Raw genomic sequence first — 57,671 nt, forward strand, 5'->3', positions numbered from 1 at the left:
GGTCTGGATCTCCAGTACCCCGGAAATCGCGTAGGACAACTGCACCCACGGATGACTGTGCCGTCGCGTCAGCGCCCGATTGGGCAAGGATTCAGTGCGCCCGTACACCGGCCTAGGCAGGCTGGAAAGCCCAGGCACACTGCGGCGAACGGCTTTTTCATGTCCTTTAGGCGGCATTTACTGGCTCATTGGCGTTAGTCGGTAACAGGTGGTTACGTTAGAGTCGTCGCGACGCTCTTGGCAACCCCTGGAAGAATTGCTTATGACCCGGCCCCGGTTTCTGCCCGACAACTTCACCCTCACCCTCATCGCCACCGTGATCCTCGCCTCACTGCTGCCCGCCAGCGGCCAGACTGCCGTGGCGTTCGGCTGGGTCACCAACCTGGCCATCGCGCTGCTGTTTTTCCTGCATGGCGCCAAGCTGTCGCGCAAGGCCATCGTCGCCGGTGCCGGCCACTGGCGCCTGCATCTGCTGGTGTTCAGCCTGACCTTCGTGCTGTTCCCGCTGCTGGGCCTGGCGCTCAAGCCGCTGCTGTCGCCGTTGATCGGCAACGAGCTGTACATGGGCATGCTCTACCTCTGCGCCTTGCCGGCCACCGTGCAATCGGCAATTGCCTTTACCTCCCTGGCCCGCGGCAACATCCCGGCGGCCATCTGCAGCGCGGCGGCGTCCAGCCTGTTCGGCATCTTCCTGACGCCGCTGCTGGTAGCGCTGCTGCTCAACGTACACGGTGATGGCGGCTCCACAGTCGATGCAATTGTCAAAATCAGCGTGCAGTTGTTGCTGCCGTTCATTGCCGGGCAAGTCGCCAGTCGCTGGATTGGGGGCTGGGTCGGGCGTAACAAAGCCTGGCTCAAATTCGTCGATCAAGGTTCGATTCTGCTGGTGGTCTACGGGGCTTTCAGCGAGGCGGTCAACGAAGGTATCTGGCACCAGATCCCGCTGTGGGAATTGGGCGGGTTGGTGGTGGCCTGCTGCGTGTTGCTGGCCCTGGTGCTGGTGGCGTCTACGCTGCTGGGCAAGGCGTTTGGCTTTAACCAGGAGGACCGCATCACCATCTTGTTCTGTGGTTCGAAGAAAAGCCTGGCGACCGGCGTGCCGATGGCACAGGTGCTGTTTGCCGGGGCAAGCATGGGCGTGTTGATCCTACCGTTGATGCTGTTTCACCAGATCCAGTTGATGGTCTGCGCGGCGTTGGCCCAACGCTATGCCCAGCGGCCGGAGAGCATTCCTGAGTTGATGGGGCAGGTGGATCCGTGACGCACCTCTCATTGGCGGGTAAATAAGCTCAAGTTAACCGGCGTGCCGACGACTTACTTCTTAACTAACCCAAGAAGGAGTGTCGGCATGAACGTTCATCGTGTAGCGGTACTGACTGGCCTCCTGGGCCTGTGGGCAAGTACCTGCGGCGCCGCACAAACCGTGGGGCAGGGCACCATCAGGTTCAGCGGCGCGATTGTCGAGTCAGGGTGTGCGACAAATGCGCGCAGCGGTTCGGTGATGGAACTGCGTGGCTGTGCCCAATCCAGTCGTGGCAGCCGCATCGAGGTGCGCAGCGTCGCGCCAGTTGCCAGCGTCGACGCACCCCATGTGCGGCTGGTGGCGGACAGCGGCAAGGGGCGCTATTACGATCAGCGCTATGTGTTGGTAGACAGCGCCGGCAAGCTTATCCAGTCAGGCAACTACATCATTACCATGACTTCGCCGTAGGCCGCCGGGCGACGATCCGCAGCAACAGCGGTGCGAGAAACCTATAGAATGCTCGGCGGCGGCGCTTGTCCTGGGTGGCCGCTTGATCACCGTCAGAGTACCGCGCCCGTCAATGAGCCTTTCAGCCGCAACCCCACAAGCCAATTGGCAACCGGTCATCGCCCTTGCGCTGGCCGCGTTTGTGTTCAATACCACCGAATTTGTCCCCGTCGGGCTGCTCAGCGCCATTGGTGCCAGCTTTGATATGCCCGTGGCCAGCGTCGGCCTGATGCTCACCATCTACGCGTGGATCGTGTCGCTGACCTCGCTGCCGGTGATGCTACTGACCCGCAACGTCGAACGGCGCAAGCTGCTGATCGTATTGTTCGGTCTGTTTATTGCCAGCCATATTCTCTCTAGCGTGGCCACCAGCTTCGGCTTGCTGATGGTCAGTCGTGTCGGCATTGCCCTGGCCCATGCGTTGTTCTGGTCGATCACGGCTTCGCTGGCTGTACGCCTGGCGCCAGAGGGCAAGCAGGTGCAGGCCCTTGGCTTGCTGGCCACCGGCACATCCCTGGCGATGGTGTTGGGCATTCCCTTGGGCCGCCTGTTGGGCGAGGCCATGGGCTGGCGCACTACCTTCCTGGTGATCGCCGCGTTCGCCGCCGCCCTGGTGTTCTGGCTGGGGCGCACCTTGCCGCTGCTGCCCAGCCAGAACTCCGGCTCCCTGCGCAGTCTGCCGCTGCTGTTCAAGCGTCCTGCGCTGGTGGCGCTCTATGTGCTGACCGCAATGACCGTTACCGCGCAATTCACCGCCTACAGCTACATCGAACCCTTCGTCGAAGGCGTCGCCGGCCTGGGCGGCAGTGCCGTGACCCTGATCCTGCTGGTGTTCGGTGGTGCTGGCATCATCGGCTCGTTGTTGTTCAGCCTGGTGCATCGCCTCAACCCCCACCTGTTCGTGATCGGCGCAGTGTCTATCCTCGCCGCGTGCCTGGCGCTGATGCTGCCGTTGAGCGGCGCCGAGTCTTACCTGGTGGGGCTGAGTATTTTCTGGGGCATGGCGATCATGGGCTTTGGCCTGGCCATGCAGTCCAAGGTGCTGGTGCTGGCACCGGATGCCACCGATGTGGCCATGGCGATGTTTTCCGGGATCTACAACATCGGCATCGGCGGTGGTGCGTTGATGGGCAGTTGGGTCGGCAGCCACTTCGGCTTCGCCTGGATCGGCGCGGCGGGCGGTTTGCTGGCGGGGTTGGCGTTGGTGGGGTATTGCCTGGCGATTCGGCGGTTTGGGCAGGGTGGTGCCCCGATGCCAAGCTGATCGCCCCGTATCCACCGGATAACTGCAGACTTAATGTGGGAGCTGGCTTGCCTGCGATGGCGGTGTGTCAGCCACTGCATCTGTTGCTGCGCGACCGCTTTCGCAGGCAAGCCAGCTCCCACATTTGATCTTCACTGCCTTGAGCAATGCGTTCGCTTAACTGACTGTCCTACGCCACCGGAATCAACGGATCCGCCGCCGCCAGTGCCACTGCTCTATCCGCCGCCGGTGGGTAGATCCACACGCTATTGATCTGCTGTTTGAGTTCCTTGGCTTCCTGGCCCACCAGCTTGAGCTGACGGTCCCAGCCTTCGGTGTACACCGCGCCCCAGGCGCCGAGGTCGAGGCAGGTCACGTATTTGGGTTGGCTGTAGGCCATGGGGGCCACGCCGATCAGATCGGCGGCGACGTTGTTGCCGGCGTAGCGGCCCAGGGCGATAGCGTGCTGGCAGGACATGGCAGCGAAGTTGCCCAGCGCGTCTGTGGCGGCGTAGGCCACGTCGCCAGCGGCGAAGATGGCAGCCTGGCCCTTGACCTTGAGGTGGGCGTCCACGTGCAGGCGGCCCTGGGGATCGCGGGTGCCCTCAACCTGTTCGGTCAGCGGGTTGGCGCGAAAGCCGATGGTCCAGATCACGGTGCTTGATTCAATCCGCTGCCCATCCGCCAGGGTCACGCCACCGGCATCCACCGAGGCGACCGAGGTGTTCAGTACCCATTCAATCCCCAGCTCGCGGCTGGCTTCGATGATAGAGGGGCGTATGCCGTCGCCCATCGACGCGGCAATCTGCGGCCCGCGGTCGACCACGATCACACGGATGTTGGCCGTCTCACCCAGTGCCGCACGCAGGCGCGCCGGCATTTCGGTGGCGGTCTCGATACCGGTAAAGCCGCCGCCGGCCACCACCACGGTATTGCGGGCCGGGCTGTCGGGCAGGTTTTTCAGGGCGTTGATATGGGCTTCAAGGTGCGCGGCGTCTTCGATCTGATCCACATCGAACACTTGCTCGATGCCGTCCATGCCGGGGCGGTTCAAGCGGCTGCCGGCGGCCATTACCAGGCGATCGTAGGCGAGGGTGGACGGGATGCCGGCCGCGTTGCGGTAGGTCACTTGCTTATTAGTGGCGTCGATGCTGTCGGCAGCGCCTTGCACAAAGGTCACGCCCATAGCGTCGAACAGCGCATCAAGCGGGGCCAGCATGGTATGCACATCGGGCTCGTAGAACCGCGGGCGGATACGCAGTTCTGCTTGGGGTGCGAGCAGGCTGATACGCACATCGTTGCGGTCGTGTTTATCCAGTAGCCGAGCCGCGCTCAAGGCGCTCCACACGCCACCGAACCCGGCGCCAATGATCAGAATGTGTTGTTTCATGGGGTTGCTCCAGAGACCAGATAAGCCGCAAGGCATTGCCGGATCACTGTAAAAGCAGTAGGGTCTGTCCGAAAGGACAGATAACCCTGGATGACTGCCAGGTCAGTCGGCCTAGCGGGAAAAACGCTCGCGGTAGTCGCGCGGTGAGATGGCCAGGTGGCGGTGGAAGGTGCAGCGCATGCGTTCTTCGTCGCCAAACCCGCACAGCCCGGCGATCTGCTCGATGCTGCGCTGGGAGTCTTCAAGCATGCGGCGCGCCGCTTCCATGCGAAACAGCTCAATGGCCTTGGCCGGGGTGCGACCGGTTTTTTGCTTATAGACCCGGGCAAAATTGCGTGGGCTCATATGGCTCTGCGCGGCCAAGCGTTCGACGCTGAGGTCACTGTCGCGCAGGTTGTCGCTGATCCAGGCATGCAGCGCATCAAAGCCGGCGCTGTCGGCGGTTTGCGCTTGCAGCACCTGGCTGAACTGCGCCTGGCCACCGGGGCGCTTGAGGAACACCACCAGTTCGCGTGCCACTTGCAGCGCCACTTCGCGCCCGCAGTCGGCCTCCACCAACGCGAGCGCCAGGTCGATCCCGGCACTGACGCCCGCCGAGGTCCACACCTGACCCTGCTGCACGAAGATCGCGTCCACGTCCACCTCGATGCTCGGGAAGCGTTGCTTGAGCAGCTCGCACATGGCCCAATGCGTCGCCGCGCGGCGACCCTCCAGCAAGCCCGCCAACGCCAGCAAAAACGTGCCGCTGCACACCGACGCGGTACGTCGCGCCTGACCGGAGGCGTTGCGCAGCCAGTCCACCAGCGCAGTATTGTCCAGCATGGCTTGCTCAATGGCGGGCGCGCCGGGTACCACCAGGGTGTCGATGGTGGCTGGGTCCAACTGCGCCAAAGCCACAGTGTCGACGCTCAAGCCTTCGGCGGTTGACATCAGCCCGCCCGCCAGGCTGGCATTGTGCAGCACATAACCTTGCAAACCGCGTTCGGCCATGGCCTTGGTGGCGGCCCAGAACACCGTCTGCGCGCCGGTCAGGTCGAGCAAACCCATCTGCGGATACGTCAGGAACACCAAGGTGCGCGGTTGGGCCAATGGGGAGAGTAGGGTCATACGCTGGCCAGTTGCTCGATCTGGCTCAAGGTGCGCAAGTTTGCACCCATGCCCCTGGTAAATGGCTTGAGTTGTTCAAGTTTGGACGTCATGACAGTGGTCTCCGGTAAAGGGGCAGGGCGCTGTTTTACCATGCCCCCCAGACAGTTTAAGCCGTCGCGCAGCGTTTGGTCTTGGTTGAATACTGTTTTGGCCAGGCCCTTCTGCAAACGTCGGTCAGGATTCACCGTTCTGATCGCCTCTGTTTGTTACTATCGCCATCCCGTCACCCGGAGTCGCCGCTCTATGCAACACCAGTGGGATGAAATGCACCGCACCCGCAAGCCCACGTTCGTCCTGTGTGGCGAGCCCCAGGGGGATGTGCTCAATCTCTATGTTCACGGTTACTCGGCGTTCTTCAACCGCCAGCAACTGGGCAATTTCAAGCAACAGTTGGCGGCTATCGAAGGCTCGACCAACCTGATGCTGTTCTGGCCGGCGGGGCATTTTCTGGAAAACCTGTTTGCACCGTTCAAGGACGTGCTCGCCTCATTGCTCGGCGGTGGCGGCCTGGGCGCGGCGACAGTGGGCGTGGGCAAGGCCATTGCCTATTTCCTTGATCATTACAAAAGCGTCGAGGCGCGGGTGGATGAAGTGGCCAAGACCTTGTTGCCCGAACTGGCCGGCTACCTGCACGACCAGTCGCTGCCGGTACGGCGCATCAACCTGATCGGCCATTCCCTGGGCGCGCGCATTCTGGTCAAGAGCCTGCTGGCCAGCCCCGAGATCGCTCGCGAACTGCCGTTGAATAACCTGTTGTTGATGGGCGGGGCGATCTGTACCTCGAGCCCCTGGGACGAGGTGTCGGCGCCGCTCAAAGGGCGACTGATCAACTGCCATTCCAGCAAGGACTGGGCGCTGGCCATGAAGCCCGATACCGAGCGTTGCATCGGCCGCTATGCGATTGACGTGACGCCCGCGCTCAAGGCCAAGGTGACCAATGTGCACCTGGCCAGCTTCGATCATGCCGCCTATTGGCCGCAGTTGAAGACGGTGGTGCAGTACACCGATTTGCTGCAGGAGCGGCGCGGCATGATCCGTGTGGACTCGCGCAGCAGTGACGTGCGGTTTGCCGAAGCGGACGGGGACCTGTACCCGGCATTGGTGCAAGCGCGGCCGGAGGAGCTGAAGTTTCTTGCCGAACTGATGGCGCAAAAGCGCAGTGCTGCGATTGATGCCAGTGTGCGCGAACCGTTGAAACTGGCCATTGAGTTGCAGCGCATGGGCGGCGACAGCTTTATGAATCTGGCTCGTGGCCATGGCGTGGGCTATCGCCAGATTGCCGAAGACGTGGCGCAACGCCTGGGCATCAAGTTCGACCAACCACTTGAACACGTGGCGCTGGCAGAGATCGAAGGACAGGTCGCAGAAACACTGATCGAGCAGTACAAGGGCAAACTCAGCCGCGCTGATCGTCAGGCGTTCGAGGCCGAGCTCCAGGCGGCTGCGCAAAAAGAGCAGGGGGTGTTCAAGCGCTTGGATGTGGGCCGTTCGGCTACCGCAGCCTTGAGCGGCACGGCATTGGCCGGGCTGACCGGGTTTATCCTGCGACGCGGTGCGGCGACGGCGATCCCAGTGGTGGGCCAGGCGCTGGCTGCGGCGATGTTGCTGGTCAGCGGCGTTCGGGCGTTTTCCGGCCCGGCGTATTCGATCACGACCTTGGCGGTATTGGTGATCGGCGTGATTCGTCAGCGCATGGAGCGCGAGGCGCTTAACCAGGAGCTGGATCTGGTGGTGCAAGTGGTGGAAGCGTTTGACCTACCACGGGATACGGTGATGCGCACGGTCGCCACCGACTGATAAGCTGCTGCCCAAGTCTTGTGTATTTGCCTGGAATACCGCGTGAAATTCAGCCTGCCAAAAATCGCTACCGCCCCGTTCTGCCCGCCGGAAGTGGCTGGTTCTGTCGCTGTTGATCCCAAGGCCTCGTTTTTTAAACGGGTGTTGATGTTCGCTGGCCCAGGCCTGTTGATCTCCATCGGCTACATGGACCCCGGCAACTGGGCAACGGCCATTGAAGCCGGTTCACGCTACGGCTACAGCCTGCTGTTTGTGGTGCTGCTGGCCAGCCTGGCGGGGATGGCGGTGCAATGCCTGTGTTCGCGGCTGGGCATCGCCACTGGCAAGGACCTGGCGCAACTGTGCCGTGAGCGCTACAGCCAGCGCTCTGCTCGTACCCAGTGGGTGTTGGCGGAAATCTCCATCATCGCCACAGACCTTGCCGAAGTGCTCGGCTGCGCCCTGGCGTTTCACCTGTTGCTGGGGGTGTCGCTGACCACCGGCATTGTCATCACGGCATTCGATACGCTGTTGATCCTGGCCCTGCAAAATCGTGGTTTTCGCCGCCTCGAAGCGATCATGCTGGCGCTGGTCGCCACCATCGGCGTGTGCTTTTTCATCGAACTGGTGCTGATCAAACCCTACTGGCCCGACGTGCTCAGCGGGTTCACCCCGTCACTGTCGGCCATCAGCGATGCGGCGCCGTTGTACCTGGCCATCGGCATCCTCGGCGCCACGGTCATGCCCCATAACCTCTACCTGCACACCTCTATCGTGCAGACCCGCCTGATCGGCAAGGACCTGGCGAGCAAGCAGGACGCGGTCAAGCTGGCGCGTATCGACACCATTGGCTCCCTGGCCTTGGCGCTGTTGGTCAACGCCGCGATTCTGGTGCTGGCGGCAGCGGCCTTCTACAAGACCGGCCATACCGATGTGGTGGAAATCCAGGACGCCTATCACCTGCTCGACCCCCTGGTCGGCGGTGCTTTCGCCAGCATCCTGTTCGGTATCGCCTTGCTTGCTTCGGGCCAGAGTTCGACCTTTACCGGCACCATTGCCGGCCAAGTGATCATGGAGGGTTACCTCAACCTACGTATACCTTACTGGCAGCGCCGCCTGATTACCCGTGGGCTGGCGTTGATCCCGGCGTTTCTAGGCGTATGGCTGATGGGTGATGATGCCATCGGCAAGCTGCTGATTCTCAGCCAGGTGGTACTGAGCCTGCAGTTGCCCTTTGCGTTGTACCCGTTGATCCGCATGACCGGTGACAAGCAATTGATGGGGCCGTTCGTCAATCGGCTGCCCACGCGGCTGCTGGCGTGGTTTCTGTTCGCGGTGATCAGTGGGGCGAATGCGTGGTTGATTGGGCAGTGGTTGTTCTGACACTGAGGTGCATTGCCGAGGCAGTGCCTACACCAAGATGGCCAAGGATGTGTATTGGGCAACTTCTGGGTCAGCAGTCAATAGCTTCATCGGCTCAGTCATGGCTGTTGCAATGATCAGCCGATCGAAGGGATCCTTGTGATGATGTTCAAGATCCCTGACGGCAATGGCATGCTCCAGGCTGATGGGTAATTCGACGAAGCCACTTTCCAGGCAGTATTCGCGAATTTTATCTAAGTCCACAGCGAGCTTTCCCAAGCTAACCTTGATTGCCATCTCCCAAAATGTCGCCGCACTGACGTAAATTTCGGCGGCGTTTTCTATCAGCTTGCGGGCTTTACCGGACAGTTTGGAGTCATCGTTGAGTGCCCATAGCAGGATATGGGTATCCAACAATAGCCTCATGAATGACTGCCCTCAAAGGCATCCAAAAGATCGCTGGGGAGTGGGGCGTCGAAGTCTTCAGGAATGGTCAACTCGCCCTTCATTGCGCCAATTCGCCGGCCCTTGGACTTACCAAGCGGGACGAGCTGCGCCATTGCGCGACCATGTTTGGCGATAGTGATGATTTTGCCAGCGGCGGCTTCATCGACCAGTTTGGACAGGTTGTTTTTTGCCTCACCGAGGGCAACGGTAATCATGGGGGCTTCTCCGTGTTTTGGCCAAATATAGCCAAAACTACGACCGCTATCAAAGATGGCACGACCACTGGCGGCCGCTCGTTCAGCGCGGGATGGTGTGTGGTACGTAGTGACCATGAAGTCTCTCCAAATAAATTTGGCTAAAGTCTGCCCCAGCGCACCGTCCCCAGAAATACTGGCCCTCAAAATCAGAACGGGCCTACGTTTTCTACTAGGAATATTCCTTCACTGGCGCCGTTCAGCAGCGTCAAAATCCGTCACCGATCCCAATACGGCACCGTCCCAAAACACTCCACGAAATAGTCGATCACCGTGCGCACCTTCAGCGACAGCCTGCGGCTGCCCGGCCACAACGCAGCGATCTGTTGGGGCTCCAGGGTTGTCGCGACCTCGTACTCACTCAGCACCGCCTGCAAGGTACCGGCGCGCAGGCTTTCGCCAATCAGCCAGGACGGAAACACCACCAGGCCCAGGCCTTGTTCGGCGGCGTGGGTGAGGGTGTCGGCGTGGTTGCCGGTGATGGGGCCGCTGACGCTGTAGGCAGTCCAGTCGCCTTGGCCGCGGCGGAAGAACCAGCGCTGCTGACCGGTGATGCCTTTGTAGGCCAGGCAATGGTGGTGGGCCAGTTCGTCAGGGTGGCGCGGCGTGCCATGTTGGGCCAGGTAAGCAGGGCTGGCCGCGATGCGAAAGCGTTGCGGCGCGAAGATGCGCGCCTGCATGCCCGAGTCATTGAGCACGCCAATACGAAACAGCAGGTCGGTGCCATCTTGCAGCGGGTCGACGAAGGTGTCGGTTTGCTGGATATCCAGCTGCAACTTCGGGTAGCGCCGGCACAGCCCTCCCAGCCAGGGTGAAAGGTGACGCTGGCCGAACACCATGGGCGCGTTGATGCGCACCAGGCCGCTGGGTTCGTTGTCTTGCTCTTGCAGGGCCTGGTTCGCCGTCTCCAACTGCTCGAGTAGCAAGCGTGCGTGGCGGCCCAGCAGGCGGCCGGCTTCGGTGGGGCTGACGGCACGCGTATGGCGGTAGAGCAATTGCTGGCCGACGGCCTGCTCCATCAGTTGAATCTGCCGCGAGATGGAGGAGGGCGCCAGGCTTTCACGGCGGGCTACTTCGGAAAAGCTGCCCTGGTCCAGCACGGCCACAAACAGGCGTAGCGCCTTGAAACTCAGTTCATTCAAGCCCTGCATCATTTCTCCAGGCTGTGCGTTTTTCGCAAAGGTGTTGTCCGCATAATCCCATTTATCGCACAGCACGGCCACCGGATAATGCGCGCCATGTTTTTCTTTCTTGATACACGGGTGATGTATGCAGGCACGTTCTACCGAGGGGCTGGCGCAGGCCAGGCCGAGCAATAACCTTTTACGGCTGCTGCTGTTGCCGTTGGTGATTCTGGCGGGCATGGGCCTGTCGGTGGAGGCCGGGTTGCTTGGGCCATTGGGCGCGCAGGTCGGGCATTTGTGGGCGACGTTGAGCATCTTTGGCGTTGGCACGGCGATTCTGTTCTTACTGCTGCTGTTCAGCGGCCCGCAAAAGGGCCCGGCCTTCACGCAACTGCCGCGCTGGCAGTTGATCGGCGGGTTTCTGGGGCCAATGTATGTAGTGGTGTTGACCCTGGCCACACCGCACATCGGCATCGCGATGACCATGATCGCGATCCTCTCGGGCCAGGTGGGCAAGAGTGTGTTGATCGACCACTTCGGCTGGTTCGGCACGGCGCGCAAACGCGTCAATGGCGAGCGCTGGATCGCGTTGGCGTTGATTGTGGCGGCTCTGGTTCTGATTGCACGAGGCTAAGGCGATGAATCTGTTTATGTTGTTGGTGGTGGTGATTGCAGCAGGGGCGGTGCTGAGTGTGCAGGCCGCTATTAATGGGCGTCTGGGCCAGACTGTGGGGGTGTTGCGCAGCAGCCTGTTGACCTTCGCGGTGGGCGCGCTGACCACGGCGCTGTTGATATTTTTCTTCGAGCCGGCCCAGGCCGTCAGCCTGCTGGAGGTGCCCAAGTGGCAATTGACGGGTGCTCTGTTTGGTGTGGTGTACATGATGGTGATGGTCGGCGCGGTACCTGTGGTCGGCACGGCTGTCGCCACGGTGGCGGTGATCGTCGGGCAACTGGGCATGGGCATGTTGATTGACAACTTTGGCTGGCTGGGCAACCCGGCGATCGAGCTGTCGGGCAGTCGTATCCTCGCGATGCTGTTGCTCGCCCTGGCGTTGGTGTTCATGTACCGCAGTAATAGCCGCCGAGCCGACTGACGGCGCTGAACCATGCCTGCCTGTCCAAGGTCACTGCTTAAGGTGCGGCGCTCGCTGCATCGGACGACCATGAAAAAGGAGTCTGACCATGCCAGATCAAACCTGTGCTTGCCCTCACTGCAAATGTGTATTGGGCGCTGACGCAATCATGAAAGACGGCAAGGGCTATTGCTGCCAGGGCTGTGCCGAGCACCATGCTCACGGTGAACCCTGCGCGGCGGCGACGGGATGCGAATGCGCCAAGTCGGCCCACGGTTGACAGGATTGACCTGCAGGCCCGGGCACCCGGTGCCTGCAGGATGAGTAAAAACAGTTCGCTTGCCCGCGGCCAGTCTTTACCATGGCGGCCCATCCTTGATTGATGTGTACCCGCCATGGCCCTGGCCGCGCCTCCCGACCTCACTGATCACGCCGTTCCCGTGCAACCGTTGGCGCGTACCTACCCGCGTGGATTATACGTAGAGCCGCACAGCCACGATTGGGGCCAACTGCTCTACGCCATGAGCGGGGTGATGTGGGTCGAGACGCCACGCGAAGCCCTGGTGGTGCCGCCCCAGCGCGCGGTGTGGTTGCCGCCGGGTGTGGAGCACGGGATCCGCGTGGTCTCCGATTTGCAAATGCGCAATATCTACCTGCGCCCGGCATTGGCGGCGACGCTGGACAGCCAGGTGCAGGTCATCGAAGTGGGTCGCTTGTTGCGGGAGTTGATCGTGACCTTGGTGGAGCAGGGCGATCACGGCGATGCGGCCTACTACGAGGCTGTCGTAGGCCTGGCTCTGCTGGAGTTGCAACGCGCACGTCGCTCGTCTATTCGCATTGCCATGCCGGTGGCGGCTGATCGTCGGCTGATCAATGCGTGCCAGGCGGTCATGGCGTCGCCCTCCCTGGACGTCCCGTTCGAGCAGCACGCCGAGGCGGCGGGCGCCAGCGTGCGCACTCTGGCGCGGCTGTTCCAGCAGCACCTGGGCATGGGGTTTGCCCAGTGGCGTCGTCAGGTGCAGTTGGCTACGGCGGCGGCGGAGTTGATCCAGGGCCAGTCGGTGAGCGGCATTGCGCGCACCCTGGGTTACTCGCCCAGCAGCTTCAGCGATATGTTCCGACGCGAACTGGGCGTGTCGCCGTCCCAGTACCGGGGTTGGCCGAAATCCTGAAGCACTTGGCCGATACCCACGGTAGGCGCGCCCTAGACTGAGCCTATCAATCCACCGGGCGCAGCCTTCATGAGCTATTTGATTTCCTTGGCCATCGGCCTGTTTGTCGGCGTGATCTACGGCGCGCTGGACTTCCGTTCACCGGCACCGCCCGCTATCGCACTGGTCGGCCTGATGGGCATGCTGCTCGGCGAAAAGCTCTGGCCCATGACGCGACAGTTGGTCAGTGGTTGGTTGTCCTGATCCCTTTTCCCTTCGACGGATGCCCTCGATGAACGCACTGCAATTTACCGCCACCGGCGACCTCGCCCACCTGAGCCTGGTGGAGGTGCCCGTGCCGGTGCCGTCTGCCGGCGAAGTGCTGGTGCAGATTAACGCTGCGGGCCTGAACCCCAGCGACGTGAAAAACGTGCTTGGCCGCTTCCCCTACACCACGCTGCCACGCATCCCAGGGCGTGATTTTGCCGGCGTGGTGGTGGAGGGGCCGCAAGCATTGCTCGGCCAGGCAGTCTGGGGCACCGGTCGCGACCTGGGTTTTTTCGCTGACGGTTCCCATGCCCAATACCTGCGCGTATCCGCCAAGGGCGTGGCGCACAAACCCGCGCATTTGAGCTTTGCCCAGGCGGCCAGCCTCGGCGTGCCCTATACCACTGCCTGGGATGCCTTGGAGCGCAGTGGCGTTGGCCAGGGCACGCGCTTGCTGGTGATTGGCGCCAACGGCGCGGTCGGCAGTGCGGCGCTGGCGCTGGCGAAGATACGCGGCGCGCAGGTGCTGGCGGCTGTGCGCAAGGCCGATCAGCTCGAGTTGTTGCAGGCTCAAGGGTTGGACGCGATTGCCTTGGGTAAGCCAGAGGCGCTGGGCGCGCAAGTGCAGGCCGTGTTCAAGGGCGGCGCCGACGTGATCTTTGACACCACCGGTTTCTGGCTGCCTGCCGCGGTGGCGGGGCTGGCACCGTTCGGCCGCATTGCGATCATCGCCGCCCCGGTTGACGGCCTCGTGCAGTTACCGGCCCTGGCGCTGTACCGTAAGGGCGGGTCGGTGGTGGGGGTCAACTCGTTGCTGTACAGCTGCGAACAATGCGCGGTGATGTTGGAGGCGTTTGGGCGCTTCTTTGATGAAGGCCTGTTGCCGCTGCCTACGGGGTTGCGTGAAGTGGCGTTGGTGGAGGGTGTTCAGTGCTATGCAGAAGTGAACAACGGCAGCCCAGACAAAATCATTTTCCTGCCGTGATGGGATAGAAATGTGGGAGCGGGCTTGCCCGCGAATGCGGTGTATCAGTCACTTATATATCGACTGACACTCTGCATTCGCGAGCAAGCCCGCTCCCACAGTATTGATCTTCACTCGACCTCGGGAACGCCTTTTTCCCACGCCGACCAGTTCTCCACAATCGCCTGGACCAACGGGTTGCCCGTGCGGTACAGGTTTTCCAGCGCGGGTACAAAACCACCCTGGTCCGCATACTTGAGCAGGTTGTCTACCTCGCTGTAGCCCGGATAAGGCCGGTCAAAGTCGGAGCCGGCGCGCACCACGGCCAGGCGCTGGATATCCACCAAACCTTCGCGGCTGGCGCGCAGCAGCGCTTCGTAGGTGGAGTTGTCCTCTTGTTGGGTGGTGCAGTATTCGCCTTTGTTGTCGGTGAGCAACTGGGTCCAGACCTCGGCACGTTCGCTCAACCGCGTGCCGGAAAACCAAGTGTTGCCCGCCAGGGTGTCGCAGCGCGTGACTTGCGGCGGTTGGTTGGCCGGGGCGGCAGGGTAGTGTTTACGCCAAGCGGCAGACTCTTTGCTTTCTGTCAGTTCCACCTTGTGCGACAAGGCAAACGCTTTGGCTTGCAGCTTTTGGTTGAGCTCGAACACTTCGGTCTTGTAGTCCAGCGGAGGTTTTTCGTTGGGCCCCTTGGTGTTGATCCCGATATAGCCCGTCGGCCAGTCCTTGGGCGCATCCCGTGAATCCAGCTCCCACTGCGTGCCGAACTCCACCAGGTAATGAGCCCAGGCGGCGGTGCCGATGGTGCCGTGCTTGGGGTTGATGCCGGCGATTCCCGCGATCAGGAAGTAACTCTGGCGCAGGTCGAACTTGGGCGACAGTGCCAGGGCCAGCGTGGACGCGGCCGCGTTGGTCTGGCCCATGCCCGTCACCAGCAGGCACACGTCCTGGGCGTTGCAGCGAATTACCGGGTATTCGGCAGACAAGCCCGGTACGCGCACTTCTTGTTTGAGGGCCAGGCGGTCGATCCAGGTTTGCGCCTCGGGGGCGAACATGGTGATCAGCATCACCTTGGGTTTGATCGGCGCCGGGTTATCCGCCAGCACCACGTGGGGCAATAGGGCCAGGCCTGCGGCCAGCGAGATACGGGTCAATGCGTTCATCTACAGCTCCTTGATCAGAATTGATAGCCCACGCCGGCGTAGTAACCCCAGCCGTCTGAGCGTGCGCGGAAGTTGCCTTCGCCGAAATTCAACTCGCTGCCGTCCTCCCAGTTGCCGCCGTTGTGAAAGTAACGGCCGACCAGGGTAAAGCGCAGATGGGTAAACGAGTACAGCAACACGTTGGTGGCCACCAGGGAATTGGCGGTGCGCGCCGGGTTGTCCTTGTGCAGGTCCGAGCCGAAATCGTAGTTGGTAAAACCGATGTAGGTCAGCGAGGCGCCGTTGTCGAACTTGCCGATGGGCACGATGTACTTCATCTGCGCCCGGTAGCCGTCCCAGGAATACTCATTGCTGGCGCCGTAGTTTTCCCACTGGTAGCGCCCGTAGAAGTTGGCCGACAGGTTGACCCGCGAGTGGGTGTCGATATCGGTGCCCAGGCCGCTGTACAGAGTGTTGGCGCGGTTTTCCTTGCGGCTGCCGTGGTCGTAGATCCAGTCAAATGCCACATACCATTCCTTGAATGGGCCAATTGCCAGGCTGCGTCCTGCGAGGTAGTCGATGGAGATCCGCGGTTCATGCTCCATGAACACCGGCGAGCCATGGTCCCACACGCCTTTGTCATTACTGTTACCGATGGTGAGGATCTTCGGTACATCGATATAGCCGTACAACTCAAAGGGGCCCTTGCGCCCGAAGTACTCGTATTCCAGGTAGACGTCATCTTGAGGCTTGGGGCCGAAACTGATGTCTTTGCTGCCGATCAGCGTGAGGTCCTGGTTGAACCACTCGGACAGATACACGCCTTTTTTCGCCGGGGGGTTGGCTTCAGGGCTGAGGGTTTCGCCCTGTGCTGAGTCATCCACGGGCTTTTCCTGCGCCAAAATGGGTGCACTGAGTACTCCCGTAACGGCGGCCAGTAGCAACGAAACGCCAAGACCGGCACGAGGCTTTGAGGTGGGGTGCATTGAAAGTCCTTATTCTTACGCGGTTTAAACCCGATTCGACGGGGAGGAGTGAACTTGGCGGTCAAGTTCGTTCCGCAAACGTTTGCACAGGCTGTACCAACTTGGGTCAATGGCTTGAACTGTTTAGAAAAAAGTCGAATTTGCCGACGCTTTGGTCAGGAAAATAGGGGGATTCCTATCATCCCTGCGGGTCAGAGGAATGGAACATCGGCAGTGCGGCCTGCCGCCGGTATTCACTCGGCGTCTGGTGCATTTCGATACGAAAGTGGCGGTTGAAATTCGACAGGTTGGCGTAGCCCACCTCAAAGCAGATGTCCGCCACTGACATCTGGCTGTGCAACAGCAAGCGGCAGGCACGCTGCACCCGGAACTTGCGCATCAGGTCGATAAAGCCATGGCCGGTGTTGCGCTTGAAAAACCGCGAAAAGCCCGGTTCGCTCATGTCCAATTGCCGGGCGATATCCGACAGGCGTACATCGCCGGTCAACTCCCGCATCAGGTAGTCAAACGCCTTGTTGATACGTTCGGCGCTGCGCGCATCCAGGGTCGGTGCGTAGCACGGGCTGGCCAGGGTATTGGCCTGTGCAGGCGGTGCGTTCTTCAGGGTGTCGAGCAGTTGCAGGAACAGGGTCAGGCGTTGCAACCCATGGGCGCTGCCGATGGCCTCCATCAGCCCTGCCGCGCTCGTTGCGGTCTCGCCGGTGAATTCTATGCCCCGTCGCGCCCGTGCAAACAGTGACTGTAAATCACCGAGCTCAGGCAGGGTGGTGCGCAGGGCGAGCAGGGCGGCGCCGTCGAATTGCAGTACCACATCGCGTCCGTGCTGGTATTCGCCGGGGGCCAGGTCACCGATCCAGTCGTGGGGCAGGCCAGGGCCGATCAGCGCGACATGCCCGGCGCTGAACGCACCGATATAGTCGCCCGCCACCAGCTTGCCGCTGCCTTGGCGGATCAGGTGGATTTCGAATTCAGGATGATGGTTCCAGCGCGCCAATTCATAGGGATAGTCATGTTCGAACCAGCGAAAGCCGTGTTCCGGTTCGGGCAGGATCACCTCAAGCTCCGCAGGGCGGTGCTCGAACAGGGTGGCGGGGCTGATGGGCATGGTGCTGCCTCTTGTAATGGTGCAATTTTCTCAAAATACCCTCACTGGCAATCGGTGCGCTAGCCCCGGTTTCGCCTGAGACTGATACTTTTTTGATCCTGTGCCTCAGGTTAAAAAAGTATCAGCCTCGCATTCGCCAGCCGTTTGTGACGCGGCAGGCCAAGCTGCTGTAATCGAGGCTCAACAACAAGGGGCGGCAAGCTGTTCTCGGCGACGCTCACCGGCTACCGGCAATAACTTTTTCAGGAGACCCCATGAAACGACTCGAAGGTAAAAGCGCGCTGATCACCGGATCGGCGCGTGGCATTGGCCGTGCGTTTGCCCAGGCCTACATCGCTGAAGGCGCCACGGTAGCCATTGCCGACATCAACCTGCAACAGGCCCAAGCCACCGCCGCCGAACTGGGGCCGCAGGCTTACGCCGTGGCGATGGACGTCACCGACCAAGCCTCCATCGACGCGGCCGTCGCCACGGTGGTGAGCCATGCGGGCAAGCTCGATATCCTGATCAACAACGCCGCCCTGTTCGACCTGGCCCCCATCGTCGACATCACCCGCGACAGCTTTGAACGGCTGTTCTCGATCAACGTCGCCGGCACCCTGTTCACCCTGCAGGCCGCAGCCCGGCAGATGATCAGCCAAGGGCATGGCGGCAAGATCATCAACATGGCCAGCCAGGCCGGGCGGCGCGGCGAGCCGTTGGTAGCGGTCTATTGCGCGACCAAGGCGGCGGTGATCAGCCTGACGCAATCGGCGGGGTTGAACCTGATCAAGCAAGGCATCAATGTGAATGCCATCGCCCCCGGTGTGGTGGACGGTGAGCATTGGGATGGGGTGGATGCGCTGTTCGCCAGGCATGAAGGGCTGGCGCCTGGCGAGAAGAAAAAGCGCGTAGGGGATGAGGTGCCGTTTGGGCGGATGGGCACGGCGCAAGACCTGACCGGCATGGCGATCTTCCTGGCGTCGAAGGACGCCGATTATGTGGTGGCCCAGACCTATAACGTTGATGGCGGCAATTGGATGAACTAGTGTTTGACGCTGACCCAACTGTGGGAGCTGGCTTGCCTGCGATAGCGCTGGTGGATTCACTCCAATCATCGCAGGCAAGCCAGCTCCCACCTTTGAACTTCAGCGTTCTTGAGAATAGGTGAGTCAGCAAAGCATCGATCCCCGCAGTAAACTGTCCCATACTTCAAGATTTCTACGCTCGCCCTCAGGCGCTCGTACGTGCAGACCACCCGAGAACGACCATGAGCCTTTCGAAAGCTGCCATCGCTTCATTCGACGTCGACGCCCAGAAGAGCTTCACGCCTTTATGCCCCGACGAGTTGCCAGTGGCCGGTGGCGACCACATTGGTGCCGAACTCAACTACATGGCCAGCCTCGCCGGCCACCGCATCGGCAGCAAGGACGCCCACACCCCCCACGCGCCCTGGGTGGTCGCGCAACACAGCGAGATGCTGCAACCCACCGGCCTGGTCCATGCCGACGTGACCTGGGTCAGCCACTGCGTGCCGGGCACCGAGGGGTTCACCTTGCTCGATGAGTTGCCCACGCCCTATGACTACGACTACTTCATCTGGAAAGGGGTCGAGCCCGACCTGCACCCCTACGGCGCCTGTTACCACGACCTGCACGACAAACTGTCCACCGGCGTCATCGAGTACCTCAAGGCCCACGGCGTGGCCCGCGTGATCGTCGGCGGCCTGGCGCTGGATTACTGCGTCAAGACCACCGCGTTGCAATTGCTCAAGGCCGGCTTGCACGTTGTTCTGCATTTGCCGGCGTGCCGAGGCATCAGCGAGGAGGGCGGTGTACAGGCTGTCGACGAATTGCTCAAGGCCGGTGCACACGTCAGTCGCACCCGCGAAGAACTGGCCCTGATTGCGCAGGGCTAAGCCTCAACGCTCAATCGACCGACTCCACCGCGCATTCCACTGCGGCCGTGCCTGGTTGACCTGGTCCCAATCAATCGAAATGGCGGTCTGCAGATAACCCTGCATGGCCTCCACCCGCGCCCGGGTTTTGTCGGTGGTGGGTGTGGTCGGGTTCGACGGGATCTGGTCACCTTCTTCCAACGCCGGCGCCTGGGCCTCGGCGGTCAGCAAAAACGCTGCGAGCTTCTGCGCCAGTTCCGGCTGGTCATTGCGCGCTATCACGCATTCGGCCACGTTGAGCACCACCGCACCTTCTGTGGGCTGCGCGTACTCCATCGGTATGCCGAGCAGCTTTTGTGTGGCGACCTGGGTCGGGGTCAGGGGGAAGATCGCGGCCTCATCGGTCTGCACCATCTCGGAGATTTTCGCGGAGCTGGCGATGTATTCCAGCACATTGGGGCCAACGGTCTTAGGCCAGGCCTTGAAGCCCGGTTCCACATTGGTTTCGTCGCCACCCTGGATGCGGTTGAACATCAGGAAGCCATGCAGGCCGAAGGTGGAGGAGGCCAGGGACTGGAACACTACTTTGTCCTTGAAGCGCGGGTCGGCCAGGTCCATCCATGAGGTGGGCGCGGCCCAGCCTTTGTCCTTGAACATCTTGGCGTTGTAGCCAAGGCCAGTGACGCCCAGGGTCACGGCCACGGCCTCGTCCTTGATTCGGGCCTTGGCCGGGATCTGTTCCAGCGGCGGGCTCGGAGCGAGCTTGTCGCACAGGCCCATGGAGATGGCGCGGTACATGATGCCGTCGTCGAGGAACATCACATGCATCTGTGGGTTGGCCTTGTTGGCCTGGACCTTGGCGAGGATGTCCGAGGAGGTGCCGGGTACGATCACGACCTTGACGTTATTGGCCTTTTCGAAGGCGGGCAGCACCTTGTCGGCGTACACCCGTTCCATGGTGCCGCCGTTCATGCCCAGGTACAGCGTGGGGGCGGCATGGGCCGTGCCGGTCAGCAAGGCGAGGGACAAGCAGGACAACGCGAGACGTGATTGCATGGAGTTTTTCCTCTCAGGCTTGGAAACGACGGATGGAAAACGCTTCGATGGGTTGGCGGCTGGTGCCGTCGCAGACGATCTCTGCCAAGGCTTCACCGACGGCGGGGCCGAGCTGGAACCCGGCGCCGGCAAAGCCGAAACCGTGGAGCAGGCCGGGTTGGGTACTGCTGGGGCCGATCACCGGTTCGTGGTCGGGCAGGTAACCTTCGGTGCCACTCCAGGTGCGAATGGCCTGGGCACCCTGGAGAAACGGGTAGAGTTCGCCGGCATTACGCAGAATCTCCAGCACCGCTGCCTGGCCCGGCCTGGCCTGCTGCGGGCCCAGGGCAAAGCCGCGCCCGCCACCGAGAATGCAATTGCCGCGGGCGACTTGCCGCGCATAGATGCCGCCACCCTCGACGCCGGTGCTGACGGTCATCACCCCCGGCAGCGGCTCGGTGACCAGCATCGCCGGGTGCGCCGAGATGATCGGCACCGGCTCGCCCAATTGCGCGGCGACCTTGCCGGCCCAGGCGCCCGCGCAGTTGAGCAGCCACGGCGCTTGCAAGTGCAGGCCGTTGGCGCAGTGCACCTGGAATAGCCGGCTGTCGTGCTCGATGCCGATTACCTCGGCTTGCTCGTACACCGCAGCGCCATGGCGCTGGGCGGCACGGGCAAAGGCCGGGGCCACCAGGCGCGGGTTGGCATGCCCGTCATCGGGGCACAACGAGGCGCCCACTGCCACGTCGCCCACCCAGGGGAAACGCCTGCGTAACTCGCTGCGGTCCAGCAGTTGCAGGCCCAGGTCGAAGCCACGGGTCTGCTCGGCGTAGGCTTGCAGTGCGGCAAAATCCCCAAGGCTGCGCGCCAGCTTCAAATGCCCGGAGCGCACGTATTCACCCTCGATACCAATCAACCCGGGCAGGTCGGCCCACAGTTGATGGGCGCGCTGCGACAGCGGCAACTGATGCAAGGGCCGCCCCTGGCGCCGCACGCCGCCGTAATTGACGCCGCTGGAATGCGAGCCACAAAAATCCCGTTCTACCAGTGCCACCCGCTGGTCTTTTTGCGCGAGAATCAAGGCCGCCGAAGCCCCGACGATGCCGCCCCCCAAGACGATTGCGTCGATCATGGCTGCACCCGCACGCCAAACGGCAGCGGCTTGATCGGCGCCTGGCCCCGCAAGCGCCCGATCTGGGGGAGGTCGCGGCCGCTGCGCTCGGCGACGATTTCCGCCGCCGCCAGCCCGCACATCCGCCCCTGGCAGCGGCCCATGCCGACGCGGCAATGGGCTTTGACCCGGTTGATTTCCCAGTGGCCTTCATCCACCACGGCGCGCACCTCGCCGACGCTGACCTCTTCGCAGCGGCACAGGATCAGTTCGTCTGGCGCTTGCGCGGCCCAGTGCTCAGGGAAGGGGAACGCGGTTTCCAGGCCCTGGCGAAAGTGCTGGATACGCGCCAACTGCCGCTCCAGTGTGGCCCGGCGGTGTTGGTCGACCACGACACCGGTATCCTTCAGCAGCGCCAGCGCGGCGCATTCGCCGGCCATGTGCGCGGCATCGGCGCCCATGATGCCGGCGCCGTCGCCCGCCAGGTACACCCCTTCGACACTGCTGCGCCCGGCGCTGTCACGTTGCGGCAGCCAGGCGCGATTGAGCGGGTTCCAGGCAAACTCACAGCCGAGCAGATCGGCCAATTGCGTTTCGCTGCGCAGGGCATGGGCGAAGGCTACCGCATCGCATGGCAGGGTCTGTTCGCCGAAGCGAATGCCACGCACCCGTTGGTCGCCGTCGATCTGCTTGAGCATTGCGCCCTGATGCACGGGAACCCCGTGGGCGGTCAGCCAGGCGCGGTAATACATACCCTTGGCCAGGGTTGCCGGTTGCCTGAGCAGCGCCGGCAAGGCACGGCACTGGGCACTCAGCGGCGCACTGTCGAGTACAGCGAGCACCTTGGCGCCGGCCTTTGCGTATTGGTAAGCGACCAAATAGAGCAACGGCCCGGAACCACAAAACACCACGCGTTCGCCAATCGCGCAGCCTTGGTACTTCAAGGCAATTTGCGCCGCGCCCAGGCTGTAGACACCGGGCAATGTCCAGCCCGGCACCGGCAGGATACGGTCGGTGGCGCCGGTGGCGACTATCACCTGCGCGTATTCGAGGCTGCCGGCGCGCCCGTTATTGAGCATGTCCAGGCGACCGTCCTCGGCATTCCACACCAAGGTGTCCGGCCGGTAGTCGATCAGCGCTGCCAGTTCATCCATGGTTTGGTGCACGGCTTGGGCCTTGCGCGCTTCAAACCCGTAGATCTGCCGGGCAGAGCGTTGGAACCCTGGGGGTTGGCGCCGATAAATCTGCCCGCCACCGCGCGGGCTCTCATCAACCAGGCACGGTGTGATGCCATGGTCGAGCAACGTGCGCGCCGCGCTGATCCCCGCCGGGCCTGCACCCACAATCACCACCGGCTTCATGGCTGGCGCCCCGGGTCACGGCTGATCGCCTGGCCTTCTTCCAGCAGGGTCGAACAGGCGCGCACCCGCCGCCCATCGGCCAGGCGCACCCAACAATCCTGGCACGCGCCCATCAGGCAAAACCCGGCGCGGCGCTCGGCACTGAAATCGCTGCTGCGCAGGTGCTCGGCGCAGGTCAGTATGGCGGTCAGCAGGGTATCGCCGAGCAACCCTGTGGCGGGCTGGCCGTCAAGGGTGAAGGCCAGGGCAGGGCGTTGGGTTTCGCTCAGTCGCTTGAACAAGGCCATCAGTGTTTCCCCACCAGCACGCGGTCCAGGCCGTAGACCCGGTCGAGCACAATCATGGTCGCTGCCGTCAGTGCGATGACCAGCGCCGACACGGCCGCCATCATCGGGTCGATGGACTCGGTGGCGTACACGTACATGCGCACCGGCAGGGTTTGCGTGGCCGGTGAGCTGACGAAAATCGACAGGGTCACTTCATCGAAACTGTTGATGAACGCCAGCAACCACCCACCGGCCACACCGGGCAAAATCATCGGCAGGGTGATCTGCCGGAACAGCGTAAAGCGCCCGGCGCCGAGGGATTCGGCGGCCTGCTCGGCACTGCGATCAATGCCGATGGCCGCCGCCAATACCAGGCGCAACACATAGGGGGTGATGATCACCACGTGTGCGAGCATCAGCCAGGTAAAGCTGCCGTTCACGCCCATCAGCGCAAACAGGCGCAGCATCGCCACCCCCAGCACCAGGTGCGGAATGATGATGGGCGACAGGAACAGCGCACTGAAGAAGTTGCGCCCCGGGAACGAATAGCGACTGATCGCCAGGGCCGCCGGCACCGCGATCAGGGTCGCCAGGGTGGCGGCAGTGAAGGCCAGGATCAGGCTGTTGTAGAACGCCTGGATAAAGTCGGCGCGTTCGAACACCGCGCGAAACCAGCGCAGGGAGAAGCCCGACGTGGGCAGGCTCAAGGTGTTCTCTGGTGTGAATGCCACCAGGCACACCACCACCAGTGGCGCCATCATGAACAGCACCACCACGGCATGGAAACCGAGGGCCAAAGGACCATTTCTGGACATGCGCTTAAACTCCCAGGGACTTTTTGTAGCGGCCTTCGACCATGCGGTTCCAGCTCAGCATGATCAGCAGATTGACCAACAGCAGCGCCACCGCGAGGGTCGCGCCCATGGGCCAGTTGAGTTCCGAGAGGTATTGGTCGTACACCACGGTGGCGACCATCTTCAGGCGTCGCCCACCCAGCAGACCGGGGATCGCAAAGGAGCTGGCAGCCAAACCGAACACGATCAGGGTGCCGGACAGCACACCGGGCATCACTTGGGGCAGCACGATCTTGCGCATCACCGTGGCTTGGCTGGCGCCCAGGGATAACGCCGCCTGTTCGGCCGACGGGTCGAGTTTTTGCAGCGAGGTCCACACCGGGATAATCATGAACGGCAGCATCACGTGCACCAACGCAATGATCACGGCGAACGGCGTATACAGAAGCTTCATCGGGCGCCCGCCGAGGGCCTGGATCACCTGGTTGACCAGGCCGTCGGCGCCGAGCAACAGGCTCCAGCCAAACGCACGCACCACCACCGAAATCAGCAGCGGCGTGAGGATCACGATCAGGAAGATCGAGCGCCACGGCGTGCCCATGCGGCTGAGAATGTAGGCCTCCGGTACGCCGATCACCACGCACAGCAGCGTTACCAGGGCACTGATCCAGAACGTGCGCCAGAAAATCTCGTAGAAGTAGGCATCGCTGAACAACGCCAGGTAATGGGCCGGGGTCCACTCATCGGCCTTTACACCCACCTGGTAGTCAAACACGTTGAAAGACAGCACCAACGTCAGGCCCAGTGGCAGGATCAGCAGCCCGGCAAACAGCACCAACGCCCGCAGCGAGAGCAGGTAACCGCGGCTCATGGGTGCACCTCATCCGCCGCCAGCACCCGCAGCAGATCCGCGTACCATTGCAGGCCCACCGCCATGCCAGAGCTCAGCGGTGGGCTGCCGTCATTGCCGCGCACCACGGTGATTTCGCCGAGCGAGGTGTGAATGCGGTACAGCCATTGGCTGCCGAAAAAATAGCGGTCGAGCACCTTGCCTTGCACGCGACCGGCGCCTGCATCCACCAGTTGAATCTTTTCCGGGCGCAGGCTCAGGGTCAGTTTGCCATCGCCACCCTCGTGTCGCACCTGGGGCGTGCCGAGGGCATCGTAGTCGCCGGCCAGCAGGTTGGCCTTGCCGACGAAGTCCGAAATAAAGCGCGTGCGCGGGTGTTCATAGAGCTTGTATGGCACGTCGATCTGGGTCACGCGCCCGGCCTGCATCACCACCACACGGTCACTGATGGAAAGGGCTTCGGCCTGGTCGTGGGTGACCATCAAGGTAGTGATACCGACAGCGCATTGGATGCGGCGGATTTCAAATTGCATTTCTTCACGCAGGTTGGCGTCGAGATTGGACAGCGGCTCATCCAGCAGCAGCACCGGCGGTTCGATCACCAACGCACGGGCCAGGGCCACGCGCTGGCGCTGGCCGCCGGACAACTCCCGGGGGTAGCGCTCGGCGTGAGGGGCCAGGCGTACCAGCTCCAGTACGCTGTTGACCTTGCTGGCAATTTCCACGGCCGGCACCTTACGTTATAGGGAGTTAATCGGTTTGGATTTCACTGAGCGAAATGATGGCAGCAAGGAAGTCGGCGCGGGCGGCGTGTCTCGGTTGTTCGCATTGCTGCGTACCCTGGGCGAGGTGCCCGAGGGCGGCGAGCGTGTTACCCAGCTCGCCCAACAGGTTGGCTTGTCCCGACCTACTACCCACCGCCTGCTGCGTAGCCTGGTGGAGGAGGGCATGGTCGAACAGGACGCGCGCAGCAAGCGCTATCGCCTGAGCCTGGAGTTCTTCGCCCTGGCGGCCAAGGCGGGCAAGACCGGCAACCTGCGCGACCTGGTACGGCCGAGCCTGTTGCGCCTGAGTGCGTCGTTGGGCGATTCCCTGTTTTTGCTGGCGCGCAGCGGGTTTGACGCGATCTGCCTGGATCGCAGCGAAGGCCCGTACCCCATCCGCACATTCACCGGCGATATCGGTGGGCGTGTTGCGCTGGGGGTAGGGCAGGGCAGCCTGGCGATCCTGGCATTCCCTGCCGCAAGAGGAGTGTGAAACCGTGATTCGCTACAACCTGCCTCGACTCAAGGACTTTCACCTGTACGACGAAGTGCTGTTGCGCTCGGAAGTGGAGAATGTGCAGCGCCTGGGTTATGCCGCGCGCAATACCGGCGTGCTTGAAGGCATGGCCGATCTGGCGGTGCCCATTCTCAATCGGGACGGGCACGCGGTGGCGGCGTTGAGTGTGGCGACCATCAGCGATCGGCTGGGGCCGGGTCGGCTACCGATGGTGGTGGAGTTGCTCAAGCGTGAAGCGGCGGCGATCGGGCCACGGATCAACCCGTTTGACCCGACATTGCGCAGGACTTCACAGGCCTTTGGCGGGTAGCTCGCGGGAGTAACCTTTGTTTTCAAGAGTCTTCCTACATCTTTCAGAGGTGAATTCATCCATCGGTCTGGTTCCTTTACACGGTACTGGACGTGGCCTTCGTACGAGCAACTGTATATTTGTCTGCTTTTTTTGGAACCATCCATAGATATGCCGCCACAGAATTAGCGTTGGCCAGGTATAGATTTTTATCCTGGGTTGGTCGCTGACTATTTATATTATCTGAGGTGATGTTATGGTCGAACAATTCATGACGCTTAATCGTTTTTCGCCAGCATTAGACATAAGATCCAATCCTCTCGAGCAAGGCCAGGGGCGTAACGCCGGCCGGGTTGGAAATAACGGTGGCGGGATTACTCCATCCCAGGTTGCAAGTACCTTCGCCTCCAGCTTCAATTACTTTCAAGAGCCTGGAACTCCTTTTGTCACGCGTGCATCGCTTGAAAATGTGGCCAATCGTGGCATGTCAGCCGATCCTTATCATAATCAAATGACAATGTTGGCTCGGGAGATACTCGCTAACCCCCAGATGTGCGGCATGCTGGATGGCATCAATCATGGCGGTCATCAAGATGGCCGTATCAGCCAAGGCGATGCAGACGCAACAGACGCATACTTCCAGGCTCAGGAGATGCCTTTCAGCGCCCCCCCTCAGAGGCAACAGTTTTCGGGTGGTTACAACAGTGGCATGCGGCATTCCTTGATGAATCCACCACCGCTTGTGCAAAACCATGATCAGTCATCACCGTATAACGGAGGAGCAGCCTTCCAGACCCCCTCGGCTGGTTATTCCCAGTATGGCCAGGGATCGATGTCTGCGCCTCGGCCATATGCCAATGACAGCAATGAGGATTTTGCCAATAAAGTGTTGGCTCGTTTTGGCGCCCTGGAAGACCCCAATACGCCGGGCTTCATCACTGACAAATCGCTCCGTTCCATCGCGAGCGGCTACCATTTGGACGGCCGACGGGCCACGCAAGACGAAATGGACCTCGTCCGAGAGATGCAGAGCCGTGGCGGGCTATTCAAACAGCTCGACCAAGGTAAAACAGGCACCCTGGATGGACGCTTCTCCCGGGAAGATCTGGGTGAAGTGTCGAACGAGTTCCGGACCATGAGTGATCACGATCTTCTGCAAAATCTCAAGGAGAGCTTCGGTGAAATAAGCCAGGGTACTTACAACGGCTACGTCAACTTTGATGAAGTGAGAAAGGCTGCAGGAGTGATGCCGAGTGATGCCACTTATAGTCCGCGGGTGCGTGCACTTGCCCAGGAGTTGCTCAAGCGCCAGCCGCTGCTGAATGAGTTGGACATCGGTACTAACGGCAACGGCGGTAAAGGTTATAAAGATGAGCGGTTCGATATCGCCAATATCGATTACCTGATGGAAAAGAGGCGATAACCAAGCGTTTATTTTCTCGACTTGTCTGCGACGGGGACAACTTGAACCCCCTGTTGAATTGAGTCGTCGCCGTCTCAGGCAAGCGCGCCTTTATGAAAAGCGAGTTGACCCACGGGTCGCTCGCGCCGTTAACCTGTTCGCGCGCCCCCTCGCAGCCTCCGCTGCTGGATAAAGCGCAGCTGAATCGGATCCAATTACGGTATAACCCTCGGACGCTTTTGTCTTCCGAGGCCCCGTACTTCATGCAAAGTCCTTTGCAACGCCCGCTGTGGCAGGTCTACCTGATCTTTCTCGCACCGATGGTGCTGTCCAATTTCCTCCAGAGCTTTTCCGGCACCCTCAATGGCATCTATGTCGGGCAGATGCTCGGCACCCAGGCGCTGGCGGCGGTGTCGGGTATGTTTCCCATTGTGTTTTTCTTCATCGCGCTGGTGATCGGCCTGGGGGCGGGCGCCTCGGTGCTGATCGGCCAGGCGTGGGGAGCCCAGGAAACAGCAATGGTCAAGAAGATCACCGGTGCCACCTTGACCCTCGGCGCACTGGTGGGTTTGCTGGCGGCAGTGCTGGGCAGCGTGTTCGCGCGCCCGGCGTTGCAGGCCTTGGGTACGCCGATCGATGTGCTCGACGATGCGGTGGGCTATGCCCAGATGATGATGTTGATCATGCCGTTGTTGCTGGTGTTCATCCTCTATACCCAACTGCTGCGTGGGGTCAGCGACACGATTTCGCCGTTGCTGGCATTGATGGTCTCCACCCTGGTGGGCTTGCTGCTCACGCCTGCGCTGATTCGCGGCTGGATCGGCCTGCCACCCATGGGCATCCAGAGTGCGGTGTATGCCGGGCTGGTGGGTAACGCCTTGGCGATGCTGTTTCTGATCCTGCGCCTGCGCCACAAAAACCACGTGATGGCGCCAGACCGCGAGCTGCTTGCCGCCTTGCGCCTGGACCGCGTTATCCTCGGCAAAGTCCTGCGCATCGGCCTGCCGACGGGCTTGCAGATGGTGGTGCTATCGCTGTCGGAGTTGGTCATCCTGGCTTTGGTCAACGGCCACGGTTCCCAGGCCACGGCGGCCTATGGCGCGGTGACGCAGATCGTCAACTATGTGCAGTTCCCGGCGCTGTCGATTGCCATTACCGCCTCGATCCTCGGCGCCCAGGCGATTGGCGCCGGGCGCCTGGAGCGTATCGGGCCGATCCTGCGCACGGGGCTGGTGATCAACCTGTGCCTTACCGGTGGCTTGATCGTGCTCGGCTATGGGCTGTCCCACTGGTTGCTGGGCCTGTTCATCACCGACGATAGCGCACGGGTGCGGGCCGAACACCTGCTGCACATCATGCTCTGGAGCATCCTCGTATTTGGCTTCCAGGCGGTGATTGGCGGCATCATGCGCGCCAGCGGCGTGGTGCTGATGCCGGTGGCGATCTCGATCTTCTGCGTGCTTGGCGTGGAACTGCCGATGGCCTATCTGTTCAACGCCCACTTCGGATTGGAAGGGGTGTGGATGGCATTTCCGGTGACCTACCTGGCGATGCTGGTATTGCAGATCGCCTATTACCGCTTGGTGTGGCGGCATAAGCAGATCAAGCGGTTGGTGTGAGGCTCAACCCCTGCAAGAGCAGCTCCAGGCCTTGCAAGCCTTCCTCCAGCCGTGTGCTCGGGTGTTCATCGCGGGCAATCCACAACGCGGTATTGACCAGGCTGCCGTTGATCAACTGCGCCAGTGCGTGGCTGGGCGCCGTAGGCATCAGGTCCGCTTGCATCAGGGCCTCCAGCAATTGGCGCAAGGACTCCACGCAGTGTTGCTGGGAGCCGGTGTCGCCCAGTACCGCCGGGGCATCCTGCAATACAATGCGCTGGATTTCCGGGTCCTGGGCCATGCGCAGATAAGCCCGGCAGCGCTCGCAAAAACCACTCCAAGGCTCTACGGCCTGCTCCGAGATGCGTTGCAAGCGCGCGTCCATCTCGCTGTCCAGTTGAGCGACCACCGCCGCCAGCAGCCCTTTCTTGTCACCAAAGTGGTGATACAGCGCACCGCGCGTCAGGCCGGCACGGGCAGTAAAGTCATCCATCGAGGTATTGGCATAGCCTTGGGTGGCGAAGGCCCGGCGTGCGCTCGCTATCAGGCGGGCGCGGGTGTCTTCGATCATTTCAGCTCGGGCTCGGCTCATGGGCGTCTCTTGGCTAAGTGATTGACATACGCTGCGTATGCGAAGCATGATCTGCCACATACGCACCGTATGTATTCTGCCCTGATGGTTTCAGATAGCAAGCCCAGGGCGTCGAGCAAGAGGTCAAGCAGGATGGCAAACCCCTACGCTGAATTATTCCAGGTCCCCGGTGCCAGGGCCTTTGTACTCGCCGGCATGCTGGCACGCATGCCGATATCCATGACCGGCATCGGCCTGATTACCATGCTGTCCCAGGTACATGGAGGCTATGGCCTGGCCGGTTCGGTGGCGGCGGTGTTTGCCCTGGCCACGGCGATTTGCGCGCCGCAAGTGTCACGTTGGGTAGACCGCTACGGCCAGGGCAGGGTGCTGCCGGTTGCGGCGCTGATCGGCGGCGGGGCGCTATTGATGTTGCTGCTGTGTACGCGGTTGCAGGCGCCGAATTGGACGCTGTTTCTGTTCGCCGCGCTGGCGGGCTGCATGCCCAATATGTCCGCTATGGTGCGGGCGCGCTGGACCGAGTTGTACCGTGGCCAGCCCAGGCTGCAAACCGCGTTTGCCCTGGAGTCGGTACTCGATGAGGTGTGCTTCATCATCGGCCCGCCCATTTCGGTGGGGTTGAGCGTGGCGGTGTTCCCAGAAGCCGGGCCCTTGGTGGCGGCGCTGTTGCTGGCGGTGGGCGTCACCACCTTTGTGCTGCAACGGCAAACCGAACCACCGATACACGCGCATCAAGGCGCGCACGGTCGCTGGCTGATTGCTTCGCCATCGGTATTGATCCTGATGATTTTGCTGCTGGCCATGGGCGTGATTGTCGGCGTGGTGGATGTGGTCAGCGTGGCCTTCGCCCAGCATCAGGGCCAGCCGGCGGCGGCGAGTATCGTGCTGTCGGTGTATGCCATTGGTTCGTGCCTGGCCGGGTTGGCCTTCGGTGCCCTCAAGCTCAAGGCACCGTTGCCACGTCAGTTCCTGTACTGCGGCGTAGCCACGGCGTTGACCACCTTGCCCTTGCTGCTGGTGAGCAATATTCCCGGCTTGGCCGCTGCCATCTTTATCTCCGGGTTGTTCTTCGCGCCCACCTTGATTGTGTCGATGGCCATGGTGGAGCAGATCGTCCCGGCCAGCCGCCTGACCGAAGGCATGACCTGGCTGATCACCGGCCTGAGCATCGGCGTGGCCATTGGCGCTGCCAGTTCGGGGTGGATGATCGACCATTTTGGTGCCACCAGCGGGTTCTGGGTGGCGCTGGCGGCGGGGGCGGTGGTAGCGGGCTCGGCGGTATTGGGTTACCGGCGATTAGGATAGTCAGCCAATCGTCGGGCATGGCTCTGGGTAGTGATGCTGCAGAAATTCGTTCAGCGCTTGACGCGTGAGATCATTCAACGTCACTTTCTTACGGGTTGCCGCCAGGGCTGCGGCCAGATGCAAGTCATGCCCGACGCGTACGTTGAATGAACCTTTGCACGGTTTCTCCGGCGTTTGGCCCAGGCTCTGGCAAGTGGCTAGATAATCATCCACGGCTTCACGGAAAGCCGTGTCCAGTTCAGCGACGGTCTTGCCTTCGTAGCTCACCAGCGCCTTGATGAAGAGGATCTTGCCGAACAGGCAGTTGTCTTCGAGGCTGGCTTCGATGGAGCCGATGTAGCCTTTGTGTTTCAGTTGGTTATTCATGGAATCAGTTCTCCTGATTTCAATTGTTCGATGATCTGGCGCCGAATGTAGTGTTTCAGTTCGTTGCCGGGGTGAGGCTTGTGCAGGGTGATCATTGCACTGGGGTCGCCCATGTCGAACTTGACCCGGCTTCCGGCCCCTTCAATCTGTGTGTATCCCAATCGGCGTAATAACGTGACGAGCTCAGACCAGGTAAATGCCATGTGCTCATTGAGCAGTTTGGCGAGCAGCTTTTCATTTTTGGACACGGCGCTCCCTGCGTGTAACTAAATGTAGTTGCAAAAAGTGGTGTTCGTCAATGCTAGCCCAGGTTCGCGTCGCTTCCCGGGGATTGATGTAACCCCCGATGACAGCTCACTCGACGCCCCCATCCCTCCGCTAATTTTTCCCCGCCCGGTTCGTTTTATAGGGACGACGTGCCTTTGTGCTTCCCGCCTATTGCCCCGGATTCCAAGAAATGAATGCTGAAGACTCCTTGAAACTTGCTCGCCGGTTTATCGGGCTGCCCCTGGAAAAACGCCAATTGTTCCTGCAAGCCTTGCAGAAAGAAGGCGTGGATTTTTCAAGGTTTCCGATTCCGGCAGGGGTGGAGGTGGAGGATCGCCAGGCGCTGTCCTACGCACAGCAGCGCATGTGGTTTCTATGGCAGTTGGACCCGGCCAGCGGCGCCTACAATTTGCCCGGCGCGGTGCGTTTAAGTGGCGTGTTGAGCCTGCCAGCGCTGGAGCAAGCGTTCGCCAGCCTGGTGGCGCGTCACGAAACCCTGCGCACAGTGTTCCAGCGTCAGGCCGATGAGCGGCTGGCGCAGGTGGCGGTGGAGCCGTCGGTGGCCGTCGAGCACCTGGACTTCACCGCCTTGGCCTTTGATGCGCGGGAGCAGGCCGTCAACGCCGCCGCCACCCGTCAATCGCTGTTGCCGTTCGACCTGGAACATGGGCCGCTGCTGCGGGTGCAACTGCTCAAGCTTGCCGAGCAGGAACACGTGCTGCTGCTGACCCTGCACCACATCGTCTCCGACGGTTGGTCGATGAATGTGCTGATCGACGAATTCATCCGTTGCTATGACGCCCATGAGCGCGACGAAGCGCCCCAACTGCCGGCGCTGCCCATCCAATACAGCGACTACGCCCTGTGGCAGCGCCGCTGGCTGGAAGCGGGCGAGCAGGCGCGCCAATTGGAATATTGGCAGGCCCGCCTGGGTGATGAGCATCCGGTGCTGGAACTGCCCACTGATCACCCACGCCCCGCGATGCCCAGCTACCAGGGCACACGGCATAACTTCGCGATTGAGCCGGCACTGGCCGCGCAACTGCGCAGCTGCGCGCAAAAACACAACGTCACCCTGTTCATGCTGCTGCTCGGTGCCTTCAATGTGCTGCTGCACCGCTATACCGGCCAGGGCGACATTCGCGTCGGTGTGCCGATTGCCAATCGCAATCGCACCGAAGTCGAGGGCCTGATCGGTTTCTTCGTCAACACCCAGGTGTTGCGCACCGAACTGACTGGGCAAACCCGGGTTGCCGAGTTGCTGCAAGGTATCAAGGAGCATGCCCTGGGCGCCCAGGCTCATCAGGAATTGCCCTTTGAACGTCTGGTGGAAGCGCTGAAAATCGAGCGCAGCCTGAGCCACACGCCGCTGTTTCAGGTGATGTATAACCATCAGCCGGTAGTCGCCGACATCGCCTCGGTCAGTACCGTATCGGGTCTGGAATTGGCCCTGGTGGAATGGCAAGGCCGCACCACCCAGTTCGACCTGACCCTGGACACCTATGAAAAGTCCGGCACCCTGCATGCCGCGCTGACCTACGCCAATGACTTGTTCGATACGCCCACCATCGAGCGCATGGCCCGGCATTGGATCAGCCTGTTGCAAGCCATGGTGCTCGATGGCGAGCAGCGCATTGGCGAATTGCCCATGCTTGACGCGGCTGAACAGCAACGGCTGGTCCACACCTGGAACCAGACCGCCGAGGCGTACCCGACCGAGCGCGGGATTCATCACCTGATCGAAGACCAGGCGCGGCGCAGCCCCGATGCACCGGCACTGGTGTTCGGCACCACCACCTTGACCTACGCCCAGCTGGATGCGCGCGCCAACCAGTTGGCCCATGCTCTGGGCGAGCAGGGCGTGGGGCTCGACGTGCTGGTAGGTATCTGCATCGAGCGCTCCATCGAAATGGTGGTTGGCCTGCTGGCGATTCTCAAGGCCGGTGGCGCCTACGTGCCTCTCGACCCTGAGTATCCCGAGGAACGCTTGGCCTACATGATCGAAGACAGCGGCATTCAGTTGCTGCTCAGCCAGCAGAGCCTGTTGGCGTCGCTACCTGTCGCCGGTATCCAGGTGATTGCCCTGGACCAGCCGGCGCTATGGCTCGACGGTTACAGCAGCGAGTCGCCGAACGTGGCCCTGCATGCCCTGAACCTGGCCTATGTGATCTACACCTCGGGCTCCACCGGCAAGCCCAAAGGCGCCGGCAACAGCCATCGCGCCTTGGTCAACCGCTTGAGCTGGATGCAACAGGCCTATGGCCTGGGTGCCAATGACGCGGTCTTGCAGAAAACCCCGTTCAGCTTTGACGTGTCGGTGTGGGAGTTTTTCTGGCCGCTGATGACCGGCGCACGCCTGGTGGTGGCGGCGCCTGGCGAGCACCGTGAACCGGCGCGCCTGATTGACACCATTGGCCGGCACGCCATCACCACCTTGCACTTCGTACCCTCGATGCTGCAGGCGTTCATCCATGAACCGGGCGTACAGGCGTGCGCAAGCCTTACGCGCATTGTGTGCAGCGGCGAAGCCTTGCCCCTGGATGCGCAACAGCAAGTGTTCGCCAAGTTGCCGACTGCGGCGCTGTACAACCTCTATGGTCCGACCGAGGCGGCCATCGACGTCACGCACTGGGCCTGCATCGACGAAGGCGCCGACAGCGTGCCCATCGGCCGCCCGATCGCCAACCTCGGCACCTACGTGCTGGACGCGCAACTCAACCCGGTGCCGGCTGGCGTCAGCGGCGAACTCTACCTCGGCGGCGTTGGTCTGGCGCGCAGTTACCACCGGCGCCCGGCGCTGACCGCCGAACGTTTTGTGCCCAGCCCGTTCGTGATGGGCGAGCGCCTGTATCGCACCGGTGACCGCGTGCGCCAACGCGGCGATGGGGTGATCGAATACCTCGGCCGTCTCGATCATCAGGTCAAGTTGCGCGGCTTGCGTATCGAGCTGGGCGAAATCGAAGCACGCCTGATGCAGCATCCACACGTGCGCGAAGCCGTGGTGCTGGTACATGGCGGCAAGCAGTTGGTCGCCTATCTGGTGCACGCAGGCGAGGCGCCAACGGACCTCAAGGCCTGGTTGCTCAGCAGCTTGCCGGAATACATGGTGCCGACGCATTTCATTGCGCTGCCCAAGCTGCCGGTGACCGCCAACGGCAAGCTCGACCGCAAGGCGTTGCCAGTTCCGGAGGCGGCGCAGCAGCAGGCATTTGTCGCCCCCCAAGGCGACCTGCAAACAGCCCTGGCCGCCATCTGGAGCGATGTGCTGGGCGTTGAGCAGGTCGGCCAGGACGATAACTTCTTCGAGCTGGGCGGCGATTCGATCATCTCCATCCAAGTAGTCAGCCGCGCCCGTCAGGCCGGCATTCGCCTGAGCCCGCGTGACCTTTTCCAGTACCAGAGCATCCGCAGCCTGGCCCTGGTGGCGCGCTTTGAGCAGGTCAGCCTGATCGACCAGGGCCCGGTCAGCGGCGAGGTCATGCTGACGCCCGTGCAACACAGCTTTTTCGACCAGCCGATCCCGGCGCGGCATCACTGGAATCAATCCTTGTTGCTGGTGCCCGGCGAGGTGCTTGAGCCTGCACGGTTGGAGGCAGCGCTGGCGCGGTTGATCGAGCATCACGACGCCTTGCGCCTGCGTTTTGTGCAGCAGGCTGACGGCTGGCAGCAGAGCCATGCCGCCTACGTCAGCGAACCGCTGTTGTGGCAATGCCAGGCCAGCACCGACGCCGAACTGGCGGCGCTGTGTGATGAAGCCCAGCGCAGCCTTGACCTTGCCCAAGGCCCGCTGCTGCGCGCCGCGTTGGTGAATTTGGCCGATGGCAGCCAACGTGTGCTGCTGGTGATCCACCACCTGGTGGTGGATGGCGTGTCCTGGCGCATCCTGCTTGAAGACCTGCAACAGGCCTACCGCGACCAGGCGCTGCCGGCGAAAACCAGTGCCTACCAGCGCTGGGCGCAACAGTTGCACCGCCACGCGCAGTCCCTCGACCAGCAACTGCCGTACTGGCAAGCCCAATCCATCGACGCCGAGCTGCCGTGTGATCACCCCGAAGGCGGCGCGCAAAACCGCCTGGGTGCCAAGCTGGAAACACGCCTCGACGTCGAGCACACCCGCCGACTGCTGCAAGACGCGCCAGCGGCCTATCGCACCCAGGTCAACGACCTGCTGTTGACCGCCCTGGCGCGGGTGATCAGCCGTTGGAGCGAGCAACCTGCTGCGCTCATTCAATTGGAAGGTCATGGTCGGGAAGACCTGTTTGACGACATCGACCTGAGCCGCACCGTCGGCTGGTTCACCAGCCTGTACCCGGTGCGCCTGCACGCCGAAGGGGAACTGTCGGCGGCGATCAAGTCGGTGAAGGAGCAACTGCGCGCCGTGCCGAACAAAGGCATTGGCTACGGCCTGTTGCGTTACCTCGGCACGCCTGACACCCGCGAAGCGTTGTCGACCCTGGCCGCGCCGCGCATCACGTTCAACTACCTGGGCCAGTTCGACCGCCAGTTCAATGACTCGGCACTGTTCGTGCCGGCCCGCCAGGGCAGTGGGCAGGCTCAGGATGCAGAGGCACCGCTGGCCAACTGGTTGACGGTGGAAGGGCAGGTGTATGGCGGTGAGCTGTCGCTTCAATGGGGCTTCAGTCGAGAGATGTTCGAGGCGGCAACTGTGCAGCGTCTGGCGGATGAGTACGCAGCCGAACTCAATGCGCTGATCGAGCATTGCTGTGCCACGCCGGCAGGCCAGGTGAGCCCGTCGGATTTCCCGCTGGCACGCCTCACCCAGCAGCAACTGGATGCGTTGCCCGTGGCCGGGCCGGCGATTGCCGACCTTTATCCGCTGTCGCCGATGCAGCAAGGCATGCTGTTCCACACCCTGTTGGAACCCGAGGCCCAGGCCTACATCAACCAGTTGCGCCTCGACATCGAGGGCCTCGATGTGCTCGCTTTCGGGCGTGCCTGGCAGGCTGCACTGGATCGCCATGACATCCTGCGCAGCAGCTTCCATTGGCTGGGCCTGGACAGTGCTCATCAGCTGATCCAGCGCCAGGTCGACCTGCAACTGCAAGTGATCGAAGACCCAAACGCCGACTTCGACACCCTGGCCCACGCCGAACGCGAACGTGATTTTGCCCTGAATGCCGCGCCGCTGTTTCGCCTGACGCTGGTGCGTCGTGCCGGTGCGGCCTGGCACTTTATCTTCACCAGCCACCACATCCTCATGGACGGCTGGAGTAACGCGCAGTTGCTCGCCGAGGTCATCGCGCATTATGCGGGGCAGGCAGTACCGGCGCCGCTCGGGCAGTTCCGCGATTACCTCGCCTGGCTGCAACAACAGTCTTCGGGCGAGGCGTTCTGGAAAACCGCCCTGGCGGCATTGCCGGCGCCGACTCTGCTGGCGCAAGCGCTGCGCACGCCGGTCGACGGGGTGGGCATGGCTGACCATCACGTGGCACTGGAGAGCAACTTTACCCGCCGCCTCGGCGAGTTCGCACGCCAGCACAAAGTCACCCTCAATACCCTGTTGCAAGGGGCTTGGAGCCTGTTGCTGCAACGCTACACCGGCCAGGACTGCGTCGCCTTCGGTGCCACGGTGGCCGGGCGTTCCGCGCCGCTGCCGGGGATCGAGCAGCAACTGGGCCTGTTCATCAACACCTTGCCGATCATCAGCGCAGCCTCGCCAGCCCAGTCGGCTGCGACTTGGCTCAGCGAACTGCAAGTGCTCAACCTCAGCCTGCGCGACCATGAACATGTGCCGCTCTACGACATCCAGGGCTGGGCCGGCCAGCAAGGCGCGCTGTTCGACACCTTGCTGGTGTTCGAGAACTTCCCGGTCGCCGAGGCGCTCAAGCAAGGCGCGCCGGCCGGCCTGACCTTCGGTCGCCTGCACAACCATGAGCGCACGCACTATCCATTAACCCTGGGCATCGAACTGGGCGCCAGCCTGCGCCTGGAGTTCAGCTATGACCGTGCCCAGTTCAGCGAGGCGCAAGTGGCGCAGTTGAGCGCCAACCTGCAACACCTGCTGGCGCAATTGCTCGCAGACCCTCACATGCCGCTGGGCAACCTGCGCCTTCTCGACGCCCCTGCGCAACAGCAGGTGCTCGCGCTGAGCCGCTCAGCCGCAGCGCCACAGGCCAACGAGCGCGTGCATCAGCGTATAGCCGCCCAGGCCGAGGCGACGCCGGACGCCCTGGCTGTGCAGGCCGGTGACGCCAGCGTGAGCTACGCCCAGTTGAACCAGCGCGCCAACCGCCTGGCCCATCGCCTGTTGGCGCTGGGTGTCGGCCCCGGCCAACGGGTGGGCCTGGCTTCGCGGCGTGGCCCGCAGTTGATCGTCAGCCTGCTGGCAGTGCTCAAAAGCGGGGCGGCCTACGTACCGCTGGACCCTAAATACCCGGCGGAGCGTTTGGCCTACATGCTCGCCGACAGCCGCCTGGACCTGCTGCTCAGCGAAACCGGCTTGCTCGCCGACTTGCCTTTGCCCCGCGGCCTGACCCGCGTGGATTTCAGCGGCTGTGGCGAGGAGCTCACCGGCTACCCGACGACCAATCCGCCTAATCACGCAGCGGCGGCTGACCTGGCCTACGTGATCTACACCTCTGGCTCCACCGGCCAGCCCAAGGGTGTGGCCATCGACCATGCCGCCCTCGGCCAGTTCTGCGACAGCGCCACGCTGTACAGCCGACTGAGCGCCGAGGACCGCGTGTTGCAGTTTGCGACCTTCAGTTTCGATGGTTTTGTCGAACAGTGCTTCCCGCCCCTGTGTGCGGGCGCGGCGTTGATCATGCGTGGCGATGAACTCTGGGACGCCGGGCAACTGGCGCGAGAAATCGTTGAGCAGGGCGTGACTCTGGCCGATTTGCCCGCCGCCTACTGGTACCTGTTGGCGCAGGAATGCGCCGAGCACCGTCGCTCCCTGGGCAAGCTGCGCCAGGTGCATGTGGGTGGTGAAGCCATGTCAGTGGAAGGCGTGCGTGCGTGGTACGCCGCGGGCTTGGGCAATGTGCGCCTGGTCAACACCTACGGGCCCACCGAAGCCACGGTTGTGTCCAGTGTGCATGAGTGCCAATTGGCCGATGCCAACGACGCCTACGGCGTGCCAATCGGGCAGGCGATTGCCGGGCGCGCGCTGTATGTACTCGACAACGGTTTCGAACTGTTGGCCACCGATGGCGTGGGCGAGCTGTGCATTGGCGCCGAGGTTGGCTTGGCGCAACGCTACTTCGACCGCCCGGCGCTGACCGCCGAGCGCTTCTTGCCGGACCCGTTTTCCGCCACGCCCGGTGCGCGGCTTTATCGCAGTGGCGACCTGGCCCGGTACAACCCGGCGGGTGCGCTGGAGTACGTCGGGCGTATCGACCATCAAGTGAAGATTCGTGGCCTGCGTATCGAAATGGGCGAAATCGAAGCCAGCCTGCAAGCCTTGCCCAATGTGCGCGAAGCCGCCGTGCTTGCGCAGCCGAGCGCGACCGGCGTGCAGTTGGTGGCGTACGTGGTGCCAGCCGAAGGCCAAGCGCTGGCGACCCAGGCACTGGCAGCGCGCTTGCGCCAGACATTGCCGGACTACATGGTGCCGGGCCATTGGGTGGCCCTTGATGCCTTGCCGTTGAACCACAACGGCAAGCTCGACCGCCGTGCACTGCCCACACCCGACCTGAACCAAGCCAGCACCACCTACGTGGCGCCGCAGAGTCCATTGCAAATCCAGTTGGCGGCGATCTGGCAAGCAGTGTTGCAGGTCGAGCAGGTTGGCCTGGAAGATCACTTCTTCGAACGCGGCGGCCACTCTTTGTTGGCTACCCAAGTGATCTCCCGGGTGCGCCACGACCTCAAGCTGGAAGTGCCGTTGCGGGCGCTGTTCGAACAGCCGACGCTGGCAGCCTTTGCTGCGGCGTGCGCAGGCGTGCAGGTTGATACGGCGCCCGTGATCCAGGCAGTTGGCCGTGACCAGCCACTGGCGTTGTCATTTGCTCAGGAACGGCAGTGGTTTCTCTGGCAATTGGATCCCACCAGCGCGGCCTATCATGTGCCCACCGCTTTGCACCTGCGCGGTGAACTCGACATCGCGGCGCTGGAGCGCGCCGTCGAGGCCCTGGTGCAGCGCCATGAACCGCTGCGCACCACCTTTGTGGAGTCGGGCGAGCACACTGTGCAAGTCATCCACCCAAGCCTGGCAGTGCCGGTTGAGCAACAAAAGGTCGACGCCGGCACTATCGAGCAGGCTGTCATCGAAGAGATCCAGCGCCCGTTCGACCTGCGCAACGGCCCGCTGATGCGCGTCAAGTTGCTGATCGTCGCGCCTGATCACCATGTGCTGGTCATCACCCAGCACCACATCATCTCTGACGGCTGGTCGATGCAAGTGATGATCGACGAGTGGGTGGCGCTGTACCAAGGCGACGCTGGCTTGCCGGCCTTGCCGATCCAGTACGCCGACTATGCCCAGTGGCAGCGCGACTGGATGGCGGCAGGGGAACAACAACGCCAGCTCGATTACTGGTGCGCTCGTCTGGGTCACGAACATTCGCTGCTGGACCTGCCCCTCGACCATCCGCGCCCCGCAGTGCAGAGCCATCGTGGTGCGCGCCGTAAGATTCATCTGGAGCGTGCGCTGCTGACTGAACTCAAGGCCCTGGCCCAGCGTCAGGACGTGACGCTGTTCATGCTGTTGCTGGCCTCGTTCCAGACCTTGCTGCACCGCTACAGCGGCCAGTCGCAGGTGCGTGTCGGCGTGCCGGTCGCCAACCGTAATCGCTTCGAAACCGAGCGACTGCTGGGCTTTTTCGTCAACACCCAGGTGCTGCAAGCTGACGTGCACGGGCAGATGCCGTTCGACCAGTTGCTGGCCCAGGTCAAGCTGCGTGCTCTGGAGGCGCAGGCCCACCAGGACCTGCCGTTCGAGCAGCTCGTGCAAGTGCTGCAGCCCGAGCGCAGCCTGAGCCATAACCCGCTGTTCCAAGTGATGTTCAACCATCAGGACAGCCTGCGTTCAGCCCCGGTGCAATTGCCCGGCCTGGCTTTGCAGCCCGTGGATTGGGCCGGTCACAGCACGCAGTTCGACCTGAACCTGGAAACCGAGGAATCGGTGGACGGTCTCTGGGCCTCGCTGACTTACGCCACGGATCTGTTTGACGCGGCGACCGCGGAACGCCTGGCCGAGCATTGGCAAAACCTGCTGCGCGCGGTCCTGCAGGATGCCTCGGTGGCCTTGGACGACCTGGCGATGCTCAGCCCGTCGCAATCGCAGCAAATGGTGCACGACTGGAACCGCAGCGACACTGACTACCCGCGCGAACGCTGCGTACACCAGTTGTTTGAGGCCCAGGCCGCGGCGCAACCCGACGCCATTGCGCTGCACTTCAATGACGAGCGCCTGAGCTACGGCGAACTCAACCGCCGCGCCAATCGGCTGGCCCATCGTCTGATCGACATGGGCGTCGGCCCGGACGTGCTGGTGGCGGTGCACGTGGAGCGTTCCCTGGACATGGTGGTTGGCTTGCTCGCGACCCTCAAGGCCGGTGGCGCCTATGTGCCGCTCGACCCGCAATTCCCGGCAGAGCGCCTGGCCTACATGCTTGAAGACAGCGGCGCCCGGGTATTGCTGACGCAACCGCACCTGCTGGGGCACCTGGCTCAGCCGCACGGCGTGCAGGTGCTGATGGTGGAGGATGCCGGCACAGCGCAGCACGACCCCCAGGTTGCTGTGACACCGGAGCATCTGGCCTACGTGATCTACACCTCTGGCTCCACCGGCAAGCCCAAAGGGGTGATGGTGCGCCACAAGGCGCTGTGCAGCTTCACCAGCGGCATGGCTGGCACGTTGAGTATCGGCCAGGATGCGCGGCTGTTGTCGCTGACCACCTTCTCGTTCGACATCTTCGCTCTGGAGCTGTATGTGCCGCTGAGTGTCGGCGGTACCGTGTTGCTGAGCGACCAGGCATTGGCCCTCGACCCGGAGGCGATCCTCGATCTGGCCCAGCGCCAGGCGGCGAATGTGCTGCAAGCCACGCCCTCGACCTGGCGCATGTTGCTCGACAGCCCACGGGCTCATGCACTGCGTGGCATCGCCTGCCTCTGCGGTGGCGAAGCGCTGCCCGTCGATTTGGCCCAGCGCATGCTCGATCTGCAAGGCCCGTTGTGGAACCTCTATGGTCCGACGGAAACCACCATCTGGTCGGCGGCTCATCGTTTGCACCAGGCATTGCCGTTCGTTGGACGGCCCATCGCCAATACCGGCTTGTTCATCCTTAATGCCGGTCTCACGCCATGCCCCCAAGGTGTGTCCGGTGAGCTGCTGATCGGTGGTGTCGGCCTGGCGCGCGGTTACCACGGGCAGCCGGCGCTGACCGCCGAACGCTTCGTGCCCAACCCGTTTGGGGCTCCGGGCGAACGCCTGTACCGTACCGGCGACCTGGCACGCTATCAGGCGGACGGCGTGGTGGAATACATCGGCCGTGTCGACCATCAGGTCAAGGTCCGGGGTTTCCGTATCGAGCTGGGTGAAATCGAAGCCTGCCTGCGTGAGTTCGACGGCGTACGTGAAGCCGTGGTGCTGGCCGATAACGACCGGCTGATCGCTTACCTGGTCAGCACCGCGCCGCAGGCACCGCAGGTGTATAAAGCCGCGCTGCGCGAGCGTCTGCCGGACTACATGGTGCCAGCGCAGTGGCTGTTCCTCGACAGCCTGCCGCTGACCCCCAACGGTAAGCTCGACCGCAAGGCACTGCCCAAACCGGATGCCAGCCTGTCGCTCAAAGGCCATGTAGCGCCCGTCACCCCGCGCGAGCAGCAGGTGGCGGCGATCTGGGCCGAGGTACTGGAATTGCCCCGTGTGGGCCTCGACGATCATTTCTTCGAGTTGGGCGGGCATTCATTGCTGGCCACGCGGGTGGTGTCACGGGTGCGTCAGGCCCTGGCGCTGGAGGTCCCACTCAAGGCCTTGTTCGAACAGCCGCTACTGGGTGATTTCGTGCAGGCCTTGGGCGAGGAGGGCGTCACCGCGCCGGCGCTGATCAAGGCCGATCGCACGCAGCCTCTGCCGCTGTCTTATGCCCAGGAGCGCCAGTGGTTCCTCTGGCAACTGGACCCGGCCGGCGCCGCGTATCACATCCCCAGCGCCTTGCGTTTGCACGGGCCGTTGGACCTGACCGCGCTGCAAGAGAGCTTTGATAGCTTGCTGGCTCGCCATGAAAGCCTGCGCACGTATTTCCGTCAGGACGCCACCGGCGCGGTTCAAGTCGTTGACGCCCAGGGCCGGGTCGATATCGAGCAGGTCGACAGCGACTATGCCGGCCTCAAGGCGCGGGTTGCGCAGGTGGTCGCCCAGCCTTTCGACCTGCTGCGTGGGCCGCTGCTGCGGGTTACCTTGCTGCGCCTGGCCGAGGACGACCATGTGCTGGTGCTGGTGCAGCATCACATCGTCTCTGACGGCTGGTCGATGCAGTTGATGGTCGAGGAACTGGTGCAGGCGTATGCCGCTAACAGCCAAGGCCAGGACGTGCAATTGCCGACGCTGCCGATCCAGTACGCCGATTATGCCGTGTGGCAGCGCGATTGGATGGAGGCCGGAGAGCAGGCGCGTCAATTGGCCTACTGGCGTGAGCAATTGAGCGGCGAGCAACCAGTGCTGGAGTTGCCGTTCGACCACCCGCGCCCGGCACAGCCAAGCCATCGCGGCGCACGCTTGGGTATCGAGTTGCATCCGGAGTTGTTGGGCAGTTTGCGCGCGCTGGCGCAGCACGCTGGCGTCACGCTGCCGATGCTGCTGCTGGCGTCTTACCAGGCATTGCTGCATCGCTACAGCGGCCAGGAAGATGTGCGCGTGGGCGTGCCGATTGCCAACCGTAATCGCCTGGAAACCGAGGGGTTGATCGGCTTCTTCGTCAACACCCAAGTGCTCAAGGCCGATATCCACGGGCAAATGAGCACCGAGCAATTGCTGCACCAGGTGCGTCAGCGTTCCCTCGAGGCCCAGGCTCACCAGGACCTGCCGTTCGAACAGCTTGTGCAGGCATTGCAACCGGAGCGCAGCCTGAGCCTGAGCCCGTTGTTCCAAGTGTTGTTCAACCACCGTGTGAGCGCTGCCGACAGCCACCTGCATCGCCTGGCCGACCTGCACGTCGAAGTCCTGGATTTGGACGAGGGCGTGGCCCAGTTCGACCTGGCGCTGGATGTGGAAGAAAGCCCGACGGCCCTGCGTGCCTCCCTGAGTTATGCCACCGACCTGTTCGCCGTGGCGACCATCGAGCGCATGGCCGGGCATTGGCAGAACCTGTTGCGGGCAATGGTGGTCGACCCACAGCAGCCCATTAGCCAATTGAGCCTGCTGGGCGAGGATGAGCAACAGCAGATTCTTGAATTGTGGAACCAGACCGACGCCGGTTTTTCAGCCGAGCGCCTGGTGCACGAATTGGTCGGTGATCGCGCCCGGGAAACCCCGGACGCGGTGGCGGTGAAATTCGATGCTCAAACCCTGAGTTACGGCGAGCTGGATCGTCAGGCCAACCGCCTGGCCCATGCCTTGATCGCCCGTGGCGTCGGCAGGGAAGTGCGGGTGGCCATCGCCATGCCGCGCAGTGCCGAGAGCATGGTGGCGTTCCTGGCGGTGATGAAAGCCGGCGGTGTGTATGTGCCGCTGGATATCGAATACCCACGTGATCGCCTGCTGTACATGATGCAAGACAGCCGTGCGCAACTGCTGCTGACTCACAGCCGGGCGCTGCAGCAACTGCCAGTCCCCGAGGGCCTGGAGACCCTGGCGATTGATCGCACCGAAGAGTGGGCCGGTTACAGCGATACGGCACCGGATGTGGCGCTGGACGGCGACAACCTTGCCTACGTGATCTATACCTCCGGCTCCACCGGTTTGCCCAAGGGCGTGGCGGTGTCACACGGGCCGCTGGTGGCGCATATCATCGCTACCGGCGAGCGCTATGAAACCTCACCGGCCGATTGCGAACTGCACTTCATGTCCTTCGCCTTCGACGGTTCCCACGAAGGCTGGATGCACCCGCTGATCAACGGCGCCAGCGTGTTGATCCGTGACGACAGCCTGTGGCTGCCGGAATACACCTACGAGCAGATGCACCGCCACAACGTGACCATGGCGGTGTTCCCACCGGTGTACCTGCAGCAGTTGGCTGAACATGCCGAGCGCGACGGCAACCCACCGGCGGTGCGGGTGTACTGCTTTGGCGGTGATGCCGTTGCGCAAGCCAGCTATGACCTGGCGTGGCGCGCGCTGAAACCCAAGTACCTGTTCAACGGCTATGGCCCGACGGAAACCGTGGTCACTCCGTTGTTGTGGAAGGCTCGTAAAGGCGATCCCTGCGGTGCCGTTTACGCGCCCATCGGCACCTTGTTGGGTAACCGCAGTGGCTACGTGTTGGATGCGCAACTGAATCTGCAACCCATCGGCGTGGCCGGCGAGTTGTACCTGGGCGGCGAGGGCGTGGCCCGGGGTTACCTGGAGCGTCCGGCACTGACTGCCGAGCGTTTCGTACCGGACCCGTTCGGCAAACCGGGCAGCCGCGTGTATCGCAGCGGCGACCTGACCCGTGGGCGTCCGGATGGCGTGGTGGATTACCTGGGGCGTGTGGACCATCAAGTGAAGATCCGCGGTTTTCGTATCGAACTGGGGGAAATCGAAGCGCGTCTGCGTGAGCAAGCCAGTGTCGGTGAAACCGTGGTGGTGGCCCAGGAGGGGCCGACCGGTAAGCAACTGGTGGCCTATGTGGTACCGGCCGACGCCAGCCTGGCCGACCCGGTTGAGTTCCGTGACGCCCTGCGTCGTGCCCTGAAAGCCGACCTGCCGGACTACATGGTGCCCAGCCACTTCGTATTCCTGGCGCAGATGCCGCTGACCCCCAACGGCAAGCTCGACCGCAAGGGCCTGCCGCTGCCGGATGCGAGCCAGATGCAGCAGCAGTACCTGGCTCCGCAAACCGAGCTTGAGCAGCAGATCGCCACGATCTGGGCCGACATCCTGCACCTGCCGCAAGTGGGCCTGAACGACAACTTCTTTGACGTCGGTGGCCACTCCTTGCTGGCGATCCAGATTACCTCGCGGGTGCAGGCCGAGCTCGGCCTGGACGTACCGTTGATGGAACTGTTCCAGACCGAATCGCTGCGCGCCTACGTGCAGGCCGCAGCCACTTTCCGCGCCGGCAGCGTGGAAGATTTTGATGACCTTCGTGACTTTTTGAGCGAACTAGAGGCGATTTGAACCATGCTTTCCAACCCTAATATTGACCTGGTGTCGCGCTTTCTTCGCTTGCCTCTGGAGCAGCGCCAGCAGTTTTACCAGCGCCTGCACAGCCGGGGCATGAGTTTCGCTCAATTGCCGATTGCTCCCACCCGCCACGACAGCGACACACCGACGTTGTCTTACGCCCAGGAACGCCAGTGGTTCCTCTGGCAACTGGACAAGGACAGCACCGCCTATCACATCCCTGGCGCCCTGCGTTTGCACGGGCACTTGGACCTGGCCGCGTTGCAACGCAGTTTCGACAGCCTGCTGGCCCGGCATGAAAGCTTGCGCACGCAACTGGTCGAGGACGGTGAACGCCTGTGGCAGGCAGTGATGCCGCAGGCGCGGGTGCAGATCGAGCAGGCGCACGTCGATGAAGCACAGTTGATGGCGCGGGTGGAAGAGGAGGTGGCGCGGCCGTTCGATTTGCACCAGGCGCCGTTGTTGCGTGTGACGCTGCTGCAACTGGCCGAGGATGAGCATGTGCTGGTGATGGTGCAGCACCATATCGTCTCCGATGGCTGGTCGATGCAGGTGATGGTAGAGGAACTGGTGCAGCTCTACGCGGCCCATAGCCAGGGCCATGACCTGCAACTCCCGGAACTGCCGATCCAGTACGCCGACTACGCGCTGTGGCAACGCGGCTGGATGGAAGCCGGGGAACAGGCGCGCCAACTCGCATATTGGCAGGCCCTGCTGGGCGGCGAGCAACCGGTGCTGGAATTGCCGCTGGACCGCCCGCGCCCGGCGCAGCAAAGCCATCGCGGTGCAAGCCTGCAGGTGCATTTGCAACCGACGCTGGTGGCGGGTCTCAAGCGCCTGGCGCAGCAAGAGGGCGTGACCGCGTTCATGCTACTGCTGGCGTCGTTCCAAGCCCTGTTGTATCGCTACAGCGGGCAGTCGGATATCCGCATTGGCGTGCCGAATGCCAACCGTAACCGCGTCGAAACCGAGCGGCTGATCGGCTTCTTCGTCAACACCCAGGTACTCAAGGCTGACCTTGACGGGCAGATGAGCTTTGCCGAGCTGCTGCAACAAACCAAACGCCGCGCCCTGGAGGCCCAGGCTCATCAGGACCTGCCGTTCGAGCAACTGGTGGTGGCGTTGCAGCCCGAGCGCAGCTTGAGCCACAACCCATTGTTCCAGGTGATGTTCAACCACCAGACCGATGCCCAGGGCGACCGGGAAGGCCAGCAGTTACCGGGCCTGCGTGTGGTGGAACTGGATTGGGACAGCCAGACCACCCATTTTGACCTGAGCCTGGACACCCATGAATCCGCCGACGGGCTTTGGGCTGCGCTGACCTACGCCACCGACCTGTTCGATGTAGCCACCATCGAGCGCTTGGCGCAACACTGGCAAAACCTGCTGCAGGCGGTGGTGAGCGCACCCCGCAGCCGCCTCTGCGAGCTGCCGATGGTGGGTGCCGCTGAGCAACACAGGATGCTTCAGGACTGGAACACCCCGGCTGGTGTTACCCCCTTTGAGGCTGTGCACCGGCTGTTTGAAGCCCAGGCTGATCAGCAGCCGGAACGTCAGGCCCTGGCCCTGAATGAGCAGGCCCTCAGCTATGGGGAACTGAACCGTCAGGCCAACCGCCTGGCGCATTACCTGCTGGCCCAGGGCGTAGGCCCTAAAGCGCTGGTGGGGATCGCCGTGGAACGCTCCTTTGCCATGGTGGTCAGCTTGCTTGCGGTGCTCAAGACGGGAGCGGCCTATGTGCCGCTGGACCCTGAGTACCCCCGCGAACGTCTGGTGCATATGCTTGAGGACAGTGATGTGGGCCTGGTGTTGACCCAATCCCACCTGCATGGGCGCCTGCCGTTGCCGACCCAGGTGCTGGCGGTGGACATCGACCGGGTCCAGGCGCAGTTGGCGTTGTGTGCCGACGATAATTTACCGGTTGATGTCGAGCCCCAGAGCCTGGCGTATGTGATCTACACCTCCGGCTCCACAGGCAAGCCCAAGGGGGTTGCCATCAGCCATGCTGCACTGAGTGAGTTCGCTGGCATCGCGGCGGATTACTCGCAGCTGGTTGCCCAGGACCGAGTGTTGCAGTTTGCCACCTTGAACTTCGACGGTTTCGTCGAGCAGCTATACCCAGCCCTGACCCTCGGCGCCACCGTGGTACTGCGTGGCCCGCAGTTGTGGGACGGTGCCGAGCTGTACCGACAGATCATCGCCCAGGGCATTACCTTGGCCGACTTGCCCACCGCCTACTGGAAGCTGTTCCTGCAAGATTGCCTGGCAGCAGGCCCAAGGACCTATGGTGCCTTGCGGCAGATCCATATCGGCGGCGAAGCCATGCCGTTGGATGGCCCGCTGTTGTGGCAGCGCGCCGGGCTCGGCCATGTGCGCTTGCTCAACACCTACGGGCCTACCGAGGCCACGGTGGTTTCCAGCGTGCTGGACTGCACTGACCCGAGCGCTGTCAGCGCCGTCGGTGCCAGCCCCATTGGCCGGGCGCTGCCAGGGCGTGGCCTCTATGTGCTGGACCGCGACCTGAACCTGCTGCCGCTGGGCGCCGTGGGTGAACTCTATATCGCCAGCGCCAATGGCTTGGCCCGTGCGTATTTGCAGCGGCCAGGCCTGACCGCCGAGCGCTTTGTCGCTGACCCGTTCAGCCCATCCGGCGAGCGCCTGTACCGCACCGGCGACCTGGCCCGCTACCGAGCCGATGGCGTGGTGGAGTATGTCGGGCGGGTCGATCACCAGGTCAAGGTTCGTGGTTTTCGCATAGAACTGGGTGAGATTGAAACTGTGCTGCTGGCCCAGGACAGCGTGCGTGAAGCGCTGTTGCTGGCTGCCGGCAACCAACTGCTGGCCTACCTGGTACCTGCGCAGACGCTGTCTGAAACCGAGTGCGCCGAGGTGGGCGAACAGTTGATGGCCACCTTGCGCGACCACCTACCCGACTACATGGTGCCGGCGCACCTGATCTTTCTCGACCGCATGCCGCTCAACCCCAACGGCAAGCTGGATCGCCAGGCCCTGCCCAAGCCAGATGCCAGCGTGGAACAACAGGATTGGCGGGTGCCGGTCACCCCGTTGCAACAACAGGTGGCGGCGATCTGGGCGGCTATTTTGGGGGCCGAACGGGTGGGCTTGAACCAGCACTTCTTCGAGCTGGGAGGGCATTCCCTGTTGGCGATGCAGGTGGTGTCACGCATCCGCCAGACCCTGAGCCTGGAAGTGCCGCTCAAAGCCGTGTTTGAACACCCGCGTCTGGAGGCGTTTGTCGCGGCCTTGCAAGCCCAGGAGAGCCCATTGCCAACGGCGCCGGCCCTGCTTCCGGCCGGGCGCGTGCAGCCGTTGCCATTGTCTTACGCCCAGGAGCGACAGTGGTTTCTCTGGCAACTGGAACCCCACAGCGCGGCGTATCACATTCCCAGCGCGTTGCGCCTGAAAGGGCGGTTGGACCTGGCTGCGTTGCAACGCAGTTTCGATAGCTTGCTGGCGCGCCATGAAAGCCTGCGCACCCATATCCACCAGGATCACGACGGCGCGGTGCAAGTGATTGAGCCGTCAGTTTCCTTGCCGATCACCCAGGCGGAGATCGAAGAGACCGAGCTCAAGGCCCATGTAGAAGCGCTGATCGCCCAGCCGTTCGACCTGCAACGAGGCCCTTTGCTGCGCGTCACTTTGCTGCGCCTGGCCGCCGACGAGCATGTGTTGGTATTGGTGCAGCATCACATCGTCTCCGATGGCTGGTCGATGCAATTGGCTGTCGAAGAACTGGTGCAGCTGTATGCCGGTTATAGCCAAGGCCAGGACGTGCAGTTGCCGGCGCTGCCGATCCAGTATGCCGACTACGCCGTATGGCAGCGCAGCTGGATGGACGCCGGTGAGAAGCAACGTCAACTGGCCTACTGGCAGGAACTGTTGGGCGGTGAGCAGAGCGTGCTGGAGTTGCCGTTCGATCACCAGCGCCCGGCTGTGCAGAGCCACCGCGGCGCACGCCTGGCGTTCGAGCTGGCGCCGGAACTCGCTCAGGGGCTCAAGGCTTTGGCCCAACAGCAGGGCGTGACCCTGTTCATGTTGTTGCTGGCATCGTTCCAGACCTTGTTGCACCGCTACAGCGGCCAGGAAGAAATACGCGTCGGCGTGCCGATTGCCAACCGCAATCGCAGCGAGACCGAGCGCTTGATTGGCTTCTTCGTCAACACCCAGGTGCTCAAGGCGGATGTGCATGGGCAGATGAGTGTCGAGCAGTTGCTGCAGCACGTTCGGCAACGCGCCCTGCAAGCCCAGGCCCACCAGGATTTGCCGTTCGAACAACTGGTGGAGGCCCTGCAACCTGAGCGTAGCCTGAGCCACAACCCGCTGTTCCAGGTCATGTTCAACCATCAGACTGAAGTCGGCCAGGCTCAGGTTCAGCACCAATTGCCAGGGCTGCGGGTAGAAGGCCTGGACTGGGACAGCAAGACCGCACATTTCGACCTGGACCTGGATATTCAGGAGTCCACCGAAGGTATATGGGCCACTTTGGGTTATGCCCAGGACCTGTTCGAAGCCAGCACCGTGCAACGCATGGCGCGCCACTGGCAGAACCTGCTGCAGGGTATGGTCGCCAACCCACGACAGCAGCTCAGCCAGTTGAGCTTGCTGGATGTGACCGAACAACAACAGATCCTGCAACTGTGGAACCGCACGGAGTCTGGCTTCTCGGCCGAGCGCTTGGCGCATGAATTGTTTGCTGATCGCGCCCGGGAAACCCCTGACGCGGTGGCGGTGAAGTTCGACACGCAAACCCTGAGCTATGGCGAACTGGATCGCCAGGCCAACCGCCTGGCCCATGCCCTGATCGCCCGTGGCGTCGGCCCGGAAGTGCGGGTGGCTATCGCCATGCCGCGCAGTGCCGAAATCATGGTGGCGTTCCTGGCGGTGATGAAAGCCGGTGGTGTGTATGTGCCGCTGGATATTGAATACCCACGTGATCGCCTGCTGTACATGATGCAAGACAGCCGTTCGAAATTGCTGTTGACCCATTCGGCCGTGCAACACCGATTGCCGATCCCGGACGGCCTCGAAGCCTTGGCGGTGGATCAGGTGCAAGCCTGGTCGGATTACAGTGATGCGGCCCCGAATGTGGCGTTGGACGGCGACAACCTCGCCTACGTGATCTACACCTCCGGTTCCACCGGCTTGCCCAAAGGCGTGGCGGTGTCCCACGGCCCGCTGGTGGCGCATATCATCGCCACTGGCGAGCGCTATGAAACCTCCCCGGCCGATTGCGAACTGCACTTCATGTCGTTTGCTTTCGACGGCTCCCACGAAGGCTGGATGCACCCGCTGATCAACGGCGCCAGCGTGTTGATCCGTGACGACAGCCTGTGGCTGCCGGAATACACCTACGAGCAGATGCACCGCCACAACGTGACCATGGCGGTGTTCCCACCGGTGTACCTGCAGCAGTTGGCTGAACATGCCGAGCGCGACGGCAACCCACCGGCGGTGCGGGTGTACTGCTTTGGCGGTGATGCCGTTGCGCAAGCCAGCTATGACCTGGCGTGGCGCGCGCTGAAACCCAAGTACCTGTTCAACGGCTATGGCCCGACGGAAACCGTGGTCACTCCGTTGTTGTGGAAGGCTCGTAAAGGCGATCCCTGCGGTGCCGTTTACGCGCCCATCGGCACCTTGTTGGGTAACCGCAGTGGCTACGTGTTGGATGCGCAACTGAATCTGCAACCCATCGGCGTGGCCGGCGAGTTGTACCTGGGCGGCGAGGGCGTGGCCCGGGGTTATCTAGAGCGTCCGGCGTTAACCGCAGAACGCTTCGTGCCGGACCCGTTCGGCAAGCCCGGCAGTCGCGTGTACCGAAGCGGCGACCTGACCCGCGGGCGTCCGGATGGCGTGGTGGATTACCTGGGGCGTGTGGACCATCAGGTGAAGATCCGCGGTTTCCGTATCGAACTGGGGGAAATCGAAGCGCGCTTGCGTGAGCAAGCCAGCGTCGGTGAAACCGTGGTGGTCGCCCAGGAGGGGCCGACCGGCAAACAACTGGTGGCCTATGTCGTACCACTGGACCGGACGCTCCTGGATGATGCTGTCGCTCAATCCACCGGTCGCGAAACCTTGCGGCGCGCCTTGAAAACCCGCTTGCCGGACTACATGGTGCCGACGCACTTGATGTTCCTTGAGCGTATGCCGCTGACCCCCAACGGCAAGCTCGACCGCAAGGGCTTGCCGCTGCCGGATGTGAGTCAGATGCAGCAGGCTTATGTGGCACCTCAGAGCGAGTTGGAGCAGAAGATCGCCGCGATCTGGTCCGATGTGCTACGCCTGCCGCAGGTGGGCTTGCATGATAATTTCTTCGAACTGGGCGGCGATTCGATCATTTCGATTCAGCTGGTCAGCCGCGCCCGCCAGGCCGGTGTGCGTTTCACGCCCAAAGAGTTGTTCCAGCATCAGACCGTGCAGAGCCTGGCGACGGTCGCGAGGGAAGGCGACGGTGTGGTGCAGATGGACCAGTCGCCGCTGACTGGCGATTTGCTGTTGTTGCCGGTGCAACACAGTTTTTTTGCCGATGACATTCCCCAGCGTCATCACTGGAACCAATCTGCGGTGCTGCAACCGCACCAGCCGTTGCAGGTACCGCTTTTGTTGGCCGCACTGCAGGCATTGATCGTGCATCATGATGCCTTGCGCAGCACCTTTATCGAGGGCGCACAGGGCTGGAGCGCGGCCTACCGTGGGCCGGATCAGCACCAGGCTGAACAGGTGCTATGGCAAACCACATTGAACAGCGTCGAAGAACTTGAGGCCTTGGGCGAAGAGGCCCAGCGCAGTCTCGATCTGGGCGCAGGCCCGTTATTGCGTGCGGTGTTGGCGCAGTTGGCCGACGGTTCACAGCGCTTGTTGCTGGTGATCCATCACTTGGTGGTGGACGGTGTGTCGTGGCGCATTCTGCTTGAAGACTTGCAAAGCACGTATCAGCAACTGGCCCAAGGCGCACCTGTGACACTGCCAGCCAAGACCAGCGCCACACGCGGCTGGGCTGCTCACCTGCAGACTTACGCCCACAGCCCGGCGTTGCAACAGGAACTGGTTTGGTGGCAGACGCAATTGCAGGGCAGCCCGGTCGGTTTGCCGGGCGCCGATCCACAGGCGAGTCTGAGCAACCAACTGGCGCTGAGTGTGAGCACACACCTGGATGCCACCTATACTCGGCGCTTGCTGCACGATGCGCCGAGTGCCTATCGCACCCAAATCAATGACCTGCTGTTGACTGCTCTGGCGCGAGTTATTACGCGCTGGAGCGGCGAGGCTTCTATGTTGATCCGGCTTGAAGGTCATGGCCGCGAAGATCTGTTCGATGACATCGATCTGACTCGCACTGTCGGTTGGTTCACCAGCCTTTACCCCGTGCAACTGGCCCCGGCCGATTCCCTGGCTGCCTCCCTGAAGCGCATCAAGGAGCAGCTGCGAGCCGTGCCCGACAAGGGCCTGGGGTTCGGTGCCCTGCGTTACCTGGGTAATGCCGCAACGCAACAGGCGTTGGCGGCCTTGCCGCAGCCACGTATCACCTTCAACTATCTGGGGCAGTTCGATGCCAGCTTCGACAGCGGCGAACAGCCAGGACTGTTCACGCCGACCGCTGATGCCAGCGGTGCCGAGCAAAGCCCGCAGGCACCTTTGGGCAACTGGCTGGAAATCAATGGTCAGGTCTATGGTGGCGAGCTGAAGTTGAACTGGAGTTTCAGCCAGGCGATGTTCGGTGAAGCAACCGTCAAGTGCTTGGCCGACGACTATGCCTTGGAACTCAAGGCTCTGATTGATCATTGTTGCGAGTCGGCGCATCAGGGCGTGACGCCGTCGGACTTCCCCTTGGCGCGGTTGTCCCAGGACCAGTTGGATGGCTTGGCACTGAACGTGGCTGAGGTCGAAGACCTGTACCCATTGTCACCCATGCAGCAAGGCATGCTGTTCCAATCGCTGTACGGCGAAGGTTCGGGTGACTACATCAACCAGATGCGCATTGATGTGCAGGGCCTGGATGTGGCGCGCTTCCAGCAGGCCTGGCAGGTGGCGGTGCAACGCCACGAGATCCTGCGCAGCGGTTTTGTCTGGCAGGCGGAGCTTGAACAGCCTTTGCAGGTGGTCTACAAGCAGGTGCGCCTGCCGTTCATGGCGTTGGATTGGCAGACCCGCGAGGACTGCAACCAGGCCCTGGATGAACTGGCCGAGTCGGCACGGGCCCAGGGCTTTGTCCTGGAGCAAGCACCGTTGTTGAGCTTGACGCTGGTACGCACGGGGGCGACAAGCTACCACCTGATCTACACCAATCACCATATTTTGATGGATGGCTGGAGTGGTTCGCAGCTGTTCGGCGAGGTATTGCAACAGTATGCGGGTGAGCCGCTGCCAGCGCCGACCGGGCGGTATCGTGACTACATCGCTTGGCTGCAGGCGCAGGACAAAGCCGTCAGCCAAGCGTTCTGGAAGGCGCAACTGGTCAACTTGCAGGAGCCCACGCGCCTGGCCCGCACCATAGACGCCGGGGTGGATGCGGCCCTGGCGGTCAATGGCGAGCATCGCTTGAGCCTCGATGTCGCGCAAACCGAACACCTCAAAGCCTTCGCCCAACGTCACAAGGTGACCCTCAATACCCTGGTGCAAGGCGCATGGTTGTTGCTGTTGCATCACCACACCGGGCAAGCCACCGTAGCATTCGGCGCCACGGTGGCAGGGCGTCCAGCGGAACTGCGTGGGATTGAACAGCAGGTCGGCTTGTTCATTAACACGCTGCCGGTAGTGGCGACGCCGGATGCGCAAATGTCGGTCAGCCAGTGGCTAGAGCAACTCCAGCAACAGAACGTTGGCTTGCGTGAGCATGAACACACGCCACTGTTTGAGATCCAGCGTTGGGCGGGGCTGGGTGGAGAAGCGCTGTTCGACAGTATCCTGGTGTTCGAGAACTACCCGGTGTCCGAGGCGCTGGAGCAGGGCGCACCGTCGGGGCTGCGTTTTGGCGCAGTGCACAGCCTGGAGCAGACCCACTATCCATTGACCGTGTTGTTGGCTATAGGCCAGACACTGGGCTTGGAGTTCAACTACTCCCGCCAGGCTTTCAGTGGCGCGCATATCCAGCGCTTGGCCGAGCACTTTCAGCAGTTGCTGCTGGCCCTGGCCAGCGACGGCAGTCAACGCCTTGGCGCGTTGCCCTCAGTGGCGCAGGCCGAGCGTCAGCAGGTATTGCATGATTGGAATGCCACTGCGGTGGATTACCCGCTGGATCAAGCGGTCCATACGCTGATCGAGGCTCAGGTGCTGCGTACACCGGATGCACTTGCCTTGATTTTCGCGGGGCAAGCCTTGAGTTACAGCGCGTTGAACGCCCGGGCCAATCGCCTGGCACATCGCTTGATGGCGGCCGGGGTTGGCCCGGATGTGCTGGTGGGGCTGGCGGCAGAGCGCTCGGTGGAGATGGTGGTTGGCCTGTTGGCGGTGCTCAAGGCCGGTGGCGCTTATGTGCCGCTGGACCCCGAGTATCCTCGTGATCGCCTGGCCTACATGCTGCAGGACAGTGGTGTGCAACTGCTGTTGACCCAGGCTCATCTACTGGCGCAACTGCCGGTTCCTGCCGGTGTGCAAACCCTGGTGCTGGAACATGGCGATACCTGGCTGGAAACCTTCAGCAGCCACAACCCGAATATCCCAGTGCACGGCGAAAACCTTGCCTATGTGATCTACACCTCCGGCTCCACCGGTCAGCCCAAGGGCGCTGGCAACCGCCATATAGCGCTGACCAACCGCCTGTGCTGGATGCAACAGGCATATGGGCTCAAGCCACACGACAGCGTGTTGCAGAAAACGCCGTTCAGCTTTGACGTGTCGGTGTGGGAGTTTTTCTGGCCGCTGATGACCGGCGCGCGTCTGGTAGTGGCTGCACCGGGCGATCATCGTGATCCAGCCAGGCTGGTACGGCTGATCAACGAGCAACAGGTCACCACGTTGCATTTCGTGCCTTCCATGTTGCAAGCGTTCTTGCAAGACGCGGCGGTTACTTCATGCCAGAGCCTGCAACGCATCGTTTGCAGTGGGGAGGCGTTGCCTGCCGATGCCCAGCAGCAGGTGTTCGCCAAATTGCCCCAAGCCGGGTTGTACAATCTGTATGGCCCTACTGAAGCCGCCATCGACGTGACCCACTGGACCTGCGTGGAGGAAGGCCGCGACGCCGTACCCATTGGCCGACCCATTGCCAACCTGGGTTGCTACGTGCTGGACGACAACCTGGAACCTGCGCCAGTGGGTGTGCTGGGCGAACTGTATTTGGGCGGTATTGGCTTGGCGCGGGGTTATCACCGCCGTGCGGCGCTTACCGCCGAGCGGTTTGTGACCGACCCGTTCGGCAGCGGCACGCGCCTGTATCGCACCGGTGACCTCGCGCGTTATCGCGACGATGGCGTGATTGAATATGCCGGGCGAATCGATCACCAGGTCAAACTGCGTGGCCTGCGCATAGAGTTGGGCGAAATCGAAGCGCGCTTGCTGGAACTCGACAATGTCCGCGAAGCCGCGGTGCTGGCGCTGGACGGTACCCACCTGGTGGGTTACCTGGTGCTGCAACAGCCGCTTGACGCGTGGAAGGCAGAGGTGGTAGCACACCTGGCCGAGCAGTTGCCCGACTACATGGTCCCGGCGCAATGGGTAGTGCTGGCGCAGATGCCGTTGAGCCCGAACGGCAAACTGGACCGTAAGGCGTTGCCCAAGCCAGAGGCCCACAGTGCCGCGCAATACCAGGCACCCGTTAGCGAGATTGAGCAGCAAATAGCGGCGGTCTGGAGCGAGGTGCTGGAGGTGGAGCGCGTAGGGCTCAACGACAACTTCTTCGAACTCGGTGGCCATTCGTTGCGGGTGCTGATGCTCAAGGAGCGAATTCGCAAGGTCAGCGGCGTGAACCTATCTGTCAGCCAATTGATGCTCAACCCCACCGTGGCGGGGCAGGTCAAATGCCTGCAGGGCAATAGCCGGTCTTCGTTGATCGTCAAGCTCAACCAGCAGACGCAAGGCACGCCGTTGTTCCTGTTCCACCCAAGCTTCGGCTCGGTGCATTGCTACACCGCGATTGCCCTGGCCTTGCGCGAGCAGCGCCCAGTGTTCGGGGTAATGTGCCGTGCCTTGGCCGAAGAGGGCGCCACGGTGCCGCAATGGCAGGTAATGGTCGAGGACTACACCGCGCAATTGTTGGTGGCCCAACCCCAAGGCGCGTTCCGCCTGGGTGGCTGGTCATTGGGTGGCAACCTGGCGATGGAGGTAGCCTACGGCCTGGAGCAAGCCGGCAGAGAGGTAGAGTTTGTCGGCTGGATCGACGCTGCGCCGCCGCAGTGGGTCAAACCTTATTGGGATTCTGTGGAAGTTGAGGACGACCGCGAAGCCTCAGCCAATGAGCGCCGCGCCGCGTTGCTGGGGGTGATGTTCCCTGAGTTTGCCGAGTCCATCCAACTCGCCTGGCAGCAATGCCAACGGGATAGCGAGGATGAAGCGGGACAATGGCAGGAATTTGTGAACTGGGCTGAACAGTGTTTGGGCGAAGCCTTCACGGTGATCAAGGATGAATTACTGCGTGGCAATGAGGCGCAGATTTCCTGGGACGTTGACCGGACACTCAGTGAGCGTTTGCTGCAAGCTGACTTCAAGCCGATCAAGGCGCCCGTCACTTGTTGGTGGGCGTCCATGAGCCGGGCAGGGCGCTTCAAGGACCTGATCGAACAGCAAATGGCAACGGTGATCAGCCAAGGGCGCATCGAGCGCTCAGTGATGATCGAGACCGATCATGACGGCATTATCGACAGCGCGGTGTTTATCAGCAGTTTGGTAGAGGCGTTGAGGTAAGCCGCCGCTCAA

36 protein-coding genes and 2 pseudogenes (1 of these 38 cut by a window edge) are annotated in these 57,671 nt (G+C 62.4%); 19 read left to right on the forward strand and 19 right to left on the reverse strand.

The genetic code is table 11. The features are described 5' to 3' along the window. Positions 1-177, reverse strand: the 5' portion of a protein-coding gene (locus tag QK296_RS12390) for a helix-turn-helix transcriptional regulator (RefSeq protein WP_057710376.1). Its footprint begins 612 nt before the window's first position; only the first 177 of its 789 coding nucleotides appear in the window; it begins with the start codon at positions 175-177; its stop codon lies beyond the left edge, outside the window. 85 nt (positions 178-262) lie between these two features. On the opposite strand from QK296_RS12390, the gene QK296_RS12395 reads away from it, so the two are divergent. The 3 genes from QK296_RS12395 (at position 263) to QK296_RS12405 (ending at position 3,014) form a co-directional block, all read left to right on the forward strand. Further along, entirely contained in the window at positions 263-1,261 is a 999-nt protein-coding gene (locus QK296_RS12395; RefSeq protein ID WP_034134518.1) for a bile acid:sodium symporter family protein, read from the forward strand. Between the two features lie 87 nt (positions 1,262-1,348). After that, positions 1,349-1,711 carry a hypothetical protein gene (locus QK296_RS12400; protein ID WP_003191993.1) on the forward strand — a complete coding sequence of 121 codons (363 nt, stop codon included), beginning with the start codon at positions 1,349-1,351 and terminating at the stop codon, positions 1,709-1,711. Positions 1,712-1,823: 112 nt separating this feature from the next. Continuing rightward, the gene (locus QK296_RS12405; protein WP_014718852.1) at positions 1,824-3,014 is read left to right on the forward strand and encodes a sugar transporter; all 1,191 of its coding nucleotides are present in this window, start codon (positions 1,824-1,826) and stop codon (positions 3,012-3,014) included. A gap of 169 nt (positions 3,015-3,183) precedes the next feature. Here QK296_RS12405 and QK296_RS12410 read toward each other — a convergent pair whose 3' ends face one another. Then, positions 3,184-4,383, reverse strand: coding sequence for an NAD(P)/FAD-dependent oxidoreductase (locus QK296_RS12410; protein WP_169855947.1), 1,200 nt, complete (start codon positions 4,381-4,383; stop codon positions 3,184-3,186). Between the two features lie 111 nt (positions 4,384-4,494). Then, positions 4,495-5,490, reverse strand: coding sequence for a helix-turn-helix domain-containing protein (locus QK296_RS12415; RefSeq protein ID WP_003191989.1), 996 nt, complete (start codon positions 5,488-5,490; stop codon positions 4,495-4,497). A 285-nt stretch (positions 5,491-5,775) separates the two neighbouring features. Here QK296_RS12415 and QK296_RS12420 point away from each other — a divergent pair, with 285 nt between their 5' ends. Both QK296_RS12420 and QK296_RS12425 read left to right on the forward strand, forming a co-directional pair. Continuing rightward, a complete protein-coding gene (locus QK296_RS12420) occupies positions 5,776-7,329 on the forward strand; it encodes a DUF726 domain-containing protein (protein ID WP_169855946.1) in 1,554 nt (517 codons plus the stop codon). Between the two features lie 42 nt (positions 7,330-7,371). Continuing rightward, the gene (locus tag QK296_RS12425) at positions 7,372-8,691 is read left to right on the forward strand and encodes an Nramp family divalent metal transporter (protein ID WP_282390970.1); all 1,320 of its coding nucleotides are present in this window, start codon (positions 7,372-7,374) and stop codon (positions 8,689-8,691) included. A gap of 27 nt (positions 8,692-8,718) precedes the next feature. Here QK296_RS12425 and QK296_RS12430 read toward each other — a convergent pair whose 3' ends face one another. The 3 genes from QK296_RS12430 to QK296_RS12440 form a co-directional block, all read right to left on the reverse strand. After that, complete coding sequence (locus QK296_RS12430; protein WP_003191983.1) at positions 8,719-9,096, reverse strand: type II toxin-antitoxin system VapC family toxin; 378 nt, start codon at positions 9,094-9,096, stop codon at positions 8,719-8,721. Continuing rightward, positions 9,093-9,449 (reverse strand): type II toxin-antitoxin system Phd/YefM family antitoxin, encoded by a 357-nt coding sequence (locus tag QK296_RS12435; protein ID WP_232964649.1) that lies wholly within the window; start codon positions 9,447-9,449, stop codon positions 9,093-9,095. Before QK296_RS12435 ends, QK296_RS12430 begins: the two co-directional genes overlap by 4 nt. 140 nt (positions 9,450-9,589) lie before the next feature. Beyond that, positions 9,590-10,522, reverse strand: a complete 933-nt coding sequence (locus QK296_RS12440; RefSeq protein ID WP_034134639.1) for a LysR family transcriptional regulator — start codon at positions 10,520-10,522, stop codon at positions 9,590-9,592. 118 nt (positions 10,523-10,640) lie between these two features. Here QK296_RS12440 and QK296_RS12445 point away from each other — a divergent pair, with 118 nt between their 5' ends. The 6 genes from QK296_RS12445 to QK296_RS12470 all read left to right on the forward strand — a co-directional run bounded on the left by QK296_RS12445 (position 10,641) and on the right by QK296_RS12470 (position 13,971). Continuing rightward, positions 10,641-11,129, forward strand: a complete 489-nt coding sequence (locus tag QK296_RS12445) for a DMT family transporter (protein ID WP_014718846.1) — start codon at positions 10,641-10,643, stop codon at positions 11,127-11,129. Between the two features lie 4 nt (positions 11,130-11,133). After that, the gene (locus QK296_RS12450) at positions 11,134-11,589 is read left to right on the forward strand and encodes a DMT family transporter (protein WP_003191976.1); all 456 of its coding nucleotides are present in this window, start codon (positions 11,134-11,136) and stop codon (positions 11,587-11,589) included. An 88-nt stretch (positions 11,590-11,677) separates the two neighbouring features. Further along, entirely contained in the window at positions 11,678-11,848 is a 171-nt protein-coding gene (locus QK296_RS12455) for a putative metallothionein (RefSeq protein WP_019816816.1), read from the forward strand. Positions 11,849-11,963: 115 nt separating this feature from the next. Then, positions 11,964-12,740, forward strand: a complete 777-nt coding sequence (locus QK296_RS12460; protein ID WP_057710380.1) for a helix-turn-helix transcriptional regulator — start codon at positions 11,964-11,966, stop codon at positions 12,738-12,740. A 69-nt stretch (positions 12,741-12,809) separates the two neighbouring features. Continuing rightward, positions 12,810-12,983, forward strand: coding sequence for a DUF1427 family protein (locus tag QK296_RS12465; protein WP_003191972.1), 174 nt, complete (start codon positions 12,810-12,812; stop codon positions 12,981-12,983). Positions 12,984-13,011: 28 nt separating this feature from the next. Then, entirely contained in the window at positions 13,012-13,971 is a 960-nt protein-coding gene (locus tag QK296_RS12470; protein ID WP_094774103.1) for a zinc-binding alcohol dehydrogenase family protein, read from the forward strand. A gap of 110 nt (positions 13,972-14,081) precedes the next feature. On the opposite strand, the gene QK296_RS12475 is transcribed toward QK296_RS12470, so the two are convergent. From QK296_RS12475 to QK296_RS12485, 3 genes are all read right to left on the reverse strand, one after another. After that, positions 14,082-15,113, reverse strand: coding sequence for a purine nucleoside permease (locus QK296_RS12475; RefSeq protein WP_034134510.1), 1,032 nt, complete (start codon positions 15,111-15,113; stop codon positions 14,082-14,084). 14 nt (positions 15,114-15,127) lie between these two features. Next, positions 15,128-16,078: a nucleoside-specific channel-forming protein Tsx gene (locus QK296_RS12480; protein WP_032872109.1), complete on the reverse strand. Its 951-nt coding sequence runs from the start codon at positions 16,076-16,078 to the stop codon at positions 15,128-15,130. A gap of 178 nt (positions 16,079-16,256) precedes the next feature. Further along, the gene (locus tag QK296_RS12485; RefSeq protein ID WP_094774102.1) at positions 16,257-17,183 is read right to left on the reverse strand and encodes an AraC family transcriptional regulator; all 927 of its coding nucleotides are present in this window, start codon (positions 17,181-17,183) and stop codon (positions 16,257-16,259) included. A 254-nt stretch (positions 17,184-17,437) separates the two neighbouring features. Here QK296_RS12485 and QK296_RS12490 point away from each other — a divergent pair, with 254 nt between their 5' ends. Together QK296_RS12490 and QK296_RS12495 are read left to right on the forward strand one after the other, a co-directional pair. Then, complete coding sequence (locus tag QK296_RS12490; RefSeq protein WP_034134507.1) at positions 17,438-18,211, forward strand: L-iditol 2-dehydrogenase; 774 nt, start codon at positions 17,438-17,440, stop codon at positions 18,209-18,211. A 221-nt stretch (positions 18,212-18,432) separates the two neighbouring features. After that, the gene (locus QK296_RS12495) at positions 18,433-19,080 is read left to right on the forward strand and encodes an isochorismatase family protein (RefSeq protein ID WP_003191960.1); all 648 of its coding nucleotides are present in this window, start codon (positions 18,433-18,435) and stop codon (positions 19,078-19,080) included. Between the two features lie 3 nt (positions 19,081-19,083). Here QK296_RS12495 and QK296_RS12500 read toward each other — a convergent pair whose 3' ends face one another. The 7 genes and pseudogenes from QK296_RS12500 to QK296_RS12530 form a co-directional block, all read right to left on the reverse strand. Further along, positions 19,084-20,115 (reverse strand): ABC transporter substrate-binding protein, encoded by a 1,032-nt coding sequence (locus QK296_RS12500; RefSeq protein ID WP_282390972.1) that lies wholly within the window; start codon positions 20,113-20,115, stop codon positions 19,084-19,086. Positions 20,116-20,128: 13 nt separating this feature from the next. Further along, entirely contained in the window at positions 20,129-21,226 is a 1,098-nt protein-coding gene (locus tag QK296_RS12505; RefSeq protein WP_282390973.1) for an FAD-dependent oxidoreductase, read from the reverse strand. Then, positions 21,223-22,566 carry an FAD-dependent oxidoreductase gene (locus QK296_RS12510; RefSeq protein ID WP_003191957.1) on the reverse strand — a complete coding sequence of 448 codons (1,344 nt, stop codon included), beginning with the start codon at positions 22,564-22,566 and terminating at the stop codon, positions 21,223-21,225. Before QK296_RS12510 ends, QK296_RS12505 begins: the two co-directional genes overlap by 4 nt. After that, complete coding sequence (locus QK296_RS12515; RefSeq protein WP_003191955.1) at positions 22,563-22,853, reverse strand: (2Fe-2S)-binding protein; 291 nt, start codon at positions 22,851-22,853, stop codon at positions 22,563-22,565. Before QK296_RS12515 ends, QK296_RS12510 begins: the two co-directional genes overlap by 4 nt. Further along, entirely contained in the window at positions 22,853-23,647 is a 795-nt protein-coding gene (locus tag QK296_RS12520) for an ABC transporter permease (protein ID WP_003191953.1), read from the reverse strand. Before QK296_RS12520 ends, QK296_RS12515 begins: the two co-directional genes overlap by 1 nt. A 4-nt stretch (positions 23,648-23,651) precedes the next feature. Next, positions 23,652-24,497 (reverse strand): ABC transporter permease, encoded by an 846-nt coding sequence (locus QK296_RS12525; RefSeq protein WP_282390975.1) that lies wholly within the window; start codon positions 24,495-24,497, stop codon positions 23,652-23,654. Then, a pseudogene (locus tag QK296_RS12530) lies at positions 24,494-25,216 on the reverse strand (ABC transporter ATP-binding protein); the annotation flags it as partial. The gene QK296_RS12525 and the pseudogene QK296_RS12530, both read right to left, overlap by 4 nt. Before the next feature lie 19 nt (positions 25,217-25,235). On the opposite strand from QK296_RS12530, the pseudogene QK296_RS12535 reads away from it, so the two are divergent. The 3 genes and pseudogenes from QK296_RS12535 (at position 25,236) to QK296_RS12545 (ending at position 29,067) form a co-directional block, all read left to right on the forward strand. Then, a pseudogene (locus QK296_RS12535) lies at positions 25,236-26,067 on the forward strand (IclR family transcriptional regulator). A gap of 235 nt (positions 26,068-26,302) precedes the next feature. Continuing rightward, the gene (locus QK296_RS12540) at positions 26,303-27,469 is read left to right on the forward strand and encodes a hypothetical protein (protein WP_144401849.1); all 1,167 of its coding nucleotides are present in this window, start codon (positions 26,303-26,305) and stop codon (positions 27,467-27,469) included. 242 nt (positions 27,470-27,711) lie between these two features. After that, positions 27,712-29,067 carry an MATE family efflux transporter gene (locus QK296_RS12545; protein ID WP_034134503.1) on the forward strand — a complete coding sequence of 452 codons (1,356 nt, stop codon included), beginning with the start codon at positions 27,712-27,714 and terminating at the stop codon, positions 29,065-29,067. On the opposite strand, the gene QK296_RS12550 is transcribed toward QK296_RS12545, so the two are convergent. Beyond that, on the reverse strand, positions 29,051-29,638 hold the full coding sequence (locus tag QK296_RS12550; protein WP_212614122.1) for a TetR/AcrR family transcriptional regulator: 588 nt from the start codon (positions 29,636-29,638) through the stop codon (positions 29,051-29,053). The genes QK296_RS12545 and QK296_RS12550 overlap by 17 nt on opposite strands. A gap of 132 nt (positions 29,639-29,770) precedes the next feature. Between QK296_RS12550 and QK296_RS12555 the strand changes: the two genes are divergently transcribed. Then, positions 29,771-30,943 (forward strand): MFS transporter, encoded by a 1,173-nt coding sequence (locus QK296_RS12555; protein WP_003191943.1) that lies wholly within the window; start codon positions 29,771-29,773, stop codon positions 30,941-30,943. Here the strand turns inward: QK296_RS12555 and QK296_RS12560 are convergent, their stop codons facing one another. Further along, on the reverse strand, positions 30,944-31,309 hold the full coding sequence (locus QK296_RS12560; protein WP_003191942.1) for a type II toxin-antitoxin system HicB family antitoxin: 366 nt from the start codon (positions 31,307-31,309) through the stop codon (positions 30,944-30,946). It abuts the gene before it with no gap. Next, positions 31,306-31,557 (reverse strand): type II toxin-antitoxin system HicA family toxin, encoded by a 252-nt coding sequence (locus QK296_RS12565; RefSeq protein ID WP_003191939.1) that lies wholly within the window; start codon positions 31,555-31,557, stop codon positions 31,306-31,308. Before QK296_RS12565 ends, QK296_RS12560 begins: the two co-directional genes overlap by 4 nt. A 209-nt stretch (positions 31,558-31,766) precedes the next feature. On the opposite strand from QK296_RS12565, the gene QK296_RS12570 reads away from it, so the two are divergent. Together QK296_RS12570 and QK296_RS12575 are read left to right on the forward strand one after the other, a co-directional pair. Further along, positions 31,767-45,800 (forward strand): non-ribosomal peptide synthase/polyketide synthase, encoded by a 14,034-nt coding sequence (locus tag QK296_RS12570; RefSeq protein WP_282390980.1) that lies wholly within the window; start codon positions 31,767-31,769, stop codon positions 45,798-45,800. A gap of 3 nt (positions 45,801-45,803) precedes the next feature. Next, positions 45,804-57,659: a non-ribosomal peptide synthetase gene (locus tag QK296_RS12575; protein ID WP_282390981.1), complete on the forward strand. Its 11,856-nt coding sequence runs from the start codon at positions 45,804-45,806 to the stop codon at positions 57,657-57,659. Positions 57,660-57,671: the final 12 nt, after the last annotated feature.

This window comes from Pseudomonas sp. AL10 (assembly GCF_029960685.1).
GTDB lineage: Bacteria > Pseudomonadota > Gammaproteobacteria > Pseudomonadales > Pseudomonadaceae > Aquipseudomonas > Aquipseudomonas lactis.

What these genes read in the sequence shown, in the direction of transcription:
- QK296_RS12405 (WP_014718852.1), top strand. Translation starts at nt 1,824, where the DNA reads ATGAGCCTTTCAGCCGCAACCCCACAAGCCAATTGGCAACCGGTCATC.
- QK296_RS12415 (WP_003191989.1), bottom strand. Translation starts at nt 5,490, where the DNA reads ATGACCCTACTCTCCCCATTGGCCCAACCGCGCACCTTGGTGTTCCTG.
- QK296_RS12410 (WP_169855947.1), bottom strand. Translation starts at nt 4,383, where the DNA reads ATGAAACAACACATTCTGATCATTGGCGCCGGGTTCGGTGGCGTGTGG.
- QK296_RS12465 (WP_003191972.1), top strand. Translation starts at nt 12,810, where the DNA reads ATGAGCTATTTGATTTCCTTGGCCATCGGCCTGTTTGTCGGCGTGATC.
- QK296_RS12455 (WP_019816816.1), top strand. Translation starts at nt 11,678, where the DNA reads ATGCCAGATCAAACCTGTGCTTGCCCTCACTGCAAATGTGTATTGGGC.
- QK296_RS12510 (WP_003191957.1), bottom strand. Translation starts at nt 22,566, where the DNA reads ATGAAGCCGGTGGTGATTGTGGGTGCAGGCCCGGCGGGGATCAGCGCG.
- QK296_RS12480 (WP_032872109.1), bottom strand. Translation starts at nt 16,078, where the DNA reads ATGCACCCCACCTCAAAGCCTCGTGCCGGTCTTGGCGTTTCGTTGCTA.
- QK296_RS12520 (WP_003191953.1), bottom strand. Translation starts at nt 23,647, where the DNA reads ATGTCCAGAAATGGTCCTTTGGCCCTCGGTTTCCATGCCGTGGTGGTG.
- QK296_RS12500 (WP_282390972.1), bottom strand. Translation starts at nt 20,115, where the DNA reads ATGCAATCACGTCTCGCGTTGTCCTGCTTGTCCCTCGCCTTGCTGACC.
- QK296_RS12515 (WP_003191955.1), bottom strand. Translation starts at nt 22,853, where the DNA reads ATGGCCTTGTTCAAGCGACTGAGCGAAACCCAACGCCCTGCCCTGGCC.
- QK296_RS12545 (WP_034134503.1), top strand. Translation starts at nt 27,712, where the DNA reads ATGCAAAGTCCTTTGCAACGCCCGCTGTGGCAGGTCTACCTGATCTTT.
- QK296_RS12435 (WP_232964649.1), bottom strand. Translation starts at nt 9,449, where the DNA reads ATGGTCACTACGTACCACACACCATCCCGCGCTGAACGAGCGGCCGCC.
- QK296_RS12395 (WP_034134518.1), top strand. Translation starts at nt 263, where the DNA reads ATGACCCGGCCCCGGTTTCTGCCCGACAACTTCACCCTCACCCTCATC.
- QK296_RS12570 (WP_282390980.1), top strand. Translation starts at nt 31,767, where the DNA reads ATGAATGCTGAAGACTCCTTGAAACTTGCTCGCCGGTTTATCGGGCTG.
- QK296_RS12430 (WP_003191983.1), bottom strand. Translation starts at nt 9,096, where the DNA reads ATGAGGCTATTGTTGGATACCCATATCCTGCTATGGGCACTCAACGAT.
- QK296_RS12420 (WP_169855946.1), top strand. Translation starts at nt 5,776, where the DNA reads ATGCAACACCAGTGGGATGAAATGCACCGCACCCGCAAGCCCACGTTC.
- QK296_RS12490 (WP_034134507.1), top strand. Translation starts at nt 17,438, where the DNA reads ATGAAACGACTCGAAGGTAAAAGCGCGCTGATCACCGGATCGGCGCGT.
- QK296_RS12445 (WP_014718846.1), top strand. Translation starts at nt 10,641, where the DNA reads ATGCAGGCACGTTCTACCGAGGGGCTGGCGCAGGCCAGGCCGAGCAAT.
- QK296_RS12505 (WP_282390973.1), bottom strand. Translation starts at nt 21,226, where the DNA reads ATGATCGACGCAATCGTCTTGGGGGGCGGCATCGTCGGGGCTTCGGCG.
- QK296_RS12470 (WP_094774103.1), top strand. Translation starts at nt 13,012, where the DNA reads ATGAACGCACTGCAATTTACCGCCACCGGCGACCTCGCCCACCTGAGC.
- QK296_RS12495 (WP_003191960.1), top strand. Translation starts at nt 18,433, where the DNA reads ATGAGCCTTTCGAAAGCTGCCATCGCTTCATTCGACGTCGACGCCCAG.
- QK296_RS12440 (WP_034134639.1), bottom strand. Translation starts at nt 10,522, where the DNA reads ATGCAGGGCTTGAATGAACTGAGTTTCAAGGCGCTACGCCTGTTTGTG.
- QK296_RS12460 (WP_057710380.1), top strand. Translation starts at nt 11,964, where the DNA reads ATGGCCCTGGCCGCGCCTCCCGACCTCACTGATCACGCCGTTCCCGTG.
- QK296_RS12555 (WP_003191943.1), top strand. Translation starts at nt 29,771, where the DNA reads ATGGCAAACCCCTACGCTGAATTATTCCAGGTCCCCGGTGCCAGGGCC.
- QK296_RS12485 (WP_094774102.1), bottom strand. Translation starts at nt 17,183, where the DNA reads ATGCCCATCAGCCCCGCCACCCTGTTCGAGCACCGCCCTGCGGAGCTT.
- QK296_RS12560 (WP_003191942.1), bottom strand. Translation starts at nt 31,309, where the DNA reads ATGAATAACCAACTGAAACACAAAGGCTACATCGGCTCCATCGAAGCC.
- QK296_RS12525 (WP_282390975.1), bottom strand. Translation starts at nt 24,497, where the DNA reads ATGAGCCGCGGTTACCTGCTCTCGCTGCGGGCGTTGGTGCTGTTTGCC.
- QK296_RS12550 (WP_212614122.1), bottom strand. Translation starts at nt 29,638, where the DNA reads ATGAGCCGAGCCCGAGCTGAAATGATCGAAGACACCCGCGCCCGCCTG.
- QK296_RS12475 (WP_034134510.1), bottom strand. Translation starts at nt 15,113, where the DNA reads ATGAACGCATTGACCCGTATCTCGCTGGCCGCAGGCCTGGCCCTATTG.
- QK296_RS12400 (WP_003191993.1), top strand. Translation starts at nt 1,349, where the DNA reads ATGAACGTTCATCGTGTAGCGGTACTGACTGGCCTCCTGGGCCTGTGG.
- QK296_RS12540 (WP_144401849.1), top strand. Translation starts at nt 26,303, where the DNA reads ATGGTCGAACAATTCATGACGCTTAATCGTTTTTCGCCAGCATTAGAC.
- QK296_RS12450 (WP_003191976.1), top strand. Translation starts at nt 11,134, where the DNA reads ATGAATCTGTTTATGTTGTTGGTGGTGGTGATTGCAGCAGGGGCGGTG.
- QK296_RS12575 (WP_282390981.1), top strand. Translation starts at nt 45,804, where the DNA reads ATGCTTTCCAACCCTAATATTGACCTGGTGTCGCGCTTTCTTCGCTTG.